Origin of the sequence: Rothia sp. HMSC076D04, from assembly GCF_001814645.1 — a bacterium.
Lineage (GTDB): Bacteria > Actinomycetota > Actinomycetes > Actinomycetales > Micrococcaceae > Rothia > Rothia mucilaginosa.
On record NZ_KV817374.1, the window covers coordinates 1 to 57671 of the forward strand.

Here is a 57671-nt window from a genome sequence, read left to right on the forward strand (position 1 = left end):
CATGCAAATCCGTTTTCCGTGATTCACACCACAATGTTTCTTCCCTAAACTCCTCCACCATCACCATTCAGATGATCAAGAATCTTCTCAGCAAGAAACCAAAACACTATACAATTGAAAGACAGTCAAACCGCTTCTGACTAGGAGAAACACCGAAGAAAACTCTTCGTTTTTTCCTCCTCGCCGCGGCGACTCATACAACTATACAGATGCCGAAATGGGTCTGCAACCCGAAATAGGGTGAAGTAGACCACAAACAGGGCCTTGAAAGGGTCCCAAACACCCTCACAAACATCAAAATGCCTAGTCAGTGCGTTTTATGGGTGCTAAAAAATCTTTAAAAAACTTCCAAAAACCTTAAAAATCTGCGAATTCCCCTTTCGGGAGCCCCAAAACAGGGTCGAAAGGCGCCCAAAGCCCTCGCCAACAAAGACAAACCAAGAAACCCCAGAGCCAGAGGGCAGCAGAGCGATACAAGAAGAGCCCCTCCTGACGGAGGGGCTCTGTGTATATAGGGAATGTATATAGGGAACAGAAAAGGAGGGGCACTCCCCCACCGAACATTCAGTAATGAATACTTCAGTAGAGAAGAACCCCTCCCCCTCTATGTATAGAGAAAGTCAGAAGAGACTAGACCAGCTCTACAGCACCCTGGTTCTTCTTGCCACGGCGAACCATCGCAAAACGACCGTGCAGCAGATCATCCTTAGAAATAGCTGCGTCCTCGCCCTGAACCTTCACGCCGTTCACCGAAGCGCCACCCTCCTTCAGAATGCGACGAGCCTCAGAGTTAGACTTCGCAAAGCCCAGCTCAGTCAGAACAGAAATCATGTCCAGACGGTCCTCAGACAGCTTCGCCGAAGGAAGCTCAGCAACCACAGACTCCAAGGTAGCCTCATCCAGAGCAGCGAAATCGCCCTTACCGAACAGAGCCTCCGAAGCAGCCACAGCCTGATCGGTAGCCTCAGTACCGTGAACCAGCGAAGTCACCAGGTACGCCAGAGTCTTCTGAGCCTCACGCTTAAACGGCTCCTTCTCAACCTTCTCAGCAAACTCAGCAATCTCAGCACGAGTCAAGAAAGTAAAGACCTTCAGGCGATCCACCACATCCGCATCCGCTGTGTTCAGCCAGAACTGGTAGAAAGCGTAGGGCGAGCACATCTGCGGGTTCAGCCAAATAGCGTTACCCTCGCTCTTACCGAACTTAGTGCCATCAGAGTTAGTAATCAGCGGAGTACCAATAGCGTGAACGCTCTTACCCTCCACCTTACGAATCAGCTCAGTACCGCTCGTCAGGTTACCCCACTGATCAGAACCACCGGTCTGCAGAGTACAACCGAAACGACGGTTCAGCTCCAAGAAGTCCAGGCCCTGCAGAATCTGGTACGAGAACTCGGTGTACGAAATGCCCTCATCAGAGTTCAGGCGCTTCGCAACAATCTCCTTCTTTACCATGGTGCCCACGCGGAAATGCTTACCAACATCGCGCAGCAGCTGCAGAGCAGACATCTGACCGCTCCAGTCCAGGTTATTCACCATACGGGCAGCGTTCTCACCCTCGAACGACAGGAAACGCTCAATCTGAGCGCGCAGAGACTTAACCCACTCAGCAACAACCTCAGGAGAGTTCAGCACACGCTCAGAAGTCTGACGCGGATCACCAATCAAACCGGTGAAACCACCCACCAGACCCAGCGGCTTGTGACCAGCCAGCTGCAGACGACGCATCACCAGCAGCTGCACCAAGTGACCCAGGTGCAAAGAAGCCGCAGTCGGATCATAACCCGTATAGAAAGTCAGGCTCTCCTCGCTCAGCGCCTTCTCCAGAGCAGCCTCATCAGTGCTCACGTGCACCAGGCCGCGCCACTTCAGCTCCTGCCAAATATTCTCGAAGGTATCGTCATTATGCTGCGCGTTGAGGATCTCGGCAGACATGCTTCTCCCATTCACAAGGTAACAACGCCCGAAGGCGCTCGAACAAAATATGTAACAAGCCTAGCACCGCACCGGCACAAACGCTCAGAAAAACCCAAGCGAGCGCCCAAACCGGTACGGCACCGGCTCAAAGAAATAATAGAAAGGTGCTACAGAGCCACGAAGACTACAGGCCCGCAGGCATCCGCGAACCCACCATGTGCAGACGCTGAGTCGGACGAGTCATCGACACGTACAAGTCACCCACAGCACCATCAGCATCATCAATCAGCTGCTGCGGCTCAACAATCACCACAACATCAAACTCCAGGCCCTTAGCCTCCCACGGAGTCAGAACCAGCACCTGATTCTCCAAAGCCGTCTGCGCGGTACCCGTACGGTCAGCATGAGCACGAGCAACAGCCTGAGCCGTCTGAACATACAGGCTCGGCGGGCACACCACACCAATCAGAGCGCCACCCGAATGAGCGACCTCCTCGCTGACCACAGACACGGTCTGCTCCACGACAGACTCGGCGGCAACCTCATGCACCAGCGGAGGCCACTTGCCCTCACGCACCGCACGAGGCGCAGACACCTCATAACCGGCAGCCTGAGCAACCGACACCGCTGCCTCAGCAATCTGAGCCGGAGTACGGTAATTAATCGTCAGCTCATCCAGAGTGAAACGCTCACCCACAAACGGCGCCAACGCCTGCGACCACGACGAAGCAGCCGCAGCAGAAGAAGCCTGAGCAATATCGCCCACAATCGTGAAGGACTTCATCGGGCAACGACGCATCAGCAGACGCCACTGCATGGGCGAGAGCTCCTGAGCCTCATCCACCACAATATGGCCATACGCCCACGTACGATCAGCAGAAGCCGCAGCCGCAGCCGTCATACGCTCGCCACGAACCTCATTCATCATCGCAATCTGCTCAGGAGTAATCACGCCATCAGCGCCAATATCCTCCAGCGACTGGTGAACATTCTCCAGCGCCTTCGCAGCGTTCTCAAGGTTCGCGCGATGCTCCGCCGCAGCACGAGCCGCCGCAGCCGCACCGGTCACCTTCGAAAAATCACCCAGAAGCTCAGCGGCCTCATCCAGCAGCGGAACATCCGCCTCAGTGAAAGGAGCCTCCGCCGGACGAGCCAGCAGAGCACGCTCAGCCTTCGACAGCTCACGGGTCGCAGACTCCAAGTAATGCGGCTTCGAGAACAGCGAGCGCAACAGAGTCTCCGGCGACAGCGGCATCCACACCAGGTTCAGGGCGCGGCGCACATCCATCGAAGCACGCACATCATCCTGCAGGTACGGACGCTCCACCACACGACCCGCCGCACGGTTCAGCTGATCATCCAGCTTCGCGGTCAGCTCCTTCAACAGAATCTTCACGAACGTCTCACGAGCCTCATTATGCGGCTTGCCGGTCGAACGAGCACGAGAACGAGCCGAACGAACCATCTCCGGAGTCAGCTCAACATCAGTACCCTCAACATTCAGACGCTGAACCTGAGCCGGCACCTTCTGACGATCCGCAACCGCACGCTTAATAACCTTCACCATGCGCAAATCGCCCTTCAGCGCCGCAACCGCACGATCCTTCTCAGGCACAGCACGCAGACCCGGGTACAGGGTCGCCAACGAAGACATCACCACGCCGGTCTCGCCCAGCGACGGAAGCACACGCTCGATGTACCACATGAACGAATTCGACGGACCAACCACCAGCACGCCAGCCTTCGACAGGCGCTCACGGTTCGTGTACAGCAGATACGCCGCACGATGCAGCGCCACAGCGGTCTTACCGGTACCGGGACCACCCTGCACCACGCGCACACCCGGCAGCTCCGAGCGGATAATCGCATCCTGCTCAGCCTGAATCGTCGCCACAATATCGCCCATGCGGCCGGTACGCTTCTTATTCAGCGCCGCCAACAGAGCACCCTCACCGTGGAGGGTGTTCTCATCCTGCAGCATCTCCGAATCGAAGACCTCATCCTCAATATTTACGACAGTGCGGCCCTCAAGCATCAGGTGACGGCGGCGGCGCACACCCATCGAGTGGAAAGCAGTCGCCTGATAGAACGTACCCGCCTCCGGGGCACGCCAGTCCATCAGCAGACGCTGCTGATTGCTATCCGTAATACCAATACGACCGATATAACGCACCGCATCAGCGCCCTCACGGTCCATATCCAAACGACCAAACGTCAGACGAGAATCCACAGCATTCAGCTGCGCCAAACGATCCTCATAGTGAGTAGCAAAAGAGTCACGCTCCGAACGGTTCTGATGACCGCCCACCGCCTGATTCTTACGCACAGCAGCCAGCTTCTCAGCCGTCTCCTCACGGAGCTCATCCAGGCGAGCATACACGCGAGCAACATACTCACGTTCCGCAGCCATCTGCTCAGCAAACAGCTTCTCAGCCGCCGAAGAATCAGCAGACTGCTGGGGTAAAGATTCAGATGACACGTATGCTCCTTAAACCTATGGTGTCTCAAAGACAGGGCGCGACAGGCACCCAAAAATACGGGTCACTATTTTACAGGACAGGCTCCGAAGGGTAGAAATATTACCCCCACAGAAAAGTGCCCCACCGGCTCAACCGGCAGGGCACCCCTCATCACTATCAGCTACACACCCAAAGGGCGGTAAGCCTCAAACTCTATAAAACTACTTCGACGGCAGCGGGTACTCAGACACCAAGCTCAGCGTCTCAAGACGGTAACCGTCCAGCGCCTCACGACCGCCCAGACCCTCCAGCTCCAGAAGAGCACCAACGCCGGCAACCTTCAGGTTCGCGCGCTCCACCAGCTTCGCGGCGGCAACCAGGGTACCGCCAGTTGCCAGCAGATCATCCAGCAGAAGAACACGAGTGCCCGGCGCGAAATCATTACAGTGAATCTCAATCGCCGCGCTACCGTACTCCAACGCATACTCCTCACGGTACGTCTCACGCGGAAGCTTACCCGCCTTACGAACCGTCATAATGCCGGTGCCGGTAGCGTACGCGAGCGCAGAAGCCAGCAAGAAACCGCGAGCCTCAACACCAGCCACCACATCAAACTGACCCTCAAAACGAGTAGCCAGCTCATCAATGCACGCCTTGAACACCTCAGCATTAGCGAAGAGAGTGGTCACATCGTAAAAGAGGATACCCTCGTGCGGGTAATTCGGAATCGTAGCGCAAGCAGTCGGAATCAACTGCTCAATAGGGGTTCGCGAAGCCTCAGAAGCGGGAACGCTCATGCTCTCTCTTTCGTGAAGGGGATAGCCCCGGAAAAAACGCCCGGGAACAATAACGCGGTAGAAGCCGCCTACAAAATTCTACCCTCTTCACCCGCTCTTGTCCTCAGATGAGAGATAAGAACCATCTGCCGGGATTAGCCCCGCTGAATCACAACCCGCAAGTCACGCTTAAGAATCTTGCCGGTCGGCCCCAGCGGCATGCTCTCCACCATCACGTAGCGGCGAGGATACTTATACGCCGCCAAACGAGTGCGCGCCAACGCATTCAACTCCGCCTGCAGCACACCCTCATCAGCACCCGGACGCGGCTTGACCACGGCGACAACCTCCTCGCCCACACGCTCATCCGGCACGCCCAACACAGCTACCGACTGCACCTGCTCATGGGTATAGAGAATATCCTCAATCTCACGCGGATACACCGAATAGCCGTTACGCAGAACCATGTCCTTAATACGGTCCACAATAAAAATATTGCCCTGCTCATCAACACGAGCAACGTCGCCGGTCGCAAACCACTCGCCGTCAAAAACCTCAGCAGTAGCCGCAGGATTATTCCAGTAGCCAGCCATCACATTCTCACCGCGCACCCACAGCTGACCGCTCACACCCGGCGCGCACTCGGAACCTTCCGGGCAACGCACCTGCACCTGCACGCCCGGCAACACACGACCCACCGAACCGAGCACCATGCCAAACTCCGCCTGATTAAACGAAACCACCGGCGAAGTCTCACTCAAACCGTAGCCCTCATACACCGGGCACTCAATCAGCGTTTTCAACGCAGAATGTACCGGCGCAGGCAGCGGCGAACCACCCGAAATACCGAAACGGATGCGACCACGCAGCGAGCGCGCACGCTCAGGCTCAGCCTCCAGCGCCGCCGCCAACGACACATACATGCTCGGGACCGCAGCCAACACCGACACCCCGGCACGCTCCATCAGATTCAGCGCGCCATCAGAGGTAAAACGAGGTAGCAAAGCCACCGTAGCCGACGCCGCAAACGCCGCGTTCATCGACACCGTCTGACCAAACGCATGGAACAGCGGAAGACCACCAAAAATGACGTCCTCAGCGGTGAAACCAAAAACGCTCACGCAGCTACGAGCATTCGAGAGGATATTCGCGTGAGTCAGCGTCGCCCCCTTAGGTTTGCCCGTCGTACCCGAAGTGTAGAGAATAATCGCCGGATCACTCGCCGCCACCGGGACAGGCTCTAGAACAGCAGCTGACAGCGCACTATCGGCAGGTGCATCAAAAGGAGCCACCGGTGAACCCTCTCCCCCGGTGAAAATCTCGCAACGAACCGAACCGTTCTTCACCGGCACCGTCGAGAGTGCCTCCGACGCCAGACGAGTACCCGCAAAAGCAAAAAGCACCTTCGCCCCGCTATCGCGCAGATGATACTCCAGCTCAGCGCCCGACAACAGCGGATTCAACGGAACACAAATCGCACCCGCAGCCACAATGCCGTAATACAACGCCGGCATCAACGCCACATTCGGCATAGACAACGCCACTCGGTCACCACGCTCAACACCGAGCGCCGCCACATGACGCTGGACCTGCGCAGCAGCAGAAGCCAACTGCGCGTAGCTCACCACCTGCATATCAGCAGAGTCAGAAGCCGGAATCGTCAAAGCCGCCTTAGCCCCAGAACCGGAAGCAGCCTCCGCCAAAAGGTAGGCAATATTGTTCGCTGAATCGTGCATTTCAGACATGATAGAAAACTCTCACCACAGAAAAATCGGTATATCTAGAAAAAGAGAAGCCGAGCTAGAAGCCCGCAAAAAGAGCCCGAAGACAGCAGAAGGGCGTACCTTCAACCGCTCCCCCGAAACATCAGAAGAACAGCGCAAGATACGCCCCAACTACTACTGAGCAGCAGACCAATCCAAGAAGCTCTCGGCAAGCGCAGCCCCACCATTGGGGTCACGAGTAATCACTATTACCGTATCGTCACCGGCAATAGTGCCCATAATCGCTTCAAGACCGCCCTGATCAATAGACGAAGCCAAGAACTGCGCAGCACCCGGAGGAGTACGCAGAACCGTAATATTCGCCGAACCCTCAGCGGTAATCAGCAGCTCCTTAAACAGGGAAATCATACGGGCATCAGGTGCAGTGCCGCCGCCACGACGAGCAGGGTAATTCGGCACAGCATAAATCAAGCCGGCGCCTTCATCACGGATGCGCTCAGCGCCAATTTCAACAAGATCGCGGGAAAGGGTCGCCTGAGTAACCTTCATACCATCATCGGTCAGGTACTGCGCCAGTTCAGCCTGGGAGCGGATACGTCGGGTCTGCAGCAATTCAACGATGCGTGCCTGACGCGCGATCTTGGTCGAGGGGAAAGGCATAATATCTCTTCTTCCTACGGTGCCAATCACGAATTCAGAACGGAGCTGCCCAACGGTGGCGCAGCGCAACATTCTTTACTACCCAAGATAATACATATGCACATAAATATGCGCATCAAATATGGATTATTCCAAGATATGGGGGAATTTTCAGGGTTTATCTCACCAGCTGTCACACTAAACGCCGCGAATGTAGCGTGTATCTACACATTCGGGCGCATAACCTCGCAATGAATGCATAGCGTGCAAGAACATTGTGGGCTGGCGCGTTGCGCCGGTCAAGAGACTTTCCGGTAGGCGAGCGCGAAAAAGGAGCCCGCCTCCAGCAACACCACGTGCGCCAGAAACAGGCTCCCTCAACAAAACGTCAACCGGCCAATCCTCAAGATTCAGAACGCCTAGCGCTCGTCCTCCACCAGACCGTCCAGGTCCTCATACTCGACATCGCGCGAACGGCGGTTCAGCCACACAGCAAAACCCATACCCAGCAGAAGCACCAGCACCGCACCAACAATACTTGCGATACCGGTAAAACGCTCAGCATTCACGCTGTCCTCAGTCACAGGCTTCAACGTGCCCTTCTCAGCGGTGTAGACGACCTCAAGGTTGCCGTCCTTTTCCACCAACAGGCCATCCACCTCACGCGGGAACTCCGAGGGAACATCACCAGTCTGCGAACCTCGGAACTCAATCGGAGCGCCCGAAGTCACCTGATACTTATCCTTCAGGTTCGACACATACGTCTTACCATTCAGCGCGTCATCAGCAGGCAGGTTGCCCTTATAACGAGCCACATTACCCTTCGTAATCAGGTCAGGAGTCAAATCCTGGTAGGTGCCCTGAATAACCCAGCTCTTACCGGCATACTCGGCGTTATTATTCACCGACGCAAAAGCACGGACACCCGCAATAGCCAAAACAATGGAAAGAATAACCGCAACAACAGCAGAAAGAACCGACAGCCAGTTCACGCCCGGACGGTCATCCAGCTCTTCCTCACTCATCGCGAAAAGAGAGGAGTTCTCTTCCTCGTCGTCGTAATCCTCGTACTCGTCGTACTCCTCATACTCAGAATCTTCATACTCAGAGTCATCGTATTGAGAATCCTCAAAGTAGGTTTCTTCGACCTCAGACTGCGACAGCTCATCCTGTTCGCGCGAGTTCTCTCGATTAGCCATTACTCTCTCCCTCACTTCATCTATCTTCTAGGGTACCCATAACCACATGAGTTCACCACTGAAAGCGCTTATCAACGCTTCATAAACCAGCCCAACAGGTAAACCCACCACGCAACGCCAAAAGCTACGGGGTGGGAGCCAACAACTCCCACCCCGTCAGCACTAGGCGTTACGCCATAGGGTTAGACCCGGTTAGACACGCGGTTCCGCACCCAGCTGCTCAACAGTCGCAGCCACAGCAGCCTCACGAGCAGCCGACGCCTCATCAGCAGTCAGCGTACGATCCGGTGCGCGGAAACGCAGAGCAAACGCCAAAGACTTCTTCGACTCATCAATACCGACACCGCGGTAATCATCAAAGACGCGGATGTCCTCCAGCAGCTCGCCAGCGCCCTCACGCAGAACACGCTCCACCTCAGAAGCAGGCAGATCGCGGTCCACCAGAAGCGCCACGTCCTGAGTAGCAGCCGGGAAAGTCAGCACCGGAGTAGCCTGACGCGCCTCAACACGACCAGCAAACAGCGCCGAGAAATCCAGCTCAAACGCGCAGGTACGCTCAGGCAGGTTCAGCTCCTGCAGAAGCTTCGGGTGCAGCTCACCAGCGAAACCAACACGCTCACCGGCAGCGTTCAGAACCTCAGCCACACGGCCCGGGTGGAATGCAGTATGCACACCGTTACGCATCTGAATCTCAGCCGAAACAGCGTCAGCGACCAGACGCACAGCGTCCAGGGCGTCACGCCAATCGTAAGCGCGCGGAGTAGCGCCGGGCATCACCTCATGCTCAGTACCTGCAAACAGGCCAGCAATGAAAGTGGGCTGATGCGGAATACCGGCATTCAAATCAGCCAGAACCTCATCCGAAGGACGAGCACCCAGCGGCGGAATAGACTCCGAACCCAGCTGCTCACCCGGGATGAACACGTGACCCGCCTCAAAAATAGCCAGGTTCTTGAAACCGCGAGACAGGTTACGCTTCAGAACCTCAACCAGGCCCGGCAGCAGCGAGCGGCGCATCCAGCCCTCAGCCGAAGAAATCGGGTTCTCCAGGCGAACCGAAGGAACCTCAGTCACCGGGTTCTCAGGGGTGCTCACCCACGGAGCCGACCACAGGTTGTTCGCATCAGCCGACACGAAGGGGTACGCGAAAACCTCAGTCAGGCCCGAAGCCGCCAGCGCGTTCAGCGCACGACGCTTACCCGCCTGCTCCGGAGTGTAACCGCGACCCGCAGGAGCCACCGGCAGAGTCGAGGGGATGTTCTCGTAACCGTCAATACGTGCGATTTCCTCGGTCAGGTCCTCCTTCGCACGCAGGTCAGTACGCCACGACGGGACAGTCACCGCGTAACCAGACTCGGTACGCTCCACCGAGCAGCCAATCTCACGCAGGCAAGACTCAATCTGCTCCGGCGAGTAATCCACGCCAATACGACCAGCAGTGTAATCAGCGGGCAGGTCAATCACGACCGGCTCGTAGCCCAGGGACACGTCGGTCACGCCCGGCTCAACCTGAGCGCCAGCCAGCTCAACCAGCAGCTCAACCGCACGCTGAGCGGCAGCAGCCTGAATCTGCGGATCCACGCCACGCTCAAAACGCTTCGAAGACTCAGAAATCAGCTTGTGACGGCGAGCAGTACGAGCCACCGACACCTCATCAAAACGAGCAGACTCCACCAGAATGCGGGTGGTCGAATCGGTCACCTCAGTCGAGGCGCCACCCATCACACCGGCAAGACCAATCACGCCGGAATCATCAGCAATGACAATATCCTCGGGATGCAGAGTACGCTCAACACCGTCCAGAGTCACCAGCTTCTCGCCAGCAGCGGCGCGACGCACCACAATCTCACCCTGAACCTTGTCAGCATCGTAGAAGTGCAGAGGCTGACCGGTCTCCAGCATCACGTAGTTCGAAATATCCACCGGCAGCGACAGCGAGCGCACACCCGCCAGACGCAGACGCGAAGACATCCAGGTCGGAACCGGCGCATCCGCCTTCACGTCCGACACCTCACGCATCACGAAACGAGTGCATGCGGGGTTACCGTGAATCGGAGCGTCATCACGCAGAGAAACCGGGTGACCGGACTCGTTCGCCTCCGGGGCGCGCTCGCCGTACGCCAGCACAAAATCCTCAAAGGAAGAACCGGTAGCGTGGCACCACTCGCGAGCGATACCGCGCAGAGAGAACGCGTAACCGCGGTCCGGAGTCACGTTCACCTCAGCAGCCTGATCGTACAGACCCAGCAGCTCCATCGCGTCGGTGCCGACCTCCGGGTCCAGGCCCAGAGTCGAAAGCACCAGAATGCCGCCGTGATCATCGCCAATACCCAGCTCACGGGTAGAGGCAATCATGCCAGCCGACTTATGACCATAGGTCTTACGGGCAGTAATCGCGAAACCACCGGGCAGAACAGCGCCGGGCAGGGTCACAACAACCTTGTCGCCGGGTACGAAATTGTGGGCACCACAAATAATGCCCTGAACGCCGGAAGGCTCAATGCCCTTACCGGTCAGAGTCTGCTCCTGACCCTCCGGAACCACACGCACCTGGCACCAGTTCACGGTCTTGCCGTTAGAGTGAGTCTCCGGCTCCATGGAGAGCACCTGACCAACCACAATCGGGCCGGACAGCTCATCAGAGGGGCGGTGAACGTCTTCTTCTTCCAGGCCAACCTTCACCAGGGTTGCCATCAAATCTTCAGCCGAAGCATCCTCAGCTACAGGCACGAACTCGCGCAGCCATGACAGGGGTACACGCATAATTTAGATCTCCATCCCGAACTGCTCAGAGAAACGGATGTCGCCTTCAACCATGTCATGCATGTCAGCGACGTTGTTACGGAACATGAGGGTACGTTCAATACCCATACCAAAAGCGAAGCCCGAGTACTCCTCAGGGTCAATACCCGCAGCACGCAGAACATTCGGGTTCACCATGCCGCAGCCGCCCCACTCAATCCACTGCGGGCCGCCCTTAGCGTTCGGGTGCCACAAATCCAGCTCAGCGGAAGGCTCAGTGAACGGGAAGAAGTTCGGGCGCAGGCGAATCTTAGCGTCCTCACCGAACATGGCGCGTGCCATGTACTCCAGGGTGCCCTTCAGGTCAGCCATGGTCAGGCCCTTATCCACGGCAAGGCCCTCAATCTGGTGGAAGACCGGGGTGTGGGTCGCGTCCAGCTCATCGGTGCGGTACACCTGACCCGGGCACACAATGTACAGCGGCAGATCACGCGAAAGCAGCGAGCGCATCTGCACCGGCGACGTGTGAGTGCGCAGCAGCAGGTGAGCGTTCTTCGGCTCAACGTAGAAAGTATCCTGCATTTCGCGTGCCGGGTGATCCGGTTTAATGTTCAGAGCGTCAAAGTTATACCACTCAGACTCCAGCTCCGGGCCGTCAGCAACCTCCCAGCCCATACCAACGAAGATATCGGTCAGACGCTCCTGCATCAGAGCAATCGGGTGGCGGCCGCCCAGGGAACGGCGAGGCGAAGCAGCAGAAACGTCCACAGCTTCCTCAGCCAGGATGCGAGCCTCACGCTCAGCCTCCAGCTCAGCGGTACGAGCCTCAATAGCCTCAGTCAGGGCTGCACGAGCCTGCCCCATCAGCTTACCCACCGGGCCCTTGTGCTGGTTCTGAAGATCACGCATCTGGCGGTTAGCGATGCTCATGATGCCCTTCTCACCGAAGAAGCTCAGGCGCACCTCCTTGAGGCTGTCAAAGTCCTTAGCCTTCTCGCGAATCTCCTGGCGGGCGCGCTCACGCTCAGCCTCAAAAGCCTCACGGATAGCGTCCAAACCGTTCTCGGGGTTCTCCTCCAGAACCTGCGCAATGCGGGCGAGAACCTGAGCCGGGCCGTTAAGACCCTCGTGTTCCTGCACGGAATCGGTCATTGTCACTCTTCTCTGCATACCACCGGCACTATACCGGCTGGCTCGTTATACACCTTAGGCAGCACCATCTGCTCTCCCCCGGCTACCCGCACAGGGTGCGGAGCAGGGTTGGCGACGGGCGCATATCCTATCCATTTTAGACCAGAGAACGAAGCGCAAACAGCAGAACGCCCGGATAGTCCATCCGGGCGTTCTTAGGTATATAGCCTCAACAACAACGTTGAAGAGGGTACTTCTACTTCAGAGCCTGCTTCACAGCCGGGTCGAAAGAAGCACGAATCCACAGCACGTTCGCAATGAACCATGCCGCGTACAGGGGCACGAAGCCGTAGCGCTGAGCGTCAATGACATTACCAATCAGAGACAGGATCGCCACGAACGCACCCAGAATTGCAAAAATCAGACCGACAGTCAGGCCCAGACGCTTGCCCTTCTGAATCGTGAAGTAGACCCAGATGTACACAACCGCAGAAACAACCAGCAGACCGATACCACCTGCAGCACCGACCTCCGGCAGACCCTTCAGCGGGGACAGGTTACCCGGTGCGAACGAGGAAATAACACCGTGAATCAAGCAGAGCAGCGCGGAGACAATCATAATCTCCTGCAGACGCAGAATCTTCGGGTGCTTGGTCGGCGAGTGGAACAGAATTCCGCGCGGCTCAGCGCCGCCTTCCTGAATATAAATAGCTTGAGTGTCCGAGGGAACCGCGTCGGAGCGGTAGGCACCCGGATCAAACGGGGGTTGAGCAGTCATCATTGTCTCCCAATACGTATGTGATTTCTCCCTCAATACTACCCGCCTACCGATTGGTTTCCAAAGTATGTATCCGTGTCGAACCCATATATGACAAAATCCCCTCCCCAACAAACACACAAGTCAGGATTACACGGCGCATAAATCCCCCTCAAAATATGAATAAAGGCGGGACTCCCCACAGGGAATCCCGCCTTCAAACAGTGTCAAAAAAGATAGAGAAAATTTATCCTGTTACCGCCGCGAGTTTGTCATATAACGGTGACTTAGCCTCGCAACGAACTAGCGCAGAGCATTAGGTCAGACCTTGGGTCTACGCCTCACCAGTGCCAGTGTCCTGCAGCTGTTGCAGAAGAGCCACAACAATCGGCAAATCCGCCGGAATCCACGGCAAACCCAGCAAATCATCGTACGCCTGCGCGTCATCCTTAGACTTCGGCAGCGGCATCCACCGCAGCGCGCTGTGATCTTCCAAAGTATCCGGAGTACCCGAAAGAATCTCCGCAAAGAACACGCGCATCGCCAGACGCTCGCTCAGACGCCAGCCCTGCGGGTACGCGCCGGGCACCTCAGCACCCAAACGCGCCTGCACGCCCAGCTCCTCCTTCAGCTCACGCACCAGCGCCTGCTCGCAGCTCTCCCCCGGCTCGACCTTACCGCCCGGGAACTCCCACATGCCGGCAACAGTCTGCGGCTCAGAACGCTGAGCCACCAGCATACGGGTCGGAGCCACCAAAGAATCGACCACGGCGGCGCCAACCACCTGAACCTCAAACGAGGGCGACACTTCACTCATCTTTCTCTACCTTCTTCTACGCTTTAGAATCCTTCATCGGATGCGCATCCTCAGCAGCGTGCTCCGCTACTTCCTTCTCGGCATCCTCAGTATTCTCAGGCTCAGGAGCTTCCTCCACGCCTTCCTGCCACTCTTCTTCCTCATCATTCATATTCGAGGCTTCTGCCACCTCACGGCGAATATTAGTGCCGTCATTCAGCAGAATCAGAAGGCGGTTGCCGTTCTTGAACTCCATGAGGAAGACATCCTCAAGCTCGACCTCAGCGGCACGCAACTGTAGGTACACCCAATCCTCGGTCTTGTGCGCATCCGCGATATCGCGAGTGACCAAGCTACCCTTCACAATCAGAGCAAAGTTCGGCACACCGTCACCCTTACGGATCACGCTCAGCGCACCGTTCGGTTCAATCTGAGCGAACTCAATGTCTTCCAGGTCGTAAATACCCTGCGCACGAAGGTCAGCAATCAGGCGCATCGGATCAAGAACCACATCTGCCTGCTGGAAGCTCTTAATATCGATATCACCATCCGTAATGACCGGCACGCGCTGCTCACGCACCGCCATATGCAGAAAACGAATCTTCGTGGTCGCCACGTTCAGCAGCTGAATCATGCACAGCGTAAACACCATGTAGATGACAAAGTAGAACAGGCTAATCTGCTTGCTGTACAACACGCCACCGAACACACCACCGATGACAAAGTTACCGATGGTATCAATCGGGGTCTGGTGCCCCGCCTGAGAACGGTGAGTCAGACGCAGGTACACCAAAAGAATGATCAGGCCAATGAAAATCTTTAGCAAACCATCAACGATCATCTCAACGGTCATAACAAAAATCTCCTAGAACTAAGCCCGGAAAATATCCGGCTCCAAATAAATGATGCGTGCCGCAGGAACAGCCTCGCGAATACGAACCTCAGCCGCGTCAATCTCATCAGCCACCGCACGACCAGTGTCAGCATCATGAATGCGAATCTTTGCCGCCACCAGAATCTCCTCAGGACCCAGGTGCACAGTCTTAATGTGGATAATGCGCTCGCTATCGCCATCCTCAATCGCCGCACGAATCTTCGCCAAATCCTCCGGCGAAGCAGCCTCACCCAAAATTAGGGACTTCATCTCCACCGCAAGGAACACAGCGATAAAGACCAACAGAATACCGATAGCCAGGGTACCGAACGCATCCCACAGACCATTACCGGTCAACAGAGTCAGACCCACACCAAAGAGCGCAAAAATCAGACCCAGCAGCGCACCCGCATCCTCCAGCAGAAGCACCGGAAGCTCCGGGTTCTTCGAAGTACGCAAGAAACGCATCCAGCTCTGCTTGCCCTTCAGATCACGCGACTCCTTCACCGCCACGCGGAACGAATTACCCTCCAGCAGAATCGAACCCACCAGAACAGCCACCGGAACCCACTGCCACTCAGTAATACCGTGCGGGTCATGCAGCTTCTCATAACCCTCATACAGAGCGAACAAGCCACCCAGGGCAAAGATAATAATCGAAACAATAAACGCGTAAATATAGCGGTTACGGCCATAACCAAACGGGTGCTCCTCATCAGCCTGCTTCTGCGAAGCGCGACCGCCCAGAAGAAGCAAAAGCTGATTACCCGAGTCAGCCACCGAGTGAATAGCCTCCGCCAACATCGACGAAGAACGAGTCAGCGCAAAAGCCAAAAACTTCAGCACCGCAATACCCAGATTCGCACCCAGCGCGGCAATAATCGCGCCCGAACCCGAATGACCAGAAGGAGCAGACATAATTTCCCTTTCTCAGCCCTAAACTAAAACTCTAAAACCTATGAGGCTAAGGCGGCCCACCGCTGTACCACAGCCGTGAACCGCCCAAAGCCTAGCGAGAAACGCCGCGCTGAGCCATCGCCGAAGCATACAGGCACACAGCAGCAGCCGTACCCACATTCAAAGACTCAGCCGAACCATAGACAGGAACAGCCACGCGCATAGTGGCGGCCGCCTTCTCTTCAGCGTTCAAGCCCTGCGCTTCATTCCCGAAAAGCCACATTGTCGGCTTCGAAAGATCAAAATTACCCTTCACACCGGACGGGGCGCTCGCCTCCACACCGGCACGACGAGCCGCAGTGTACTCGCTCAGCTCCTGCAGATTCACCGCACCATAGCCGTCAGCAGCCAACACAGCAGTACCCTGAGACTTCACATCCTCCGCGAAATCCTCCAGCTGCACGCCCTGAATAATCGGCACATGGAACAGCGAACCGGCGGTAGAACGCACCGTTTTCGGGTTATACAAATCCACCGAACCCTTAGTCGTAATCACCAGGTCGGCGCCAGCCGCATCAGCCACGCGAAGAATAGTGCCCGCATTACCCGGATCCTGCACACGAGACAGCACAGCAATCAGCTTCGGGTTCAACGCACCCTCACCCCACAGCAGCGCGAACGACGCATCCACCATAAAGGAAACCGCAATAATACCCTGCGGGCTCACCGAATCAGCCATCGCCTCCAGCACCTCATCGGTCACCACACGCATAAAGACGCGGCGACCCTCCTCCGGGGTGGGGGTGCCGTACACCTGCTCCAGCAGCTCTGCAATATCCTCATGACGGTCAAAAGCCGCCTCCGTGACATACACAGCGTCCAGGATGGGGCTCTTCAGGTGCGCCTTCAACGCCTCACGCACAGCCTGCGGGCCTTCCACCAAGAACTGGCCCTTCTTCGTGCGGGCAGCGCGGGTACGCAGCTTCGCAATATCGCACACACGATCTGCCTGCGGATTGGACATCACAACGGGGGTACTAATACGTTCAAAAAAGTTCACTCTTAAAGGGTACAGGCAAAGGCACACCCAAAAAACGCAGAACAGCCACAAGCACAACCCCCAGATACGCAGAAAGCGGCCGCCCACACTCAAAAGTGCAGACGGCCGCTCACGACGCTTAAGCATCCTACCCCGAACCTAGATCTTCGAGGCAAGAACACAACCTAGGCTCATTAAGCCTTGGGAGCCGAGGTGTCCTCGGGCAGGTTGTTCTTAGCAATCTCAACCAGTGCGTTGAAGGCAGCGGGCTCGTTAACAGCCAGCTCAGCCAGCATACGGCGGTCAACCTCAACACCAGCAGCCTTCAGACCCTGGATGAAGCGGTTGTAGGTCAGGCCCTGTGCGCGGGAAGCAGCGTTGATACGCTGAATCCACAGGCGACGGAAGTCACCCTTCTTCTTACGACGGTGGTCGTAGCTGTAAACCAGCGAGTGAGTGACCTGCTCCTTAGCCTTACGGTACAGGCGAGAACGCTGACCGCGGTAGCCGGATGCACGATCGAGAATAGTACGGCGCTTCTTGTGCGCGTTAACCGCGCGCTTCACACGTGCCACGTGTGTCTCCTTCGTCTTATGTCCTGAACAGCTCACATATCACGCTGAACAGGAGCGAGTCTTTAATCAGTGCGCACCACTATCGGTGCGCCAGGTGCAGAGAGTAAGCGTTGCTTACTTGCCCAGCATCTTCTTGACAACCTTTGCCTGGCCGCCGGTAACGATCTGGTCAGAAGCCAGACGACGGGTCAGACGAGAGGACTTGTGCTCCAGGTAGTGGCGGCGGTTCGCCTGCTGGCGCTTAACCTTGCCGCTACCGGTGAGCTTGAAGCGCTTCTTAGCACCAGAGTGGGTCTTCTGCTTCGGCATAGCTGCCGTTCTCCTTACATTCATCCCCCGCCACAGTGGCGGGGTAGCTTAGTGGGGCTGCGTACGCGAACGCATCAGCCCCAAGGACCAAAGGTGAGGCACCCCTCGCGAGGTGCCTCGGAACCGGCACCGGGTGAACCCGCAACACCCACCGAGCGGTGGAGGCGCGTGCCCATCCTAAAGTGACGACCCGGTTCCCTACTCGGCGGAAGCCTGTGCCTTCAACTCGGCAGGCATAGCGTCTGCCAAAGAATTAGTTACGGGCTTCGCCTTGGTCGTGTCAATACGCTCGCGACCCTTGCGACCGCCGGCGCCCTGCTCACGGCGAGCCTCTGCCTTACCGCGAAGCGGAGCCAGAACCATCACCATGTTGCGGCCATCCTGACGGGGGCGAGACTCAACAGTGCTCACCTCAGCCAGTTCAGCCGCCAGACGCTCCAGCAGACGCACACCCATCTCGGGGCGCTGCTGCTCACGACCACGGAACTGAATCATTGCCTTGACCTTGTCACCACCGGAAAGGAAACGACGAGCGTGTCCAACCTTGGTTTCGTAGTCGTGGGTATCAATCTTCAGGCGGAAACGGATCTCCTTCAGAACGGCATTAGCCTGCTTCTTGCGGGATTCACGAGCCTTGATTGCGGCTTCGTACTTGTACTTACCGTAATCCATGAGCTTGCACACGGGCGGCTTCGCGTTCGGGGCAACCTCGACCAGGTCGAGTTCGGCGTCCTCAGCCAGACGCAGAGCGTCCTTCAGAGGGACAACGCCTACCTGCTCGCCACCGGGACCGACAAGACGGACCTCGGGAACGCGGATACGATCGTTAATGCGTGGTTCGCTAATGACTAGCTCCTGTGCTCTGTGGGTTTCCCCGTGAATACTATCCGTTGCGGGCACTAAAAAAGCCCCCGCAGTTACACAAGCGGAGGCACAAACCAGCGTACGCCGAAAGCGGCGGACGAACCCGTTCACCTCAAAACTCGCAAACAAACGCCTGCGGCGGTCAACCGGGTGGGAGGCATGCTCCACTTGCAAACTGCCTACAACGATACCGCAGAATCCCCGACAGACGCAAGGAAATAGCGCAAAACACCATAAAAATTGCGGGGACTCCCCCAGAAAGTCCACAGAAGCACCCACTCTTAAGGACGCATTTACCGAAACAAACGAAATATGAGATTCTAAGACTATGAGCACTGAAAACACGAACTTCCGCTTCACTGCGGAAGAAGAAACCCCCGTACACGGCCACACCGAACTCACCGAAGAGCAGGTCGAAGCCGTCAACGAACAGCTGCGCGACATCGCAGACGTACCCGCCATCGAAATCATCAGCTCCGCAGCCATCCACATGATGAGCGCCGCAGCCGTCAAGTGCGGCCTGGCAGCAGACGAAAACGCCGACGACCTCAAGGACCTCGACGAAGCACGCAAGCTCATCACCGCACTGGCAGGCCTCGTCACCGCCGCAGCACCCGAAATCGGATCCCAGCACGCAGCACCCCTGCGCGACGGCCTGCGCACCCTGCAGCTCGCCTTCCGCGAAGCATCCCCCTTCCCGGACGAACCCGGCAAGGGCCCCGGCGAAAAGCTCACCGGCCCGGTGTACTAAACCAGCACGTGTGCTAAACCAACACGTGCAGTAAACCAGGACGTACGCTAAACCAGCTGGTCCACTAAGCCGCAACCTGGTTTATGTCATCACGAAGCCCCGCCTCCCTCGTACTGAGGAAGACGGGGCTTCGTCACATATAAAGCTTGTGCGAGCCTGTGCGGATAAGAAAACTACGCGGACTAGATAAGCGGGCTAGCGCGAACCGGTAGCTTTAGCGGGCACCCAATGTATCAAGAACGGTAGCTTTAGCGGGAACCAGCAGCCTCAAGAGCCTGCTCAAAACTAAAGTTACCCACATACAGCGCCTTACCCAGCACCACGCCCTCCAAACCATAAGGCACCATGGAACGCAGCTTCTCAAGATCAGCCAGCGACGCCACACCACCGGACGCCACCACCCGGCAGGCAGTCTGAGCCAGCACCTCATCCAGCAGCTCCGCACCGGGACCAGCCAGGGAACCGTCCTTGCTCACATCCGTAACGATATAGCGGCGCACGCCCGCACTCTCCAGCCACGCCAGCGCCTCCGCCAGGTCAGGGCCCGACCAGTCGGTACCGCGAGCCACAGTCACCCAGCCCCGCTCAGGGTTATAGCGGGCATCGAGCCCAAGAGCCAGAAGATCAGAATCGGCATAACGAGCCAGAGTGCTTTCAAGCCAGGAAGAATCCGCCAGAGCCGCACTGGTCACGTTCACGCGATCCGGGTTCAGGCTCAGGGCGCGCTCCAGACTCTCAGCATTACGCACACCGCCGCTGACCTGAATACGAACCGGAGCGGAGTCGCGGGCATTCTCGGCACGGACGGCAGCAACCACCTCAGCCAGAACCTCAGTATTCGTGCCGCGACCAAACGCCAAATCAAGGTCAACCAGGTGAATCCAGCGAGCACCAGCCTTCACCCAGGTCAGAGCCGCCTCAACAGGGTCAAGGCGTTGCTCACCACCGGACAGGGTGCCACCCACCGGGCGCACCGCATAGCCTTCAGAAATATCAACAGCGGGCAGAAGTTCAAGAACGGGTGCAGACATTAGTTACCTCCCGCAGCAGTAGCGGAGTCGCCAGAAAACAGGCGACCGGTCACCGTCAGGGACGCAACCCAGCGGCGCATAAACTCCGCCCCCAGCTCGCCAGAACCTACCGGACAGAACTGCACCGCCGTCAGCGGACCGTTCTCAACCGCCGCGATATAGGCGGGCTCGGTGACAGTCCAAGTCACCGCCGGAGGGGCAATATATTCAATGCTCTGATCAAAAGCCCACTCAAAAACGCCGTGCTCAGACTTGAAGTGAGCCTCGCCCTCAAGATCCTTGAGCAGCACACTATCGGAGGAAGAACGCAGGGCAGAAACACCGGGCACCAAGTCGCGGGTAGAAAGCTCCACGCTCTCGCCGGGCCACTCCCCCATGCACTGAACCTGAACCTGCCCCATCTGCGGATGCTCCACCGTAACCGAATCGAAGAGGCAACTCAGTGCTGCACCGGCAACCAACACCGGACGACCACCGGCAACACGGCGACCAATCACACGCTCAGCGTCCTTAGCTTTCAGGTCTTCATACGCCTCAAGAGAGCTCGCACCGCCGGTAACCACCATGCCGTCAGCCTCACGCAGCTGATCGGGCACAGCGGTCACGATGACCTCCGCCCCCGCATCCTGAAGAAGCTTCACCAGGGCGCCACGAGTTCCGGGTTCCCCCAAAACGGCAACCACAGGACGAGCAGTCTGAGCATTCTGTACAGATTCAGTTTCGACGGGTGCGGATTCAACGGGAACAGGCATCGGTGCGCTCCTATTTCATAGGCTCAAGAATTCGGCTCAAGCGCTCTAGCTTGAGAGATAGCGGATTCGGAGTCAAGACATCAAGCTCATGCAGAAGCCAACCACACGCGGGTCCATGCTTAGCGCTGAGTCTGAGGAATTTCCAGACGCTGACCGGCATCAACAGAGGTGCTGGTCAACGAGTTCAACTCCATAATACGAACCACAGTATCACGGGTGTCACCCTGCGGATCCACCGCCTGAGCAATATCCCACAGGGTCTCTCCGTGCTTGACCACAACGACGGTTCGAGTCACCGAAGCGTTCTCCACGGAGGCAGAAGCCGCCGGACCAAAGAAGCTAATAGCGCCGAGCACAATCAGTGCCGCCAAAGTCAGCAGAGGCAGACCCTTCAGGAAACCGCGCACAGTGCCAAGACGACGAATAGAAGAGGGAACCGCGCGCAGAAGCTCGCCACCCTTAGCCAGAAGAGCACTCTTCGCGCCAGGCGCCTGAGCCGCAGAAGATGTCTGAGCAGAAACGGCGGGGGTAGAAGCAGCAGAGGCAGAAACAGCAGGAGCGTGGGCGGGCTGAGCCACCTGCGCAGGACGGGGTGCATGAGCCGCACGAGAAGAGCGAACAGACTGCGAAGACGCAGGCACACGAGAACGCCCCTGCATGGTGCGGGCCGACACGGTGCTGGCGGACGCAGTGCGGGCGGGGTGAAGTACCACCAAACCTGCCGGAAGGTGTGCAGAAGTGCCACGAGAAGCAATAGGTGCTGCAGTAGTCATTGTGGTTCCTTTCTCTCAGCTCGCCCCGGGGTTGCCCCGCGGGTCTAGCAATGCCGAGCGATACCCGCTCGGAGGTCCTAGTTGAGTGATAACTATGGAGTGGTGATTGTTAGGCGATAACTATTGGGTAGCTAGTCCCTAGTTAGGTCAGAGCGTCGGATGCACCGGGCTGCGCTGGGTCGCACTGGGTGACCCCGGAACCCCATCCCCTGCGCTCTCTCTTCGCCAGATGCTCCCTAGAGCATCCAAGGTAGATCATGCGAAGAGAGAGGCAGAGGATTCGAATACATTCGAACACCCATTCACTCTCCTCTCCCGAAAGACTCCGGGTTGAATCTTCGAATATTTTTCGAACATTCACCCGTAAATCCTGAATTCCAGGAGAGATTCAAGAGTATATACGAACTCTTGTTCTAAAGTCTAGCAGAGATGTACTAAAAATTTCTTCGAGTTTCGAAGAAAAAATCTAGAATATTTGTTTGAGTTTTTCGGTGTAGTGTTCTACACTGGTGTCAAGAGACGTTCCACACGCTCCTGATGAGTCCTACTCACAGCAGGTTTCTGTACCCGTTACGGTTTGATTCTGTATCGAATGCAGGTGCTGCTGACTGAGTTTTATAGGGCGGAGGCGCATACTCGTTGCCTGCGTATCGCTCCGGTATCGCTCCGGCACGGATAGAATTCCTCCACCCCCTGACGAGATAAGACCCATTTCGGCAGAACCAAAAAATTTTTAGGACTTCACCAGAAAACGTGTGAAGCACCCATCCGTGCCCCGACCGGACTGTGTCTCAAACAGACTGCAGAGACCGGAGTACAGAATTCGGGGCACAGACCGAAGGAAAAGAAATGGCAACAGCACCCCGTCCGGCGCTGACCGCGCGCCAGCAGAAGATTCTTGACGCGATCCGCACCGAGATTGAACAGAAGGGTTACCCGCCGTCCATGCGCCAGATTGGTGACATGGTGGGTCTTGCGTCCCTGTCCTCGGTCACTCACCAGCTCGGTCGCCTCGAGACCATGGGCTACATTCGCCGCGACCCCAAGCTCCCCCGTGCCATTGAGGTGCTGGATGAGAACGGCATCGGCATCCACGGTAGCGCTTCCTCTTCCCTGCCCGAGCTGCCGAACTTCGAAGTCGGCGATGAGGACCTCGTACCCGTTCCCCTGGTTGGACGAATTGCAGCGGGCGGCCCCATCACTGCCGAGCAGTCCGTGGAGGATGTGCTCGCTCTGCCCCGCCAGCTGGTCGGTAGCGGCAAGCTGTTCATGCTCAAGGTCAAGGGTGATTCCATGATTGACGCCGCAATCTGCGACGGCGACTGGGTGGTTGTCCGCGAGCAGCACACCGCAGACAACGGCGATATTGTTGCTGCGCTACTTGACGACGAGGCAACCGTGAAGGTGTTCCGTCAGGTCGACGGCCATACCTGGCTCATGCCGCGCAACTCCAACTACGAGCCGATTATGGGCGACCGCGCAACCGTCATGGGTAAGGTCGTATCCGTGCTGCGCAGTCTCTAGACAGCACAGCCTCTAAAAGACATAGCCGCGAGGCTTTTAGCTCTCTATAGAAATCACCCCGGTGATACGTAAACGTTCACGTATCACCGGGGTGATTTCTATATGTCTAAATTTATATGCCCAAAACGGGGCGGCGGCGCGGCAAGGAATGGATCTCGCCCGAGCTAACGCTCAATACTCGCCGAAAGACGAGCCAGCGCACCAATCACGGCTGCCTTATTCTGCGTCGACCACATCGGCGGCATCGCCTTCATCAAGAAACCGCCGTAACGTTTAGTCGCCACACGAGAATCCAGTACAGCCACCACGCCGCGGTCAGACACCGAACGAATCAGGCGGCCCGCGCCCTGCGCCATACGAATCGCCGCATGGTGAGCAGAAACCGCCATAAAGCCGTTACCGCGGTGACGGTTCACCGCCTCCGTACGAGCCTGCGCAATCGGGTCGTCCGGGCGGGGGAACGGAATGCGGTCCATCACCACCAGGCGGCAAGAGTCACCCGGAACATCCACGCCCTGCCATAGGCTCATCGTTCCGAACAGGCATGAGTCAACGTCCTCGCTGAACTCCTCCACCAGAGCCTTGAGCGAAGACTCACCCTGCAGAAGAATGTTCAGGTCGCTATGCTCACGCATGTACTCGGCGGCACGCTCAGCGGCACGCTTCGAGGAGAACAGGCCCAGGGCGCCGCCCTCCGACGCCTCGCACAGCTCACGCAGACGCTCCAGCTGACCCTCGTGCACACCAAATCCCGGAGGCTTCAAATCTCCGGCAACGTACATGATGCCCTGCTTGCGGTAGTCGAAAGGTGAACCCACATCGATACTCGTCCAGCGCGGCGCACCCTCCCCTTGCAGTCCCAGGGCAGCGGCTGCAACATCAAAAGAGTCACCCACCGTCAGGGTCGCACTCGTCAAAATCACGGTGCGGTCAGCGAACAGACCGTCACGTAGCTGCAAACCGACGCTCAACGGAGCGATATTCAGGGTCGCCGGGTCGGTATCGGAAGCAGCCACGTAGCGGCCGTTCTCCCAACCGCCCTGACGAGAAATCCACAGAACGTCCTGCTCGCCCGAAGCCTCCAGAATGCGGCTGCTCATATCGTGCACCTCAGAGACACGCGAGCGCGCCATCTGCAGGCCGGCGTCAACGTCCTGACCGTCCGGTTTGGTATCGGACAGGGCGGTGCGGGCGGCATCGTTGACCGCAGAAATAGCGGTCAAAAGGCGACCGTCCAGGCCTTTCAGCAGGCCCTCGGCAAGACCCTCGAACGCGGTCTCCAGGGTGCCGGCTGCCATTTCCAGTGCGCCGGAATCAGCCTTCGAATGCTTCTTCACGCTACGTGCCGCACGGCGAACCATCGCAACCGTCAAAGAACCAGACACAGCACCGGTCACGCGGTCCACCAGCTCATGAGCCTCATCAATAATGACCGTCTCATGTTCGGGCAGAACCTTCATGCCTTCAAAAGCGTTAATCGCCAGCAGGGCGTGGTTCGTGATGACAATGTCAGCCTCAGCGGCGCGACTACGCGCCATCTCGCTAAAGCACTCTTCCACCAGCGGGCAACGGCGACCCAAACACTCGGCGGCGCTGACCGATACCTGAGCCCAGGCGCGGTCAGAGACGCCGGGCTTCAGCTCGTCACGGTCTCCGGTCTCCGTGCGGTCAGCCCACTCGCGCAGGCGCACCACTTCCTCACCCACGCGGGAGGTCGAAGAAGGCATGTCAAAGAGAGCATCCGGTTCGTCTTCCGGGTAGCCACCCTCCAGCTTGTGCAGGCAGAGGTAGTTATTGCGGCCCTTAAGCAGAGCCACCTGCGCCTGCGACTCCGGGCGCGGTTCCAGCGCTTGTAGAAGACGCGGAATATCGCGGTTCACGATCTGCGCCTGCAGGGCAAGGGTCGCCGTCGCAACCACAATCGGCTGATCCGACTCCCCCACCCGCGCCAGGGCAGGAACCAGGTAGCCCAGGGACTTACCGGTACCGGTACCCGCCTGGACCAGCAGGTGACGCTGCAGCTCAAGAGCCTGCGCCACATGCGCCGCCATGGTGCGTTGACCGGCGCGGTTCTGACCGCCGGTGGCGGCAACCGCCTCGTCCAGCAGGGTCAGGGCATCCTTCGCACCGGGCAGGGTCTCAAGCTCCTGCCCGGTGAATCGGGTGCCGTCGGTTGCCGGTCCGGGTACAGTTCCCGGGGTGTTTTTGGGCGCGTTGATGCTCTCGGTCACGCTCGTCCGCCCCTATAGAGCCTCAGCGGTGGAGGACTGCTCGGAAACAGAAGCGGTCGCTTCAGCCAGAGCGTGTGCCTCTGCAAGTTCCTCTTCCAGGACCTCTAGCAGGTCACCCTCCAGCACATACTCGGACAGTTCGGAGGCTACATCCTCACGGACCAGAGCCACCACGAAGGTGCCGTCCGATACGAAATCGGTGCTCTTAATTTCGGCGTCCCATTCATGCAGGCGCGAAATAATCTCACCGTGCGAGTACGGAATCAGCAGCTTCACCTCAATGGAGGGGCGCGGAATGGTGTCCGCGATCTTCTGCTTCAGCTCCTCAATGCCCTCACCGGTACGCGCCGAAACGATCACGTGCTCCGGCTCGCGCTGGCGCATACGCTCCAGCACGAACGGGTCGGCGGCATCCGCCTTATTCAGCACAATGATCTCGGGGATATGGCGGGCGTCAACCTCCGCGATGACCTCGCGGACAGCACGAATCTGCCCCTCCGGGTCCGGGTGCGAAGCATCCACCACGTGCAGGATGACGTCAGCGTCAGCGACCTCTTCCAGGGTGGAGCGGAACGCCTCCACCAGCTGGGTCGGCAGCGAACGCACGAAACCCACCGTGTCAGAGAGGGTGTAGCCGATACCGTCCGGGGTCTGAGCCTTACGGACGGTCGGGTCCAGCGTCGCAAACAGGGCGTTCTCCACGAGCACGCCGGCATCGGTCAGGCGGTTCAGCAGGGAGGACTTACCCGCGTTCGTGTACCCGGCAATAGCCACCGAAGGCACGCGGTTACGGCGACGGTTCAGACGCTTCGTCTCACGCGCCGGCGCCATCGCAGCGATCTCACGCTTAAGCTTCGCCATGCGAGCGCGCAGGCGGCGGCGGTCCATCTCAATCTTGGTTTCACCGGGACCACGCGAACCGATACCCTCACCGGCTGCGGCGCGGCCACCCGCCTGACGAGACAGGGACGCACCCCAACCACGCAGACGCGGCAGCATGTACTCCAGCTGAGCCAGCTCAACCTGCGCCTTACCCTCGCGGGACTTAGCGTGCTGAGCGAAAATGTCGAGAATCAGGGCGGTGCGGTCAATGACCTTGACCTTCACGATGTCTTCGAGGGCACGACGCTGCGAGGGAGCCAGTTCGGAGTCGACGATGACGGTGTCGGCGCCGGTCGCCTCCACAATGTCCTTGAGTTCCAGCGCCTTACCGGAGCCGAGGAAGGTGCCGGGGTCCGGCTTGAGGCGGCGCTGAACCAGGCCGTCCAGAACCTCGGAACCTGCGGTTTCAGCCAGTGCCGCGAGCTCACGCAGGGAGTTCTCTGCGTCCTCTACGGTGCCTTCAGTCCACAGACCAGCCAGCACCACGCGTTCCAGGCGCAGCTGGCGGTACTCGACTTCGGTGACGTCTTCAAGTTCGGTGGAGAGGTTCGCGATACGGCGCAGTGCGCGGCGCTCAGCGAGATCTTCCTGGTCACCGTCATATTCGGAGTGTTCGCGCTGAACGTCAGAAATTTCGCGCGCGCGAGTATCCAGCACACGGCGGCTATTGTTGCCGTGGGTGCTGGAAGAGTTATCGCTGTGATGCGCGGTACCGGCTGCGTCATAAGTAGTGACGGAGGCGGCGGCCTGGGAGCGGCCCAGAACGCGGTCTACGGTGCGGCGCAGCTGCTCATCACTGGGCAGCTTTTCGGTATCAGATACGGGGATGTTCTTAGAATTCATACGACTCTAATTCTACCGCCGTTGCCCGCATCAGGTAGGGGGTTCGGTCGTCTGTGCGCTCAGGGCGTGCAAGCTGCTGACCTGCCCCGTGCATTCTCTGCCCGTGTGCGGCGGGTTCTTGCCCTACCGGTACACTGGATAGCATGAGCGAGCAGCATTATTTCTCTGAAACCCCCGAGACCGAATTCAAGCCCCGCCCGGTGCAGGTGGAGCTTGCCGGCCGCAAGGTCACCGTCACCACAGCTAACGGCATTTTCAGCCCCTCCGGTATTGATAAGGGCACCGCTATTTTGCTGCAGGAAGCACCCGACCCGCAGGGCGAACGCATGCTCGACATCGGCTGCGGTTGGGGTCCCATTACCCTGACTTTGGCGATGCTCGCACCGCAGGCGCAGGTGCACGCGGTGGATGTGAACTCCCGCTCCATTAGCCTGACCGAACGCAACGCCGCCGCTCTCGGCCTGTCCAACGTCACCGTGGGAACCCCCGAATCGGTTGACCCCGAACTGCGTTTTGACACCATCTGGTCGAACCCGCCGATTCGCGTGGGCAAGGAGGTTCTGCACGAGATCCTGCTGACCTGGCTGCCTCGCCTGGCGCCTGGTGGTGACGCCTACCTGGTGGTTCAGAAGAACCTGGGCTCTGATTCTTTGCAGAAGTGGATGGACGCGCAGCTTGAGGAGCTGCACCCCGGCGAGTTTGAGGTGTCGCGCTATGCGACCTCGAAGGGCTTCCGTATTCTGCAGGTACACCGCTACGAGGACTAAAACCTCTGGCGCTATTTGCTTAAAACATAAAAGCGGCGGGTGTTTTCTGAATTTATTGTCAGAAAACACCCGCCGCTTTTGTCTATAAAATCTCTGGTCCAGGGCTGCCCGCTATTGCAGCCGACTATCGTAGCACGACGGTCGCAACCATCTGCGCCGGACCAGCCAGAACAACATGCTCCAGGTCATCCGGGCCCAGCACGAAAGTCACCGCGAGGGTACCGCCGGGCACATGCACCAGCCACTCATCCGGTGCTTCCTCGCCGCCCCAGAAACGGGTCGCAGCAGCAGCCGCACACGCGCCGGTACCGCAGGACAGAGTCTCGCCCACGCCACGTTCGTGCACGCGCATACGGATAGCGCCCACATGCGCGCCGCTCTCAACGTCCAGGTCGACCGGCACCACAAACTCAACGTTCGTGCCGTTGACCGGGGCGGGGTTCACCTGAGGCAGGCTGTGCAGGTCCAGGCCGTCCAGCTTACCGTCGGAGCCGAGCATCACCACGGTGTGCGGGTTACCCATCGAAATGGACAGGCCAGCACGCGGAGTCTTCAGGCCGCGAGCAGACACCAGGCAGTCCTCGCCACCCTCGCGGGCAGCCTCACCGTGAATGAAGCTCCACGGACCCATATCAATCGCGTAACCCTCTTCGGTACGCGCCACAGTCTTGACGCCGGCACGGGTACCAATCTTGACGGTCTCGCCCACCTCAAGCTCAATCAGGCCCTCGGTGCGCAGGTACTCCACGAACGCGCGCACACCGTTGCCGCACATTTCAGCGATAGAGCCGTCACCGTTGCGGTAGTCCATGAACCAGACAGCGTCCGGGTGCTCCTCGAGCAGCTTCTGACCCGCGCGGGAGGCAGTGCTGCGGGCAGCACGAATGAAGCCGTCCGCGCCAATGCCGAAGTGTCGGTCGCAGGCGCGGGCTACCAGCTCGGGGGTGAGGGCAATTTCTGCGTTCTCGTCCGTCAGAAAGATGAAGTCGTTACCAGTGCCGTGACCCTTGGTGAGGGTCAGGCCTGCCAGCTCGCCCCAGATGGAAGGGTTCTCGCTCATATGCTGTCCTTAAGGTTGGTGACCTGTCCGTTTATGATTTTACCGCGCCGACCGGTTCGAGGGGGTATCTGTTCGGCTGCGGCTCGTTATTGTGGCTTATCGGGTGCTTTCGCGGATGATGGCTTCCGCCTCATCTGCAAGGGTGGGTGAGAGCGCGTCCAGCCAGTGCACGCGCGGGTCCGCACGGAACCAGGTCAGCTGGCGGCGCGCAAACTGGCGAGTCGCAATGGTCGTATCTTCAATCGCCTGCTCCTCGCTGTAGTCCGCATCCTCAAGGGCGCGAGCGAACTGTGCGTAACCAATCGCGCGGGAGGCAGTCTTACCTTCCTGCAAACCCTGCTCGTTTAGGGCGCGAATCTCATCGAGCAGACCCTGCTCGTGCATCAGCTCCACACGGCGGTGCAGACGCTCGTGCAGCAGGGCACGATCCATATCCAGACCAATCTGAATACTCTCCGTCATGTACTCGCGCACCGGCATGAACGCCGAGAACGGGCGACCCGTCACCTCGAACACCTCCAGGGCGCGAATAATGCGGCGCTCATCCTTCACGCGCGCAGCCGACTCCGGGTCTACCTCCGCCAGGCGGGCGTGCAGAACACCAATACCCTCGGTACGCGCCTGTTCCTCCAGACGCTCACGCACCCGCGCATCCGTGCCGGGAAACTCCAACCTATCCAGGGCAGCACGCACATACAGGCCGGAACCACCCACCAGAATCGGGTAGCGGCCACGGCCGCGAATCTGCTCAATCAGCTCACGGCTACGCTCCTGAAACTCCGCCACGGATGCCTCATCCCGCACGTCCATAATGTCCAGCAGGTGGTGCGGAACGCCGCGCATCTCCTCCGCAGTGACCTTCGCGGTACCAATATCCATACCCCGGTAGAACTGCATAGAATCAGCGTTAATGCACTCACCGTTCAGTCGCAGAGCCAGCTCAATGGCGAGCGCGCTCTTACCGGTGCCGGTCGGGCCCACAATAGCGATAACGGGCAGAGTTTCGGAGATAGTCATGCGCCCCATTCTACCGGTTCCCTCACCCCCACTTGCGGTGGCGGTGCGAGCCCGAAGAACAGGGCGCATGATTCGTTATAGGTTTTAGGGGCGCAGACCGATGGTCGGCATGCCCAGGCCCACCGGCGCACCGGGCACCTGGGTGGTGCCGGTACCGCACGAGTCAGCCTGGGAGCGGTCCCACGCGTCACCGGCGCGGGTGCGGCGCAGCTGGTACTGCTCGGCGGTCGGGTCAGAAATCAGGTGGAAGGAACCAGCCTCGGTAATGGGCACGGTGACCATGTCGCCGGGGCGGGGAGTCTCGCAACCCTCGGGCACCGAGAAGTGCACGAGGCGCTGGTCCGGGCCACGACCGGAGAGGCGGTGGGTCTGGTCCGCCTTACGACCTGCCTCCGCAACGACCATCAGTTCAACGGTCTTACCGAGCTGCTTGCGGTTCTCCTCACCGGCGATGCGGTCCTGCAGTGCAATCAGACGCTCGTAGCGTTCCTGCACGACCTCCTTGGGCACCTGGTTCTCCATGGTCGCCGCGGGGGTGGCGGGGCGGATTGAGTACTGGAAGGTGAACGCGGAGGAGAAACGAGCCTGCTCCACAACCTTCAGGGTGTCCTGGAAGTCCTCTTCAGTCTCGCCGGGGAAGCCCACAATGATGTCGGTGGTAATCACGGCGTTCGGGATGCGCTCGCGCACCTTGTCTAGAATGTTCAGGAACTTCTTGGAACGGTAGGAGCGGCGCATGTCCTTGAGCACCTTGTCGGAGCCGGACTGCAGCGGCATGTGCAGCACGGGCATGACGTTCGGGGTCTCCGCCATCGCGTCAATCACGTCGTCGGTGAACATTGCCGGGTGCGGGGAGGTGAAGCGTACACGCTCCAGGCCCTCAATCTCACCGCAGGCACGCAGCAGCTTGGAGAACGCCTGGCGGTCGCCGAACTCCACGCCGTAGGAGTTCACGTTCTGACCGAGCAGGGTCACCTCGATAGCGCCGTCGTCGACCAGCGCCTGAACCTCAGCGAGAATGTCGCCGGGGCGGCGGTCCTTCTCCTTACCGCGCAGAGACGGCACGATGCAGAAGGTGCAGGTATTGTTACAGCCCACCGAGATGGACACCCAGCCGGAGTACACGTGGTCGCGCTTAGTCGGCAGGGTGGAGGGGAAAACTTCGAGGGATTCGAGCAGTTCTGCCTGCGCCTCGTGGTTGTGGCGGGCACGCTCCAGCAGGGTGGGGAGGGCACCAATGTTGTGGGTGCCGAACACAACGTCCACCCAGGGCGCCTTCTCGATGATGGCGTCCTGGTCCTTCTGCGCCAGGCAGCCACCCACGGCGATCTGCATGCCCTTGTGGGCGCGCTTGACCGGTGCCAGCTGACCGAGGTTGCCGTAGAGGCGGTTGGAAGCGTTTTCGCGGACCGCGCAGGTGTTGAACACCACCAAGTCGGGCTGGGTGCCTTCCTCAGCGCGAACGTAGCCGTTAGCCTCCAGAAGGCCGGACATTCGTTCGGAGTCGTGCACGTTCATCTGGCAGCCGAAAGTGCGCACTTCGTAGGTGCGGGGGCTGGTTTCGGGGGTCTGGGCGGAATCGCTGAGGGTCGAAGTCATGCCCTATAGGGTATCCGATGGGGGATAATGGCTCTATGCAGGTTTCCCTTAGTAGTAACTTTCCGGCTCTGTCACCGAACGATTCTTCCGCCCCCGCCCCTGACGGGGAGCTTCTGAGCACCCTCATTGAGGAGGCGATTGCCGCCTACTCCCCCGTGCCGCCTCAGGCGAGCGCTGATTCTGCCTCGATGCGTCAGACCCTGATGCAGCTGCTCAGCTGGGCGCATTCTTTGGAGCAGGTGGCTGCCCGCACGGTTGAGCGCGTGCAGATTCTGGGCACCGGCATGCGTTCCGTTGTGGTGCGTGTGGTGTATGAGCCTGCCGCCGAGTCTGCGCAGTCTTTCGAGTCTACACAGTCTTTGCCGACCTCGATTATTGTGAAGCGTTACCGCCGTAAGGATTCGACGGTGAACGCGGGCGGTTTCGGGTACCTGCGTGAGCGCTACGGTTTGGAGGCGCTGAACCGGCAGGTTCCGGGTCTGTTCCCGCAGCTCTACGGCGCGGATCCTGAGCTGCGCGTGCTGGCGCTGGAGGATGTGAGCGCCGGAACCGTTGAGGGCGAGCAGTATTCGGTTGCCCACGCCCTGCTGGAAGGCACCGAACAGCAGGCGCTGGACGCGCTGAACTACTACATTGAGGCGTACCGTTCCCTTGCCGCCAGCGGCATTATGGGTGAGACGGTGGAGGATTACCGTCTGAACCTGGCGCGTGCCGACCGCAAGGCGCAGTTCCCGGGCGCTATTGCCTCGCCGGGACTGGCTGAGCGCGGCTTGAAGAAGCTGTACGGTGTGGCTGATGAGGCGCGCGCACCCGAGCAGGGTGCTGACTCTAGCCCCGTCTCTGCCTCCGCTGAGCATGAGGATGCGCCCGTTCTTCCCGCCGCAGTTGAGGAGCTGTCCTTCCGCTTCCGCCGTGTTCTGCTGCCCTTCTTCACCAAGCGCCCGCCCGTGCCCGAGCAGTTCAAGCTCAACCGTGGACGTGTCTATATGCTCTCGTCGGGCGATTTTTCGCCGCAGAACGTGCTGATTGGTTCAGCGGACGGCGCGCAGGTGCGCATGGTCGATGCGGAGGGCACCTGCCTGCACCACCGAGGCTTCCCCTTCGTTGAGGCGATGCTGGGATTCCCCTCCTCGCCGGAGTACCCGCGCTACCGTGTGGACCGCAAAAAGGCGCTACCGGCGCTGTACTCTGCCCTCTTTGAGGACGCCCCGCTGGATGAGCACCTGGCGGAGGATTTGGCGGTGTGCACGGCGGTGACCGTGTGCGCCCTGTTGGAGCTGTACTTTTCTTCGGCACGTTCCGATCTGTTGCCTCGTATTCGCCGTGAGGGTGCGCAGCTGATGCGCTTGCTGTTGGAGATCGCCGGTTCTCAGGATGCAACCCTCGCCGAGTTCGCGAACCGTCTGGGGGCCGTTGAATAAGCAGCAGAGTAAACAGCGGATATAGCCTTCGACAAGGCTTTTTATAAGGATCAAAAACGTAAAGGGTGAGCCCGCCACAGAGTGTGTCTGTAGCGGGCTCACCCTTTATAGTGCCTATTTTCTCGGTCACCCCGGCATGGGTCTATCCGTGCGTGCGGAATGTATTACTTCGCTCTCTACCAGAGCTCGTCCTCTGCACCGTAGGCGGCGAGTTCCTCACGAATCACCGACATCGACACCGAGGAGGAGTACCCGCGGCGAGCCAGCATCCCCAGCAGTCGGCGAGTCACCCTATCCTTTTCAGCGCGGTCGCTCAGATCCATGCCGGGGCGCAGCTTCTTACGCACCAGATCGGCGGCGTCCTCACGTTCCTGCTCGTCGGTGCGCTGAGCCAGGGCATTCTCCGCCTCTTCACCGCGCACCCCGCGTTCAGCGAGCTCACGGCGCAGCGCGGCGCGGGAGAGCTTCTTGGTGCGGCTCTTCTGCGCCACAAAGCTTTGGGCGTATTCGGCGTCGTCAATGAGTTTTGCCGCCTCGAACTTATCGAGCAGCGGCTCAATGAGCTCCGCATCGAAGCCTTCTGCCTGCAGCTTCTTCCGCAGCTGACCTCGGGTTTTTGCCGAGTACGCCAGCTGGTTGTACACGATGGTTTTAGCGCGTGTGTAGGGGCCTGTTTCTTCCGCGGCTCGGGCGGCACGCACCTTCTGCTTCCAGGAAGGCACGTTACTTTCCGGTTGTGAGGAAGCATGTCCCATCTGAGAGCCGCCCGGTTGGGAGCCGCGTGCTCGAGAACCGCCCTTTGGGGATCCAGCCGAAGCGGCACGGCGCTTTCCGGTACCAACGCCCTGCGCCTCCTCCTCGGCAATACCGCGGATGAGTGCTTCTTCGGCGGGGGTGAGTTCTTCGTTCAAGCTACTTCCCTCCCTGAATAGGTTGCTCCCCGAGCCGCGGCCCGCAGGACTCTTGCGGGTTTCCTCGTCGTCACTTCGAGCCCCAAAGGCGGGCGCGTAGGGCGAACGGCTCCGCATTTTCTCTTGCTGCACCGCGCTCATGCGGCGGAACCCACGCTTGTAGTCGGTGTTCTTGGAGGCACGCGAAGATTTGCGTTTCTTCTGCTTATCCCGCTGAGCGGCTTGCCTCTCGATCTCTTCCTTCTCTTCGGCAGTGAGCCCCGATCCGATGGAGGCGGCACCCGCTCGACTCATGCGCCCCGCCGCCATAGGGCGCGGCTCGGCACCGCCGGGGGTGAAGGCACGAGCGGGCGCTTCGTCAATGGAGACGGCGGGCAGGTTCGGGTCAACGAGCAGGCTGCGGCGCGGGGATTCACTACCTTCCTCAGAACTGCCATCTTCAAAGTTGGCGGGCACAGCCTGCAGGGGCAGCTCGGGTACGCGGAACTCCCCGGCGTAGTCGCCGCCGTTATCGCGGGCGATGCTTTCTTCAACAAAGCCGTGCGCGGCGGGGTGCCAGTCCGGGAACTCCTCAGCGGCTACCGAATCCGCGGTCCTGTTCCGCACCCACTTTTTGGGGGCGTTTTCTGTGGCCGCTGACTTCTTCTTAGGCGCTGGCTTCTTCTGAGGCGCGGGCTTTTCAGCCTGCCGCGCTTTCGGCTTGGTTTTCTGGGGTGCGGTTTCTTGGCCCCCACGCTGCTCCGCTATTGCTTCTGCGAGTGCCGCTTCGTCCGAGGGTACCCAATATTCCCCTGCGTACTCTGCTTCAATGTACGAAGGCTCTGCCGGATACGCAGGTTCGTCCTCGTAGGGAGGTTCGCCCTCATAGGGAGGCTCATCAGGGTATGGGGGTTCATCAGGGTATGGGGGCTCATCCTCATACGGGGGCTCTTCAACAGAAGGAGGTGTAACAGCGGCAGGCACCTCCCAGCTGAGGGTGGGCTCAGCCAGGGGCGCGGGTGCCTCAAAATTGAGGGCCTCGAAGCCGTCTACCTCAACCGGCGGGGCAACAGGCTCAAAGGAAACAAAGTTACCAAGCGCTGAGGAACCGAAGTGCGGTTCGGTCGCCTCCAGCGCCGCAAAACCGGCGTCGCCGTCACGCGCGCTGTTTTGCTCACGCTCTTCATGACCGTTCTGTTCCGTCATGCGCTGTTCCATCATGCACTGCTCCGTCATGTTCAGTTCCTCCTCTCCCCTGTGTTGGCGCTCGCTTGATGACCCGTGCGCCCGGCTATACAGCGCTCCCCCATTGTAACGAGGCGTTGTCCCGGCGCCCCCTGATACTCCCCTTAATGCGCACCCGTTAACGTGTTTCTTCCGTTAACGACAGATTGCCGTGCACCGTGCGGAATGCACAGCACACGGCAATTAGTCGTGGCGTTAGCAAGAAGCTACGCGGGCCGGTTTAGAACTCCTCAGCCAGCTCGTCCAGCGGGTCGTTACCCTCGGACTCAGCGGCTACCTGCTCCTCAGCTTCTTCCTCAATGATGCCCAGCTTCACCAGAACCTTGTACTGCAGTTCCTCGGTGAGCTCGGGGTTGTCCTTGAGCAGCTTACGAACGTTCTCGCGGCCCTGGCCCAGCTGCTCACCGTCGTAGGTGAACCATGCGCCGGACTTCTTGACGATGTCGTTCTCCACCGCCAGGTCCAGGATGCCGCCCTCAACGGAGATACCCTCACCGTAGAGGATGTCGAACTCAGCCTGCTTGAAGGGCGGAGCCATCTTGTTCTTCACGATCTTGGCGCGGGTGCGGTTACCGATCGGGTTAGCGCCGTCCTTGAGGGTCTCAATGCGGCGGATGTCGATACGGACCGAAGCGTAGAACTTCAGCGCCTTACCACCGGTGGTGGTTTCGGGAGAGCCGAAGAAGACACCAATCTTCTCACGCAGCTGGTTGATGAAGATTGCGGTGGTGCCGGTTGCGGAGAGGCGGCCGGTAATCTTACGCAGAGCCTGGCTCATGAGGCGAGCCTGCAGACCCACGTGGGAGTCACCCATGTCGCCTTCAATTTCGGCGCGGGGTACCAGTGCTGCAACGGAGTCGACGACCACGATATCAACGGCGCCGGAACCAACCAGCATGTCCATGATTTCCAGCGCCTGCTCGCCGGTGTCGGGCTGAGAGACCAGCAGCTGGTCGATGTCCACGCCCAGCTTTGCCGCGTAGATCGGGTCCAGCGCGTGCTCGGCGTCGATGAACGCTGCCACGCCGCCTGCCTTCTGAACGTTCGCTACAGCGTGCAGTGCAACGGTGGTCTTACCGGAGGACTCGGGACCGTAAATCTCGATGACGCGGCCGCGGGGCAGACCGCCAATACCCAGAGCGGCATCCAGGGCGATAGCGCCGGTGGAGATGACCTCGGTCTTGGTGATTTCCTTATCACCCAGGCGCATGACTGCACCCTTGCCGTAGTTCTTGTCGATCTGTGCCATCACGGCTTCAAGTGCCTTGGCGCGACCCTCTTCGGGAACGCGAGCTACGCTCTGAGACTTGGTGTTCTTAGCCACGGTAGTACCTCGTTCTTTGTGTTGTCAGTGGTTGACGGGAGTAATGTTTCTTCGGAATCGGTGGGACTCGTGATCGAGACCTTGAAGGTTTTGGCCTACCGGTTCCTTCTGAGACTACTCTAGGGTCACAGCCTGACAGGATAAGGCCATTTTTTAAAATCTGTGGAAAACTTTGAAGATTTTTCCGAAAAATTCCTGATGTGGAAAAGTCTAGCACGAGTCGAACAAAATTACGACCCAGTTTCGAATAAATCGGATAGGGTTTCGGCATATATTTTCGAAAAACCCCGGATTCTCGGCTAATTATTCGAAAATACCTCCCGCACAGGCGCTAGCACTCGAACAAATGCCAGGGAACAGACGCTAGGCCCGCCCATACGCTAGAACACGCCAGGCTCACTACCTAGCGCAACGGCTCCTTATCGGGACCCAGGCGGCGCTCCTGCGGAATCTCCTGCTCCTCACAGATTGCAAGCCACACGTCCTTCGGGTTAACGCCCTGATCCAGCGCCTCCGCAGCGGTCACATGGCCCAGCGAACCCAGCACCAAGTCACGCGCCAGCACCGGAGCATACCCAGCACCGAACTCATACTCCATGCACGCCCAAAATTCGCTCAGCTTCACAAGCGCTCCTTCCGCTTCACCGCTAGTTTGCTTCATAATTCGTCACATCGCCCGATAGTAAACCGAGAATAAGCGATGCCGCACACCCCCACCTTACGGGGATGCACGGCATCGCTTCACGTTTAGCGCGGCATGTGCCGCCTCTCGTTACTTCGAGAGAATGTAGTAATCGCTCTTGTACTGCTCAGACATTTCAGCCGGAACAGTATCCGGAATCTGAACGCCCTCGAGAACCGCCATACGGTCGGCAACCTCACGCAGCATCTGGGACATCGGAATGTCCAGAGCCTGGCAAATCCACGCCAGCAGTTCGGAGGAAGCTTCCTTCTGACCGCGCTCAACTTCGCTCAGGTAACCGAGGGAAACACGGGCACGCTGAGAAACCTCGCGCAGGGTGCGGCCCTGACGCTGGCGAACATCGCGAAGAACCTCACCGATTGCCTGTCGCAGGGGAACAACCTTAGCTTCCTCAACGACCGGGGCGACCTGTCGGGGGGTCTCCTCGATTTCCTTCCACTTAGTAATGCCATTAATCGATACGCGCTGCTTAGCCATGAGCTTCTATATCACTTTCCTGAGTAGGTATTCCCGACCTGCGGGACTGTACAGAGTTAAGCCTAACTGATTTTTGAGGCATGAGCTAGGAGCCTCGCCATTTTCGTCCTCTTCTTATGGCTTGTATCTATTCAAACAGGCGAACCTATGCCTTTATTCCTGCGGAGCTGAAAGAACCCTGTGAATATATTTGAACCGTAAATTTTTTTAGGTAGGCGCCGCACCGACGACGACACAGCCGTTCCAGGCACAGCCCAGCCCAGCCCAGCCCAGCCCTAGCACGCTACGCCAGCTCGTCCTTCAGAACCCCACCGGCACCGCCGCGCACCGCACGCGCCAGCAAAGCAATCGCATCCGCGCTCGCCGCCGCACGAATCTGCGCGCGATCCCCCGAATAGTGGCGCTCAAACACCTCAGAACCGCCAGGGGAACACACACCGATATAGACCGTACCCACCGGCTGGCCATCCGCAGAATCAGGACCGGCAACACCCGTGGTCGACACCGCATAATCGGCACCGCACACACGCGCCGCACCGACCGCCATCTGCACAGCCACCGCAGGATGCACCGCACCCTCACGCGCCAGCAGCTGAGCGTCCACGCCCAGCACCTGAGCCTTCACCTCGTAGGCATAGGAAATCACGCCGCCGCGGTAATACGCCGATGCACCCGGCACCGTACAAATCGCGCCGCCCACATCCCCGCCGGTCAGCGACTCAGCCGTCGCCACCTGCACCGGGCCCTCCTGGGCGGCGCGCAACTGCACCGCATCGCGCAGTAACAGCGCCGCCGCCTCCGGGGTACCGGAGAAAACCTCAGCGGAGGAAAGCTCAAGGGACAGAGCATCTTCAAGTACGAGGGGAACCATTATTCTCTCCTTTCAGCGGCGAACCGCCGCCCAAAACCTCACGCGGCACACAACGCGCCGCAGGTACAGCGAAGGGGAGCAGCGCACGCCACTCCCCTCGCCTCTAATGACCGCCGCCCTGGGAGGCCTGAGCCTGCAACCAGTTACGACGCAAAATATACGCATCACGCACATACACCAGGCCGGTCCACACGGTAATCGCGGTGACCGCGCCCATCAGAACCCAACCAGGAATCAGCCAGCCAAGACCCAGCTGGCCCAGCGGCAGAAGCATCAGCACCAGCGCCACCGTCTGCAGCACGGTCTTAATCTTGCCGCCCTTACTAGCGGCCATCACACCGTACTTAATAACGAACAGACGCATGATTGTGATGCCCCACTCGCGCAGCAGAATCACAATCGTGACCCACCACCACAGCTCACCCAGCGCCGACAGCACAATGAACGCCGCGCCAGTGAGGAACTTATCGGCAATCGGGTCAGCAATCTTACCGAAGCTCGTAATCAGGTTACGCGAGCGCGCCAGGTAGCCATCCGCCCAGTCCGTGAGCATGGCAAGAATGAAAATAATCCACGCCAGCCAGCGGTGCGTCGGATCAGCGGCACCAAAAGTACCGCCCGCAACCAGGGCAACAATGAAGAAAGGAACCGCAATAATACGCAGAACCGTCAACACATTCGGCACATTCCAGTTCGAAGGCTTCGCTGTGCTGACCGCACCGGCGGATGCGGAATTGCGAGCTTCACTCATAACGGCTCCTTACGGGTAGATGGCTTTCGACGGTGAGAGACCGCGTACGCACCGACACCTAAACGTATCGGGGATACGCAAACACCCCGTACCGTCCATTATACGTGTGCCGTAGCAGACATCACAGGGACGATACGGGGTGCATGTCGCGAGTTCATCCAGCCGAGTGGACTCAGCCGAATGGATAGGGCGCTGAAAGGCTAACGGCCGGTCAGCTGCCAAGCGTCCTCCGAGCCCTCATCATCGGGCTCATCGAAATAGTCGGTGACCGGCTCGCCCGGGTCCACCGCGTTCGCGTACGGGTCGGCAGCCGGAGGCTCCTCACCGCGAATACGCGCCAGGGTCGCCTGCAGGTCGTCGGGGCGGACCAGCACCTCGCGGGCCTTCGAGCCTTCGGAGGGGCCCACCACGCCCTGCGACTCCAGCAGGTCCATGATGCGTCCGGCCTTCGCGAAGCCCATGCGCAGCTTACGCTGCAGCATCGAGGTCGAACCGAACTGGGTCGTAATCACAATCTCCGCCGCCTGCAGCAGATCGTCGAGGTCATCGCCGATTTCCTCATCAATCTGTTTCTTCGCGGCAGAGACCATCACGTCCTCACGGTAGATGGTCGGCGCCTGCTTCTTCACGTGCTCAACCACGGCGTGAATCTCAGACTCAGACACCCACGCGCCCTGAACACGCATCGGCTTCGAGGCGCCCATCGGCAGGAAGAGCGCGTCACCCTGGCCGATCAGCTTCTCCGCGCCGGGCTGATCCAGCACCACGCGAGAGTCAGTGACAGAGGAGGTCGCAAACGCCATACGAGACGGAACGTTCGCCTTAATCAGACCGGTCACCACATCCACCGACGGACGCTGGGTCGCCAGCACCAGGTGAATACCCGCCGCACGCGCCAGCTGCGTAATACGAACAATCGCCTCTTCCACGTCACGCGGAGCGACCATCATCAGGTCGGCGAGCTCGTCAACAATCACCAGCAGGTACGGGTACTCATGCACCGTGCGCTTGCTACCGGGATCGGGCTGAACCTTACCCTCACGCACCGCCTTGTTGAAGTCGTCCACATGCTTGTAGCCGTAGTGGGCGAGGTCGTCGTAGCGGGCGTCCATCTCACGAACCACCCACTGAAGAGCCTCAGCAGCCTTCTTCGGGTTCGTAATGATGGGCGTAATCAGGTGCGGAATACCCTCATAGGCGGTCAGCTCCACACGCTTCGGGTCAACCATCACCAGGCGCACCTGGTCGGGGGTTGCACGCATCAGAATCGAGGTAATCATCGAGTTCACGAACGAAGACTTACCGGCACCGGTCGCACCAGCGACCAGCATATGCGGCATCTTCGCGAGGTTCGCCAGCACAAAGCCGCCCTCAACGTCCTTACCCACACCCATGACCATCGGGTGCTGGTTCGCGTGAGCCTGCGGGGAACGCAGCACATCACCCAGGGCAACGGTCTCACGGTCCGTATTGGGGATCTCAATACCAATTGCGGACTTACCCGGAATCGGGGACAGAATACGAACATCCGGGCTCGCCACAGCGTACGCAATGTTCTTGCTCAGCGCGGTCACACGCTCCACCTTCGTGGCGGGACCCAGCTCAATCTCGTAACGGGTCACGGTCGGGCCGCGCGAGAAGCCGGTGACCTGCGCATCCACCTTGAACTGCTCCAGCACATTCGTCAGAGCCTCAACCACGTGCTCGTTGACCTCGGAAGATTCCTTGGCGGGCGGGCCAGCAACCAGCATCTCCTCCGAGGGCAGCACGTACGCGCCGCGGGAGGACTGCACAACCTGCTCGCCGCGCGCCTGCTCGGTGGTTGCCACCTGAGTATTGTTCTGCAGCGGGCGGGATGCGCCAGCCTCGGGCGCTCGCGAAGCCGCGGGGGCCGCGTTCTTCGGGTGCGCGCCGGGCGAGTGCATGCGGGTCGGAATCGGAGGCTGAGCCGCGGGTGCTGCAGGAGCCTGGGATGCAGAAGCCGGAGCGGCAGACTGTGCAGGGTTCACCACCTGGTGCGGCTTCGTCTGCGGTGCAGCTTCCTCAGAAGCGCCAAAGCCGTCATATGCCTCAACGTCAAAGAGAGGCTCCTCGCCAGGATTACGGTTCACGCGGCCGTTCGCCACGGCGGCGCGCTGCACCTGATCCAGGCGGGCTGCGGGCGCATCCGACGCCTCAACGTCAAAGAGGTCAGGGCTGCTCGAATAAGCACCGTTCTGTGCAGAAGAACCCTGGGCGGACGCACCCTGCGCGGCCGGTGCCTGGTTGAGGCGACCGGGCAGACGGGACAGGCGGTTTGGCTTAGCCGCCAGGCGCGCCTGCTGAGCGGATCCCTGCGCAGAATCCTGTGCAGAGTCCGCGGGCTGTACCGGCATCTGCGTGGTTTCCGGGTGAGTCTCATCCACCACGGCGCTCACGAATGCCTCATCACCGGCGTACTCGTCCAGGGAAGAATCGGTCGACGCAACGGGAGCAATACCCAACCAACCGCGCAGACGAGCGAACAGGCCGCCAGACTTCTGAGTCGTACGTGCCGGCTTCTCGTCCTCGTACAGGTAGCTGCGGTCGTGCTCCTCAGCGTTCAGGTCCACGGTCTGAGTCGCATCCGAAGGGCTATCCTTCGCGGAGGTTCGAGTCGTGCCGTTCGGCTTCTCGCCCAACGCCAGACCGACCAGGTGCAAAGTACGCGGCACCACCTGACGAATCGGAGTGTTCGTCAGAACCATCAGACCGGCAATACCCAGTAGCAGGTGAATCAGAATCTCAACGAACGCAATACCACCGCTCACACGCACAATGGGGGTGCCCAGCAGCACGCCAGCCACACCACCACCAGCCCAGACGGCGTCAAAACCATCCGCGAAGGTCGGGTGACCCGCATGGCGAGCAAAGAACAGGGAGGTCGCCACCAGAATGATGAAGGAGCCCAACGCCACGCGGTTATTACGTTTAATCAGGTCGGGTCCACGGAAAACACACCACGCCATGATGAGGCAAAGCACCGGGACCAGCAGGGCGCCCTGACCGAAAATACCGCCCAGCATGGTGTGCCAGGCGTCCAGGGGCGCACGCAACAAACCGAGGGAGGTGTGGGCACGCCAGTTGTACCACTCCACTCCGGCGCTAATCAGGCCGAACAGCAGGATGGTGAGCGCGCCGCCGTCACGGCGGTCTTCGGGCGCAAGGTCGGTGCGCACCGCGCCAATGGAGCGGAAGAGCCCACCGATAGCGTGAGCGATGCTCAGCCAGACGGAGGAGATAGCGCCCGCTACAGGGTTCGCCGCGTTGGCACCGCGCTGGGCACCGCCTCGGGAGGTGGTGCGCTTGCGGGTGGTCTTCTTAGTGTTTGCTTTAGTAGAGGTCGTGTTACGACCCTTCGTGGTCCGTGGAGCCATACCTTTTAGGGTATCAACCTTCCCGTTAATGTACCGATTCTTTCGTTATCAGTGAGCTAAAAAGTGTGCCCCGCCCTGTGTCTGTGAGGGCGTTGATAGGGCGCTGATGAGGCGCTTCTCCCCTACCGCGTTCGCTTTCGCGTAGCTTTCGCGCATACGTTCGGTAGATACACAGCAGGCGGGGCCGACACAACGTATCGACCCCGCCTTTTCGCTGTTTACGGGCAGCTAGCCTCGCGCAGAGTATTAGTTCTTCGTAGCCTTCGAGGAGTTCTCAACAACCACGGGAACAATCATGGGCTTGCGGCGCAGACGGCGAGAAATCCAGGCACCGATGGTGCGGCGCACAATCTGCTGCAGCTGCTGCACGGTGTGCACCTTCTCGGGTGCGCGGTGCAGAGCATCCTCCAGAGCAGCGGTAATCTTCGGAACAATCTCGTCGAATACTGCGTCGTCCTCCGCGATACCGCGAGCGTGAATATCCGGGCCGGTCACCACGCGCTTGGTTGCGCGGTCAATGACGGTCACGATGGACACGAAGCCCTCTTCACCCAGGATGCGGCGGTCCTTCAGGTCGCTCTCGGTGACCTCACCGACGGAGCGGCCGTCAACGTACAGGTACTCGCAGGGAACCTCGCCCACCACGGACGCCACGCCATCGCGCAGATCCACGACGGTGCCGGACTCGCAGAGCAGCACGTTCTTCTTCGGAACGCCGGTCTCCATCGCCAGGTCACCGCTAGCAATCAGGTGGCGAACCTCGCCGTGAACCGGCATAACGTTCTTCGGCTTGAGAATGTTGTAGCAGTACAGCAGCTCACCCGCGGCAGCGTGACCGGAAACGTGAACCTTCGCGTTGCCCTTGTGCACCACGTTAGCGCCCAGCTTCATGAGGGCGTTAATGATGCGGAAGACACTGGTCTCGTTACCGGGAATCAGCGAGGAGGCGAGCACCACGGTGTCGCCGGGCTCAATCTGAATCTTGTGGTCACCGTTCGCCATGCGCGACAGTGCCGCCATCGGCTCGCCCTGCGAACCGGTGCACATCATCACAATCTGGTCGGGGCGGTAGTCGTCAACCTTCTTCAGGTCCACCAGCACGTTAGCGGGGACCTTCAGGTAGCCCAGCTTCTCGGCAATGGTCATGTTACGCACCATGGAGCGGCCCACGAGCACGACCTTGCGGCCACGCTCAGCGGCTGCGTCCAGTACCTGCTGCACGCGGTGAACGTGCGAGGAGAAGGATGCCACAATGATGCGGCCGCTTGCGTCACGGAAAACGTTCGACAGCACCGGACCGATGTGCTTCTCGGTCGGGGTGAAGCCGGGAACCTCAGCGTTGGTGGAGTCCGGCAGGAACAGGTCTACGCCCTCCTCGCCCAGGTGAGCGAAGTGGCGCAGGTCGGTGATGCGGCCATCCAGCGGCAGCTGGTCCATCTTGAAGTCACCGGTGTGCAGAACCTTGCCCGCCTTGGTGCGAATGTAGACAGCCAGCGCATCCGGAATCGAGTGGTTCACAGCAACGAACTCACACTCAAACGGACCGAAACGCTCCACCTGGTGCTCCTTCACCGCGAGGGTGTAGGGCTTGATGCGGTGCTCGGCGAGCTTCGCCTCAACCAGTGCCAGGGTCAGTTCGGAACCAACCAGGGGGATGTCGGGGCGGCGGCGCAGCAGGTAGGGAACCGCGCCGATGTGGTCCTCGTGGCCGTGGGTCAGTACCATGGCAACCACGTCGTCCAGACGGTCGACAACGTAGCTGAAGTCGGGCAGGATCAGGTCCACGCCGGGCTGGGACTCTTCGGGGAAGAGCACGCCGCAGTCAACAATCAGCAGCTTGCCGTTGATTTCGTACACGGTCATGTTACGACCGACTTCGCCCAGGCCGCCCAGGGGCACCACGCGCAGGGTGTCCTTCTTCAGGCGGGGAGGGAGGGGAAGATTCGCTTCAAAGACGCTCATCGTGTGTCTCCTCTTTCTTCTATGTTTTCTTGTGATGTCTGTGATTCGTAGGCGACGCTTCGTACCGCAAGCGCTCCCGCCGGTTCGGCTCCCATGTGCCGAGGCGGAGGTGCTGCCGGTGCGTCCAAATCACCGAAAGTATTTAAAAGTATTGGGGGCGTACTGCGCGGGTGCCTCTGCCTAAGTTACGTCCCTGTCTGAGTGGGGGCCGAATCATTGGGCGGTAAACCGTGGCAATACGCCAGAGCGGACCCCTCACCTAGTGTTAGGTGTGGAGTCCGCATCCGTTGACTACATCATGCGCCCCAAAAGCGGGGTGTGACGGTAGCCTAAGTCCTCTATATATACGCGCTCTGCACGATAAGTTGTGCAGGTTCTGCGTTAAAGTTTAGGCGTTCTTCAGGGTGTGAGCGATACTCGAGGAGAGCAAGTCAGCTCGCATAGCCTGGGCAACCTCCGGTTCGGAGAGTACGTGCGGCAAGCGAACGACGGGCTCATCCAGCACACCCTGCCAGGAGAGAATTTCCTTGGCAGCAACGCAACCGGGGGCACGACCCATGGTTGCTCGGACAATCGGAGTCAGTTCCAGGTGAAGACGCTGAGCCTCCACCAGGTCCTGTGCAACGACAGCATCAATCAGGGCACGGAAGAGTGCAGGTGCCACGTGTGCGGTCACCGAAACGAGGCCGACGGCGCCCATTGCCATCCAGGGAAGGGTCAGTCCGTCGTCGCCGCTGTAGTAGTGCAGGTCGGTGGTTGCCATGACCTCGGTTGCGGCACCGAAGTCTGCCTTGGCGTCTTTCACCGCTACAATACTATCAATTTCTGCAAGGCGACGGTAGGTTTCGGGTGCGATGGGGATGCCCGCACGACCCGGAATATCGTAAAGCATGACGGGGGTCTCAGTTGCCTGCGCAACGGTCGCAAAATGGGCGTAGACACCCGGCTGAGTCGGCTTGTTGTAATAGGGGGTCACAACCAGCAGGCCGTCCACACCAATCTTTTCGGCACGGTGCGCCAGCTCAATAGTGTGCGCGGTGTCATTCGAACCAACACCGGCAATAATCTTCGCGCGAGAGCCGACGGTGTCCTTCACAATCTGGAAGACGCGCTCGTTCTCGTCATCGGTCATGGTGGAGTATTCACCGGTGGTACCGCAGACCACCAGGCCGTCGTGGCCGTTCTCCACAAGGTAGTTCGCCAGGTCTGCAACCTGCTTTTCATCAACGGAGCCGTCCTTCGCGAAGGGGGTCACCATTGCGGTCAGGAGGCGACCGAAGACAGGTTCAACAAAAGTACCGGGGTTCGAAAGGTTCTCAGACATATGTCCAGAGTACGCCCGAAATGCAGATTTTTCCGTTAGAACGCATAAGTTTTCATGCGTGTTCTACTATTCGGACTCTTTCAAACCCGCGGTACTTCCACGAGAGCCTATGAAACCGGGCACATAGCCTCGGCGTTATCAGTCTCATACCGAAAATAAATGTGGCATTGACTAGGGATCGCAGGGTCAGAGCCTAACGCATGCCCTTCGCCTGACCGCCCGAACGCAACGCCCACGCGTTACGCATCGCCGCACGGGCACGCTTGCGCTCGCCGCCCGCATCGTACATGCATGCCAGGTTGAACCAAGCCTTCCAGTTCTCGGGGTCCTGCTCAACCGCCGCCGCGAAGCCTTCAAACTCCACCGCTGCCGCCTCACGGTCCACACGACCCGCCGGGGTGCGCGGCAGGGTATCCTCCGCCAGCTCACCCGAAGCAGCCAGCTCCTGAGCCATACGCTGAATACGAGCGCCGAAAAGCACCTCACGCACCAGCGCCCACGCACCCAGAATCGGCAGCAGAATCATACCCGCACCAAGAACAATGCCAGCCACAGAACCGGACGTCAGCATCACGAAGCCCTGCTGCGCAATATGCACCAGGTACAGGGTCAGTAGCGCGCAGGTCAGCGCCGCGAAAGTCTTACCCCAGCCGCCTGCATCCACCGTCACGAAGACAGCGCTAAAAATCAGCACACCCAAAATAGAGGCACGCGCTGCCAGAGGTAGCGGCAGAATCAGTACGGTCAGCACCATCAGCACGCAGGCGCAGACAGTCCACAGACGCAGTGAAGTCCACCAGGGGCTACGAGCCTCGGAAGATACCTGCGAGGCGTCGGGTGAAGTCTGTTCAGACATAACGCTCCCCTACGACAAATCCATGTAGGCGTCCAAGCCCACGCTCAAACCCGGATGCGCCGCCACCTCACGCACACCCAACAGCACGCCGGGCATAAAGGAGGTACGGTCAAAGGAATCATGACGAATCACGAGCTGCTGACCGGGGTCACCCAGCAGAATCTCCTGATGCGCCACCATGCCGCGCAGACGCACCGCATGTACGTGAATATCGTCGATTACGGCACCACGCGAACCCAAAGGATCGGAGGTGGTGGCATCCGGGCTTGCACCCACGCCAGCCTCCGCGCGGGCGGCAGCCACCTTACGGGCGGTGTGCACAGCGGTACCGGAGGGGGCGTCCACCTTATTTGGGTGGTGAATCTCGATAATCTCTACAGACTCGAAGTAGCGTGCCGCCTTCGCCGCGAACTCGGTGGCGAGAATCGAACCAATCGCAAAGTTCGGGGCGATGAGCACACCCACCTCGGGGTGCTCAGCCAGCAGTTCGCGCAGGGAGTTCAGACGCTCGGGGGTCCAACCGGTCGTACCGACCACCGCGTGCATACCGTGCTCCACCGCGAAACGCACATTCGCCTCGCTGGAATCGGGAACGGTCAGGTCAATAACAATCTCTGCACCAGCATCGACCAGCTCCTGCAGGTCGTCGCCGCGGCCCAGTGCCGCCACCAGGTCCATGTCTGCGGAGGTGTTGACGGCGCGCACCGCCTCAGAACCCATACGGCCCGCGGCACCGAGTACCGCTACCTTCCAGATTTTTTCGTTACCCTCGCGGGCCATCTTCTCTCCTCCGTAACTTATGAGCACCCCGACGATGGGGCAGACGCTGTGACGTACAGCCTCTATTATCCCCGTGTGAGCGCGGTGCACGCCATCGCACACGCTGGGTGAGATGCCCTGCGGAACCTCAGCGGCATAAAAAGCGAAGTAATCTAACCGTCATACAAGCCGTTTAATACGTTATCTAAAGTTAGCAACCATATAATTAGGAAGTATTTCTATAATTTCCATCCTACGGAGTGCTTTGACAGTATGAAGTCCCTCTTTACCTCCTCCGTGCGTCCAGATGAGGCTAACCGGCGTTATATTCTGCCGGGTCTGGACGGTCTGCGAGCAATCGCTGTGCTCCTCGTGATGGTGTACCATTTCTGGCCCACCGTACTACCCGGCGGCATGATCGGCGTGGATATTTTCTTCGTCATCTCCGGTTTCCTGATTACCTCCCTGCTTCTGCGTGAAGGTGCTCTCACCGGCAAAATTGCCCTGGGCAACTTCTGGATTCGCCGTGCCCGCCGACTACTTCCCGCCATTACCCTGCTGATTCTGGTCATGGGACCGGTCAGCCTGCTCATTGGCGGCGATATTCAGGTGAACCTCGGCCGACAGCTCGCCGGTGCGGCGACCTTCTCGTCCAACTGGATTTCCATTTTTGCCGGTAATGACTACTTCGCGCAGACCTCCCCGGAGCTCTTCACAAACTTCTGGTCCCTGGCAGTGGAAGAACAGTTCTACGTGGTGTGGCCGCTGCTCATTGTTGGCGCCGGCGTGCTGTTGCGCCGTTCGTGGCGTCGCTTCAGCGTGGTTATGGTGCTGGGCATTATTGCGTCACTGAGCGTTGCTACCGCTCTTCTGATGTCCGGCGCACCCATTAGCCGCGTCTACTACGGCACCGACACTCACCTGTACGGCCTGCTGCTCGGCGCCCTGCTGGCGTTTGCGCGCCCCTGGTCGCTGTACCCGCCGTTGCAGCAGTCCGTGCTGTACCGCGTGGCTCAGCCCTTCGGCCTGGTTGCCTTCGCCCGCGTCATGATCAGCTGGCTGTCCCTGTTCGCTCTGATTCCCTACGCAATTCTGGTTCCCGAGTCGGCTCCCGGTGCGATTCCCTGGGGTCTGTTCGGCGCCTCCCTGCTGGCGCTGGGCGTGATTCAGGGCATGCTTCCGGACATGCTTGCTGGCGCTTCCGAGGTGCTGCGCCGCCTGCTGAACTTCGCTCCCCTGCGTTGGGTGGGTGAGCGCTCCTACGGCCTGTACCTGTGGCACTGGCCGCTCGCCGTGGTCATGCACTACCTGATGGGTGCGGACCGTTCCCCGCTGGTAAATGTGGGCGTTTTGGTGGCGACCTTCGCGATTGCGGAGATGTCGTACCGCTGGGTTGAGACCCCGATTCGCCGCTACGGTTTCCGCGGTAGCGCTAATCGCGTGGTGGCGGCTTTCCAGTCTTCACGCACTAAGTTCCTGCCGGTTTCGGTGGCTCTGGCTGTTGTGGTGGCTGCCGCTTCGACCGGTCTGGCGGTGCACACCGCTCCGGCGATGACTACCGCGCAGCAGTCCGTTGAGGACGGCAAGCGTGCCGCCGCTGAACGCCTGAAGGCTCGTCAGGAGGCGCAGGCTGCGAGCGCATCGGCAAGCCCGAGCGCTGCGGGTAAGGACGCGAAGGCTTCGGCAAGCCCCTCGGCATCGAAGGCTGCAACCGGTTCGGTGGACTCTTCGCAGGTGACCATTGTGGGTGACTCCATTGTGGTGGCGGTATCCCCCGAGCTGTACGACAAGATGCCCGAAGCAACTATTGACGCGCAGGAAGCACGCACCATCGCTAAGGCCCTGCCGATTATTAAATCCATGGGTGCCAACGGTCAGATTCGTAAGACCTTCGTGCTATCGGTGACCGCTAACTCGACCATTCTGGACGGTCAGCTCGACGAGGTTCTGGCGGCTATGCCTGCCGATTCTAAGCTGGTGCTGGTCACCGGTTACGGCCCGCGCAACCTGACTTGGATTGACTACTCGAACGGTAAGATTCGTGAGTTTGCGGCTCAGCATTCTGATCGCGTGATTATTGCGGATTGGAACTCTGCGATCCGCCAGGCTCTGCAGACTCAGAGCGGTCTGCTCTCCTCCGATGGTGTTCACCCGGAGGCTGCCGGTCAGGAGCTCTACGCCCAGGTTCTGATGGAGGCTATTGCCAAGGCACAGAAGTAGTAGCTCTCAGAAGTAGCTCTCAGAAGCAGTGTTCTGGGGTAGCTCTGAGCAGTAGCTTTTCGGGTTCTGCCGCTCATGCTGAGCGTCAAGAGCATGGGCGGCAGAGCGCCCGGAAGCACTTCTTGGAGGCATCTCTTTGATAGGTGCCGATACATACAAAATGCCCGTTCCCTCCCCGCTTTGGTGGGGTGTGGGAACGGGCATTCTATGCCTTATCAGCGTTGTGTTTTAGGGATGTTCAGGGGCTAGCGCACGATGGTGGTAATCATCTGCTGCTGCCCCAGGTACGCCGCCAAGTCGCGAACCTCCTCCAGGGAGACCGCGCGAATCTTCTCCAGCAGCTCATCGGTGCTGGTGAACAGTCCAGAGTCCAGCTCGGCGCGACCCAGGCGGGACATGCGCGAACCCGAATCTTCGCTACCGAGCACGGTGGAACCAGCCAGCTGGCCGCGGACCTTCGTCAGCTCTTCCTCGGTAATACCGGCGGTGGCGAGCTTATCGAACTCGTAGCCCATGACCTCACGCACCTGCTCGGTCTTAGCGGGCAGGCAGCCCGCGTACATGCCGAAGTAGCCGGCATCCGAGTACGCACCGGAGAACGCGAACGTGCTGTAGGCCAGGCCACGCTTCTCACGAATCTCCTGGAACAGGCGCGAAGACATGCCCGCACCGAATGCACTGGTCAGCACGCTCATCGCGTAGCGGCGGTCGTCACCGGCGATAATGCTCGGGCAACCCATCACAATGTTGGTCTGTTCGAAGCCCTTCTCCACCTCACGCAGCTCGCTCAGCGGAAGAATGCCGCTGTCGGTGCGTACACGACGCGGTGCCGGCGCCACGCCCTCCTGCAGGTTCCAGCCGTAGCGGGTCAGCGCCTCCAGCACGAGGCGGACCATGGTGCTGTGCTCCAGCGAACCTGCGGCAGAAATAACCAGGCGGTCCGGGGTGTAGTAGCGCTTGTAGTGCTCCCACACGGCGTCACGCGGCACCTCGGTAATCTCCTGCGGGGTACCGCCGATGGGGCGGCCCAGCGGGTTCTCACCCATGAGCTGCTCCACGAAGTTTTCGAAAGCAACGTCGGTCGGGTCGTCCTGGTCCATGGCGATCTCTTCGAGGATCACGCCGCGTTCCTGCTCAAGGTGAGCCGGGTCCAGCAGGGCGTTGGTGACCATGTCGGTGATGACGTCCACCGCCATGGGTGCGTCATCGTCGAGCACACGCGCGTAGTAGCAGGTGTGTTCCTTAGCGGTCAGGGCGTTGGATTCGCCGCCTACCGCGTCGAAGGAGGAGGCGATGTCCAGGGCGGTGCGGGTGCCGGTGCCCTTGAACAGCAGGTGCTCCAGGAAGTGGGTGGAGCCGAGCATGCCGGGGGCTTCGTCGCGGGAGCCGACTCCCACCCAGAACCCGATGGATACGCCGCGGGTACCGGGCATTTTTTCGGTAATCACGCGTACGCCACCGGGCAGGATGGAGCGGCGCACCTCGTTACCGCCTACACCCTCGTAGATGAGGCGGCCGTGCTCGTAGTTGAGCTCTTCGGCGATGACCTCAAGCTCGACGGGCAGGGAAATAGACATAGAGAGAAGAACCTTTCAACAGGTACGTCTGAAGGTAAGCATTCCCGCCCCACTACCTGTAGGCAGTCCCACAGCTGGTGGGGCGGGTGAGCATCAAAAGATGCAGGGCAAGCACAGCGAAGGGGCGCCCGGTGCATCCGGCGGGGAATCAACCGCACCGGGTGCGCCGAACGCCCCTCATCACTTAGCGGGGGTTACGACTAGTCGTCGTCGCCACCCTCAACGACCGGTGCCAGCGAGAGCTTGCCGCGGTCATCAATCTTGGTGATCTCCACCTGGACCTTCTGGCCCACGGAGACAACGTCCTCAGCGTCAACAACGCGCTTGCCGTCGTTGAGCTTACGCATCTCGGAGATGTGCAGCAGACCGTCCTTACCGGGGGTCAGGGAGATGAACGCACCGAAGTCGGTCACCTTCACTACGGTACCCAGGTAGCGTTCGCCAACCTCGGGAACCTGCGGGTTAGCGATAGCGTTCACTGCCGAACGTGCAGCCTCGGCGGAGGGGCCGTCAGCTGCGCCGATGTACACGGTGCCGTCGTCCTCAATGGAGATGTCTGCGCCGGTGTCTTCCTGGATCTGGTTGATCATCTTACCCTTGGGGCCGATGACCTCACCGATCTTGGCAACCGGGATCTTCACGGAAATAATGCGCGGTGCGAACTCGCTCATCTCATCCGGTGCGTCAATCGCGCTGACGAGCACCTCGAGGATGTGCAGGCGAGCCTCACGTGCCTGGGTCAGTGCGCCAGCGAGCACGGATGCGGGGATACCGTCGAGCTTGGTGTCCAGCTGGATAGCGGTCACGAACTCGGAGGTACCTGCAACCTTGAAGTCCATATCGCCCAGTGCGTCTTCCGCGCCGAGGATGTCGGTCAGGGCTGCGTAGCGGGTCTCGCCGTCAACCTCGTCAGAGACCAGGCCCATTGCGATACCTGCAACGGGTGCGCGCAGCGGCACACCGGCGTTCAGCAGGGACAGGGTCGATGCGCAGACCGAACCCATGGAGGTCGAGCCGTTGGAGCCCAGAGCCTCAGAGACCTGACGGATTGCGTAGGGGAACTCTTCGCGGGAGGGCAGCACCGGGGTGATTGCACGCTCTGCGAGTGCACCGTGGCCGATTTCGCGGCGCTTGGGCGAACCCACGCGGCCGGTCTCACCGGTGGAGTACGGCGGGAAGTTGTAGTGGTGGATGTAGCGCTTGGACTTGACCGGGTGCAGGGAGTCCAGCTGCTGCTCCATCTTGAGCATGTTCAGGGTGGTGATACCCATGATCTGGGTTTCGCCGCGCTCGAAGAGCGAGGAGCCGTGAACGCGGGGCAGGATTTCGACCTCAGCGGTGAGCTGGCGGATGTCGGTCAGGCCGCGGCCGTCGATACGGACCTGATCGGTGAGGATGCGCTGGCGCACCACGTGCTTGGTCAGGGCAGCGAATGCTACGGAAACCTCGTTGGAGCGCTCTTCGAATTCCTTACCTTCGCCGGTGAGAGCTTCCATGAGCTCTTCCTGCAGCTCGGATGCTGCTGCTTCGCGTTCCTGCTTGCCAGCGATGGAGTACACCTCTGCCAGGCGGTCTGCTGCGAATGCTTCAACTGCTGCGTCGACGTCTTCGCCGTGGCCGCCGAAGAAGGGCAGTTCCAGGGCGGGCTTGCCTGCGCGAGCCACCAGGTCAGCCTGCGCCTTGCACAGTGCTGCGATGAAGGGCTTAGCTGCTTCCAGGCCCTCTGCGACGATCTCTTCGGTGGGGGCGATCTGGCCGTCTTCCTTGATGAGCTTCCAGGAGTTGTCGGTTGCTTCTGCCTCAACCATCATGATGGCGACGTCTTCGGTACCGTCAGCCTTGGTGACGATACGACCTGCAACAGCCATGTCGAACACAGCGTTTTCCAGCTGGGAGTACTTGGGGAAGCAGACCCACTGGCCGTCGATCAGTGCCATGCGCACGCCACCGATGGGGCCGTTGAACGGCGCACCGGACAGGGAGGTCGATGCGGATGCAGCGTTGATTGCGAAGGTGTTGTAGATTTCGTCCGGCTCGTAGGTCAGGACGGTCACAACGACCTGAACCTCGTTGCGGATGCCCTTGGTGAAGGCGGGGCGCAGCGGGCGGTCAATCAGGCGTGCAGCCAGGATTGCCTCGGTGCTGGGTCGGCCTTCGCGGCGGAAGTACGATGCGGGGATCTTGCCGCCTGCGTACATGCGCTCTTCCACATCCACGGTCAGCGGGAAGAAGTCGAAGCCCTCACGGGGAGACTTGCCGATTGCGGTTGCGGAGAGCAGGGTGGTCTCGTCATCGATGGTGACGAGGACGGAGCCAGCAGCCTGCTTTGCGAGGCGGCCGGTTTCAAAGCGCACGTGGCGCTTACCGTGAATGCCGTTGTCGATTTCGACTTCAGCAAACTTGATTTCGGGACCTTCCACGGTTCCTTCTTTCTTCTTGGCAGGCCGTACGGCGCACGAGTCGGCCTTCGATAGGAAACCACGGCACCTCTCCCCCGCCTTTTCGTGTGCGCGACGTGTGTCGGCAAGGTTGTGGGGTGGTGTTGTTCCGTAATTCGCTACCGAGGACCGCGGCGTGTGTGCCGGCACGGCCTTCTGTTCTTTCTTTCAGGTGAGGCGGCGTCTTCTACCGATTTCTCGCTGTGAATCTAGCGTTGGAATCAAGCGAGCGGAAGATGCGCCCCTCAACGCGGCAGTACGGACGCGCTGGCGCTACCCGCCTCCGTGTTGGAGGGTTGGTAGCGCTGACAGCACGTCCGCACACACCGCCTAAAGGCGATTAATCACCACAAAAGCGTCAAGACGCTCCTGTTTTATCGGCGCAGACCCAGGCGCTCGATCAGCGAACGGTAACGCTCGATGTCGACGCTCTTCAGGTAGCCGAGCATGTTGCGGCGACGACCAACGAGGATCATCAGGCCACGACGGGAGTGGTGATCGTGCTTGTGGAACTTCAGGTGCTCGGTCAGGTCGGCGATACGACGAGACAGAACTGCAATCTGAACCTCGGGCGAACCGGTGTCGCCCTCGTGGGTTGCGTATTCCTTGATGATTGCCTGCTTGACAGCGGGATCCAGTGCCACTTTTAACTCCTAGAGTTAGTACCGCATACGTCCCGTACGGACGGTTGCCGCCGGGTGGTGGGCTTACGCCCTGTAATACACGTCGTCTACTGCGGACTGCAGACGCGTTCTTCCCATTCTACGCTACCGGGGCGCTTTCGTGGAAGGGTGAGCAGAAGCCCGGCGACAGGTAGCTCATCACACTACCGGTCGCCGGGCTTTGCAGCCGGGTTCTCGCACCGGGCTCTCACGCCGGGTTCTCGCACAGGGCTCTACGTTTATTCGGTGTCTGTGCTTCTGCTCCCTATGCTTCTGCTGCTTCAGCGCGAGTGCGCACCACCACGAGGCGGTAGTAGCCCAGCAGGAACAGGCACCAGATTGCGCCCATCACCAGCGCCAGCTGGGTATCGGAAAAGCAGCCGAAGAGCACCACGATAAAGATCATGAACGCCAACGCCAGGTAGCTCAGCCACAGGGGCTGGCGTACCGGCTGCGCCTCGGTATCGGCGCCGCTGCGCTTGAAGGCAATGTGCGCCAGCAGAATCATAACCCACACGAATACGGTCGCGAAGGTTGCCAGGGAGGCGACCACCTCGAACGCGTTCTCGAAGAGCACGTTCACAATCACGCCGACCGCCATAACCAGCACCATGATGAGGGTGGTCATCCAGGGCGCACCATTCTTCGTAACCTTCGCAAAGGAAGCCGGCGCCAGGTTCTGCTTCGCCAGGCCGTACATCATGCGGCCGGCACCGTACACATCCGCGTTCAGCGCAGAGATGGCGGCGGTAATGATGACCACGTTCAGAATCGAAGCGGCAGCCGGAATGCCCAGTCCCTCAAAGATCTGCACGAACGGCGAGTTCGCCTTGGTCACCGAGTACCAGGGGTACAGGGACATGATGACCGACAGGGTCAGAATGTAGAAGATGAGGATGCGCAACGGCACCGTGCGAATCGCCTTGGGAATCGAGGTGCGCGGGTCCTTCGCCTCACCGGCGGCAATACCGATGTTCTCAATACCGCCGAAGGCAAACATCACCACGGTAAAGCAAGCGAGGAAGCCGGTAAATCCGTTTGCGAAGAAGCCGCCCTCAAGAGCCCAGAGGTTCGTAACCGAGGGCGCCACGGAGTCGTGCGCCTGCACACCCACGAAGAGCAGAACCACGCCGCCAACGATCATGGCGATAATGGCGCTGACCTTCACGAGGGTAAACCAGAATTCGGTTTCGCCGAACGCCTTGACCTTCGCCAGGTTAATGGCGAGCAGAATCAGCAGAACCGAGACGATCCAAATCCAGGAGGGGCTGTTCGGGAACCAGAACTTCATGTACACGGCAAAGGCGGTGACGTCCGCGATGGCGACCAGCGCCATTTCCAGGGCGTAGGTCCAGCCGGTCACAAAACCCGCCCAGCGTCCAAGGTAGCGGGTGGCGTATTCGGAGAACGCTCCGGAGACCGGGTGCGCCAGGGCGAGTTCGCCCATTGCGCGCATCACCATGAACACTGCCGCGCCGCCAATAACGTAGGCAAGCAGCACGGAGGGGCCCGCCAGCTGAATGGCGGATGCCGAACCGTAGAACAGGCCGGTGCCGATGGCGGAGCCGAGGGCGATGAACATAATGTGACGCAGGGAGAGTCCACGCGCTAGCTGCGGGCTCTCGGAGGTAGCCTCAGCTACGCCCTGCTGTACCGGGGATGAGTCCGGAGTGGTATTCATCTTCTTCTTTTCCTTTACCTCGTGGGGTGTACCCGCCGGTGGCGGGGAAACTTATCGAGCGGTGCCGCAGCTCAGCAGGTGACTGAGAGCGGTACCGGTTGATTCACTCCCCATCGAGTGATGGGGCGTTGCGCAGAAAGTGTTGCCTTCGCGCGTCGCCCCGGCGCATCCCCACCCAGCCTGCACGGTGGGAGGGAACGCAAAAGACGGCGGGAAGGCAACGTTGCCTTTCCGCCGTCTTTTTCGTCAAAGACTACTTCTGTCGCTTACGTCCAATGACGATAGAGCACAGAGCGGTTGCAGCAGTCACAGTGTAGACTGCAGGCCACGCGCCAAGCTTCTTGGCGAGCGGATGAGCGGCGCCGAACGCGCCGAGGTAGACAGCGGTGAGGAAGGTGGCACGGCCTGCGCCAGCCTTACGCTTCCAATTCTTGTAAGCCACGGCACCGCACAGTGCCAGGACAGCGCCACCGAGCGGGCGGATGCCGGTGCTAGATGCAACCTTGTAGCCACCGAGCAGACCGGTGACGGAGGCGAGAGTCGGGCAGAACTTCACGACGTACTCCTCTGTGAGATCGGACAGTTTCCACATTCATAGTACTCCACGACACGCAGAATGTATATTCACCGCGGTTAATATTTCTGCATTTCTTACGAACCGGGTGCATCAGGTGCCTGATCATAAAAAGACTGGGGTACAAAAACCAGTACAAAAAGACCGGAATAAAAGGACCGGGGCGCAAACCCGTCAGGTTCACGCCCCGGCACTTGCCGCATGCGAGCTCACTTCGTGCCGCATGCTCTAGAACTTTAGAGAGCCAGCTCCAGCGCCTCCAGCTGCGCTTCGGTCCACAGCTCAGCAGCCAGCTGCAGAGCGTAACGAGCCGAACGAGGAGCCACCACGTCCACGGAGAGGTGGAAGTCCTGGTCAGCCTCCGGGCCGCACAGATCAGACACGCAGCGCACCCCGATAAACGGAATCTCGTAGTTGTGGCAGACCTGTGCAATCGCGGTGGTCTCCATGTCGGTGCTGATGGCGCCCTCGAACGCCTCGCGGGTGTCCTTTACGTTGTGGGCGGTTACGAAGGAGTTACCCGCCAGCATCTGGCCGCGGCGCACCTCCCACACGCTCTCAGCCTGCTCACGCACCGGCTCCAGTGCGGCGAGCGCATGCTCCAGAGCATCCT

46 protein-coding genes (1 of these 46 running past the window's edge) are annotated in these 57671 nt (G+C 59.7%); 5 read left to right on the top strand and 41 right to left on the bottom strand.

Features of this window, described 5'->3' with window-relative positions; all coding sequences use genetic code 11:
• Positions 1-630: 630 nt before the first annotated feature.
• The 16 genes from tyrS to infC form a co-directional block, all read right to left on the bottom strand.
• A complete protein-coding gene (gene tyrS / locus HMPREF2980_RS07895; protein WP_049350166.1) occupies positions 631-1935 on the bottom strand; it encodes a tyrosine--tRNA ligase in 1305 nt (434 codons plus the stop codon).
• Between the two features lie 166 nt (positions 1936-2101).
• Positions 2102-4396 (bottom strand): HelD family protein, encoded by a 2295-nt coding sequence (locus tag HMPREF2980_RS07900; RefSeq protein ID WP_070691294.1) that lies wholly within the window; start codon positions 4394-4396, stop codon positions 2102-2104.
• Between the two features lie 201 nt (positions 4397-4597).
• Positions 4598-5173 carry an adenine phosphoribosyltransferase gene (locus HMPREF2980_RS07905; RefSeq protein ID WP_049350164.1) on the bottom strand — a complete coding sequence of 192 codons (576 nt, stop codon included), beginning with the start codon at positions 5171-5173 and terminating at the stop codon, positions 4598-4600.
• A gap of 134 nt (positions 5174-5307) precedes the next feature.
• Positions 5308-6897: an AMP-binding protein gene (locus HMPREF2980_RS07910; protein WP_070691297.1), complete on the bottom strand. Its 1590-nt coding sequence runs from the start codon at positions 6895-6897 to the stop codon at positions 5308-5310.
• A 153-nt stretch (positions 6898-7050) separates the two neighbouring features.
• A complete protein-coding gene (locus HMPREF2980_RS07915) occupies positions 7051-7536 on the bottom strand; it encodes an arginine repressor (RefSeq protein WP_049341759.1) in 486 nt (161 codons plus the stop codon).
• Positions 7537-7934: 398 nt separating this feature from the next.
• Entirely contained in the window at positions 7935-8714 is a 780-nt protein-coding gene (locus HMPREF2980_RS07920; protein WP_070687941.1) for a hypothetical protein, read from the bottom strand.
• A gap of 192 nt (positions 8715-8906) precedes the next feature.
• Positions 8907-11477 carry a phenylalanine--tRNA ligase subunit beta gene (gene pheT, locus HMPREF2980_RS07925; RefSeq protein WP_070691298.1) on the bottom strand — a complete coding sequence of 857 codons (2571 nt, stop codon included), beginning with the start codon at positions 11475-11477 and terminating at the stop codon, positions 8907-8909.
• A gap of 3 nt (positions 11478-11480) precedes the next feature.
• On the bottom strand, positions 11481-12608 hold the full coding sequence (gene pheS, locus HMPREF2980_RS07930; RefSeq protein ID WP_070594156.1) for a phenylalanine--tRNA ligase subunit alpha: 1128 nt from the start codon (positions 12606-12608) through the stop codon (positions 11481-11483).
• Between the two features lie 235 nt (positions 12609-12843).
• The gene (locus HMPREF2980_RS07935) at positions 12844-13365 is read right to left on the bottom strand and encodes a hypothetical protein (protein ID WP_049341773.1); all 522 of its coding nucleotides are present in this window, start codon (positions 13363-13365) and stop codon (positions 12844-12846) included.
• Between the two features lie 313 nt (positions 13366-13678).
• The gene (locus HMPREF2980_RS07940) at positions 13679-14161 is read right to left on the bottom strand and encodes a (deoxy)nucleoside triphosphate pyrophosphohydrolase (protein ID WP_070594154.1); all 483 of its coding nucleotides are present in this window, start codon (positions 14159-14161) and stop codon (positions 13679-13681) included.
• Between the two features lie 16 nt (positions 14162-14177).
• The gene (locus HMPREF2980_RS07945; RefSeq protein ID WP_070691300.1) at positions 14178-14993 is read right to left on the bottom strand and encodes a DUF421 domain-containing protein; all 816 of its coding nucleotides are present in this window, start codon (positions 14991-14993) and stop codon (positions 14178-14180) included.
• 18 nt (positions 14994-15011) lie between these two features.
• Positions 15012-15932 carry a cation diffusion facilitator family transporter gene (locus tag HMPREF2980_RS07950; protein ID WP_070691302.1) on the bottom strand — a complete coding sequence of 307 codons (921 nt, stop codon included), beginning with the start codon at positions 15930-15932 and terminating at the stop codon, positions 15012-15014.
• A 91-nt stretch (positions 15933-16023) separates the two neighbouring features.
• Positions 16024-16935, bottom strand: coding sequence for a TrmH family RNA methyltransferase (locus HMPREF2980_RS07955; protein WP_246823714.1), 912 nt, complete (start codon positions 16933-16935; stop codon positions 16024-16026).
• Positions 16936-17144: 209 nt separating this feature from the next.
• Positions 17145-17525 carry a 50S ribosomal protein L20 gene (rplT, locus tag HMPREF2980_RS07960; RefSeq protein WP_005507127.1) on the bottom strand — a complete coding sequence of 127 codons (381 nt, stop codon included), beginning with the start codon at positions 17523-17525 and terminating at the stop codon, positions 17145-17147.
• Positions 17526-17639: 114 nt separating this feature from the next.
• A complete protein-coding gene (gene rpmI, locus HMPREF2980_RS07965; RefSeq protein ID WP_004006287.1) occupies positions 17640-17834 on the bottom strand; it encodes a 50S ribosomal protein L35 in 195 nt (64 codons plus the stop codon).
• Between the two features lie 198 nt (positions 17835-18032).
• Positions 18033-18734 carry a translation initiation factor IF-3 gene (infC, locus tag HMPREF2980_RS07970; protein ID WP_005507875.1) on the bottom strand — a complete coding sequence of 234 codons (702 nt, stop codon included), beginning with the start codon at positions 18732-18734 and terminating at the stop codon, positions 18033-18035.
• A gap of 292 nt (positions 18735-19026) precedes the next feature.
• Between infC and HMPREF2980_RS07975 the strand changes: the two genes are divergently transcribed.
• A complete protein-coding gene (locus HMPREF2980_RS07975) occupies positions 19027-19449 on the top strand; it encodes a DUF1844 domain-containing protein (protein ID WP_005507125.1) in 423 nt (140 codons plus the stop codon).
• Between the two features lie 248 nt (positions 19450-19697).
• Here HMPREF2980_RS07975 and HMPREF2980_RS07980 read toward each other — a convergent pair whose 3' ends face one another.
• The 3 genes from HMPREF2980_RS07980 to HMPREF2980_RS09370 all read right to left on the bottom strand — a co-directional run bounded on the left by HMPREF2980_RS07980 (position 19698) and on the right by HMPREF2980_RS09370 (position 22005).
• The gene (locus tag HMPREF2980_RS07980; RefSeq protein WP_070691306.1) at positions 19698-20480 is read right to left on the bottom strand and encodes a HisA/HisF-related TIM barrel protein; all 783 of its coding nucleotides are present in this window, start codon (positions 20478-20480) and stop codon (positions 19698-19700) included.
• On the bottom strand, positions 20480-21232 hold the full coding sequence (locus HMPREF2980_RS07985) for a type 1 glutamine amidotransferase family protein (protein ID WP_005507878.1): 753 nt from the start codon (positions 21230-21232) through the stop codon (positions 20480-20482). The genes HMPREF2980_RS07980 and HMPREF2980_RS07985 overlap by 1 nt, the downstream gene beginning before the upstream one ends.
• A gap of 119 nt (positions 21233-21351) precedes the next feature.
• Positions 21352-22005, bottom strand: coding sequence for a LysM peptidoglycan-binding domain-containing protein (locus tag HMPREF2980_RS09370; RefSeq protein WP_083313520.1), 654 nt, complete (start codon positions 22003-22005; stop codon positions 21352-21354).
• Between the two features lie 849 nt (positions 22006-22854).
• On the opposite strand from HMPREF2980_RS09370, the gene lexA reads away from it, so the two are divergent.
• Positions 22855-23529 (top strand): transcriptional repressor LexA, encoded by a 675-nt coding sequence (gene lexA, locus HMPREF2980_RS07995; protein ID WP_049341736.1) that lies wholly within the window; start codon positions 22855-22857, stop codon positions 23527-23529.
• Between the two features lie 164 nt (positions 23530-23693).
• On the opposite strand, the gene HMPREF2980_RS08000 is transcribed toward lexA, so the two are convergent.
• Both HMPREF2980_RS08000 and hflX read right to left on the bottom strand, forming a co-directional pair.
• Positions 23694-25760, bottom strand: coding sequence for an ATP-dependent DNA helicase (locus tag HMPREF2980_RS08000; RefSeq protein ID WP_083313521.1), 2067 nt, complete (start codon positions 25758-25760; stop codon positions 23694-23696).
• A 12-nt stretch (positions 25761-25772) separates the two neighbouring features.
• Positions 25773-27485: a GTPase HflX gene (hflX, locus tag HMPREF2980_RS08005; protein WP_070691309.1), complete on the bottom strand. Its 1713-nt coding sequence runs from the start codon at positions 27483-27485 to the stop codon at positions 25773-25775.
• Positions 27486-27628: 143 nt separating this feature from the next.
• Here hflX and HMPREF2980_RS08010 point away from each other — a divergent pair, with 143 nt between their 5' ends.
• Positions 27629-28252, top strand: a complete 624-nt coding sequence (locus HMPREF2980_RS08010; protein WP_049341729.1) for a class I SAM-dependent methyltransferase — start codon at positions 27629-27631, stop codon at positions 28250-28252.
• 124 nt (positions 28253-28376) lie between these two features.
• Here HMPREF2980_RS08010 and dapF read toward each other — a convergent pair whose 3' ends face one another.
• The 3 genes from dapF to miaB form a co-directional block, all read right to left on the bottom strand.
• Positions 28377-29312, bottom strand: coding sequence for a diaminopimelate epimerase (gene dapF, locus HMPREF2980_RS08015; RefSeq protein ID WP_049359377.1), 936 nt, complete (start codon positions 29310-29312; stop codon positions 28377-28379).
• A 96-nt stretch (positions 29313-29408) separates the two neighbouring features.
• On the bottom strand, positions 29409-30329 hold the full coding sequence (gene miaA, locus HMPREF2980_RS08020) for a tRNA (adenosine(37)-N6)-dimethylallyltransferase MiaA (protein ID WP_070691312.1): 921 nt from the start codon (positions 30327-30329) through the stop codon (positions 29409-29411).
• 84 nt (positions 30330-30413) lie between these two features.
• The gene (gene miaB, locus HMPREF2980_RS08025; protein WP_070691315.1) at positions 30414-31928 is read right to left on the bottom strand and encodes a tRNA (N6-isopentenyl adenosine(37)-C2)-methylthiotransferase MiaB; all 1515 of its coding nucleotides are present in this window, start codon (positions 31926-31928) and stop codon (positions 30414-30416) included.
• Between the two features lie 35 nt (positions 31929-31963).
• Here miaB and HMPREF2980_RS08030 point away from each other — a divergent pair, with 35 nt between their 5' ends.
• Positions 31964-33349 carry a hemin ABC transporter substrate-binding protein gene (locus tag HMPREF2980_RS08030; protein WP_070691318.1) on the top strand — a complete coding sequence of 462 codons (1386 nt, stop codon included), beginning with the start codon at positions 31964-31966 and terminating at the stop codon, positions 33347-33349.
• Positions 33350-33525: 176 nt separating this feature from the next.
• Here the strand turns inward: HMPREF2980_RS08030 and HMPREF2980_RS08035 are convergent, their stop codons facing one another.
• From HMPREF2980_RS08035 to dapB, 11 genes are all read right to left on the bottom strand, one after another.
• Entirely contained in the window at positions 33526-35475 is a 1950-nt protein-coding gene (locus tag HMPREF2980_RS08035) for a regulatory protein RecX (protein ID WP_246823708.1), read from the bottom strand.
• A gap of 229 nt (positions 35476-35704) precedes the next feature.
• Positions 35705-36808, bottom strand: coding sequence for a recombinase RecA (recA, locus tag HMPREF2980_RS08040; protein ID WP_060823733.1), 1104 nt, complete (start codon positions 36806-36808; stop codon positions 35705-35707).
• 403 nt (positions 36809-37211) lie between these two features.
• Positions 37212-37433 carry a DUF3046 domain-containing protein gene (locus HMPREF2980_RS08045; protein ID WP_005507110.1) on the bottom strand — a complete coding sequence of 74 codons (222 nt, stop codon included), beginning with the start codon at positions 37431-37433 and terminating at the stop codon, positions 37212-37214.
• Between the two features lie 147 nt (positions 37434-37580).
• Complete coding sequence (locus HMPREF2980_RS08050) at positions 37581-37988, bottom strand: helix-turn-helix domain-containing protein (protein WP_005507109.1); 408 nt, start codon at positions 37986-37988, stop codon at positions 37581-37583.
• Positions 37989-38271: 283 nt separating this feature from the next.
• Complete coding sequence (locus tag HMPREF2980_RS08055; protein ID WP_070687925.1) at positions 38272-38862, bottom strand: CinA family protein; 591 nt, start codon at positions 38860-38862, stop codon at positions 38272-38274.
• Positions 38863-38962: 100 nt separating this feature from the next.
• Entirely contained in the window at positions 38963-39610 is a 648-nt protein-coding gene (gene pgsA / locus HMPREF2980_RS08060) for a CDP-diacylglycerol--glycerol-3-phosphate 3-phosphatidyltransferase (protein WP_012903912.1), read from the bottom strand.
• A 200-nt stretch (positions 39611-39810) separates the two neighbouring features.
• The gene (locus HMPREF2980_RS08065; protein ID WP_070691319.1) at positions 39811-43005 is read right to left on the bottom strand and encodes an FtsK/SpoIIIE family DNA translocase; all 3195 of its coding nucleotides are present in this window, start codon (positions 43003-43005) and stop codon (positions 39811-39813) included.
• A 246-nt stretch (positions 43006-43251) separates the two neighbouring features.
• Complete coding sequence (locus tag HMPREF2980_RS08070) at positions 43252-44967, bottom strand: ribonuclease J (RefSeq protein ID WP_070687921.1); 1716 nt, start codon at positions 44965-44967, stop codon at positions 43252-43254.
• Positions 44968-45355: 388 nt separating this feature from the next.
• On the bottom strand, positions 45356-46291 hold the full coding sequence (dapA, locus tag HMPREF2980_RS08075) for a 4-hydroxy-tetrahydrodipicolinate synthase (protein ID WP_005507104.1): 936 nt from the start codon (positions 46289-46291) through the stop codon (positions 45356-45358).
• A gap of 193 nt (positions 46292-46484) precedes the next feature.
• Complete coding sequence (locus tag HMPREF2980_RS08080; protein ID WP_070691322.1) at positions 46485-47147, bottom strand: tetratricopeptide repeat protein; 663 nt, start codon at positions 47145-47147, stop codon at positions 46485-46487.
• A gap of 9 nt (positions 47148-47156) precedes the next feature.
• Entirely contained in the window at positions 47157-47927 is a 771-nt protein-coding gene (dapB, locus tag HMPREF2980_RS08085; protein ID WP_049345105.1) for a 4-hydroxy-tetrahydrodipicolinate reductase, read from the bottom strand.
• 252 nt (positions 47928-48179) lie between these two features.
• Here dapB and HMPREF2980_RS08090 point away from each other — a divergent pair, with 252 nt between their 5' ends.
• Positions 48180-50126: an acyltransferase family protein gene (locus tag HMPREF2980_RS08090; RefSeq protein ID WP_070687917.1), complete on the top strand. Its 1947-nt coding sequence runs from the start codon at positions 48180-48182 to the stop codon at positions 50124-50126.
• 245 nt (positions 50127-50371) lie between these two features.
• Here HMPREF2980_RS08090 and HMPREF2980_RS08095 read toward each other — a convergent pair whose 3' ends face one another.
• From HMPREF2980_RS08095 to mtnN, 6 genes are all read right to left on the bottom strand, one after another.
• Positions 50372-51703 (bottom strand): M16 family metallopeptidase, encoded by a 1332-nt coding sequence (locus HMPREF2980_RS08095; protein ID WP_049345116.1) that lies wholly within the window; start codon positions 51701-51703, stop codon positions 50372-50374.
• Positions 51704-51903: 200 nt separating this feature from the next.
• Positions 51904-54123, bottom strand: a complete 2220-nt coding sequence (locus tag HMPREF2980_RS08100) for a polyribonucleotide nucleotidyltransferase (RefSeq protein WP_049345119.1) — start codon at positions 54121-54123, stop codon at positions 51904-51906.
• Between the two features lie 392 nt (positions 54124-54515).
• Positions 54516-54785 carry a 30S ribosomal protein S15 gene (gene rpsO, locus HMPREF2980_RS08105; protein WP_005507098.1) on the bottom strand — a complete coding sequence of 90 codons (270 nt, stop codon included), beginning with the start codon at positions 54783-54785 and terminating at the stop codon, positions 54516-54518.
• Between the two features lie 283 nt (positions 54786-55068).
• Entirely contained in the window at positions 55069-56484 is a 1416-nt protein-coding gene (locus tag HMPREF2980_RS08110) for an amino acid permease (protein ID WP_070604810.1), read from the bottom strand.
• A gap of 253 nt (positions 56485-56737) precedes the next feature.
• A complete protein-coding gene (locus HMPREF2980_RS08115; protein ID WP_005507096.1) occupies positions 56738-57076 on the bottom strand; it encodes a hypothetical protein in 339 nt (112 codons plus the stop codon).
• Between the two features lie 218 nt (positions 57077-57294).
• Positions 57295-57671, bottom strand: partial view of a 5'-methylthioadenosine/S-adenosylhomocysteine nucleosidase gene (gene mtnN, locus HMPREF2980_RS08120; RefSeq protein WP_049341700.1) — the 3' portion only. It continues 517 nt past the right edge of the window; 377 of the gene's 894 nt are visible here — the last part of the coding sequence; the start codon falls outside the window, past its right edge; it ends in the stop codon at positions 57295-57297.

Bases quoted from the DNA above. Each gene is read 5' to 3' on its own strand.
- tyrS (WP_049350166.1), bottom strand. From the start codon at position 1,935: ATGTCTGCCGAGATCCTCAACGCGCAGCATAATGACGATACCTTCGAG.
- HMPREF2980_RS07905 (WP_049350164.1), bottom strand. From the start codon at position 5,173: ATGAGCGTTCCCGCTTCTGAGGCTTCGCGAACCCCTATTGAGCAGTTG.
- HMPREF2980_RS07910 (WP_070691297.1), bottom strand. From the start codon at position 6,897: ATGTCTGAAATGCACGATTCAGCGAACAATATTGCCTACCTTTTGGCG.
- HMPREF2980_RS07915 (WP_049341759.1), bottom strand. From the start codon at position 7,536: ATGCCTTTCCCCTCGACCAAGATCGCGCGTCAGGCACGCATCGTTGAA.
- HMPREF2980_RS07920 (WP_070687941.1), bottom strand. From the start codon at position 8,714: ATGGCTAATCGAGAGAACTCGCGCGAACAGGATGAGCTGTCGCAGTCT.
- pheT (WP_070691298.1), bottom strand. From the start codon at position 11,477: ATGCGTGTACCCCTGTCATGGCTGCGCGAGTTCGTGCCTGTAGCTGAG.
- pheS (WP_070594156.1), bottom strand. From the start codon at position 12,608: ATGACCGATTCCGTGCAGGAACACGAGGGTCTTAACGGCCCGGCTCAG.
- HMPREF2980_RS07935 (WP_049341773.1), bottom strand. From the start codon at position 13,365: ATGACTGCTCAACCCCCGTTTGATCCGGGTGCCTACCGCTCCGACGCG.
- HMPREF2980_RS07940 (WP_070594154.1), bottom strand. From the start codon at position 14,161: ATGAGTGAAGTGTCGCCCTCGTTTGAGGTTCAGGTGGTTGGCGCCGCC.
- HMPREF2980_RS07945 (WP_070691300.1), bottom strand. From the start codon at position 14,993: ATGACCGTTGAGATGATCGTTGATGGTTTGCTAAAGATTTTCATTGGC.
- HMPREF2980_RS07950 (WP_070691302.1), bottom strand. From the start codon at position 15,932: ATGTCTGCTCCTTCTGGTCATTCGGGTTCGGGCGCGATTATTGCCGCG.
- HMPREF2980_RS07955 (WP_246823714.1), bottom strand. From the start codon at position 16,935: ATGTCCAATCCGCAGGCAGATCGTGTGTGCGATATTGCGAAGCTGCGT.
- rpmI (WP_004006287.1), bottom strand. From the start codon at position 17,834: ATGCCGAAGCAGAAGACCCACTCTGGTGCTAAGAAGCGCTTCAAGCTC.
- HMPREF2980_RS07975 (WP_005507125.1), top strand. From the start codon at position 19,027: ATGAGCACTGAAAACACGAACTTCCGCTTCACTGCGGAAGAAGAAACC.
- HMPREF2980_RS07980 (WP_070691306.1), bottom strand. From the start codon at position 20,480: ATGTCTGCACCCGTTCTTGAACTTCTGCCCGCTGTTGATATTTCTGAA.
- HMPREF2980_RS07985 (WP_005507878.1), bottom strand. From the start codon at position 21,232: ATGCCTGTTCCCGTTGAATCCGCACCCGTCGAAACTGAATCTGTACAG.
- HMPREF2980_RS09370 (WP_083313520.1), bottom strand. From the start codon at position 22,005: ATGACTACTGCAGCACCTATTGCTTCTCGTGGCACTTCTGCACACCTT.
- lexA (WP_049341736.1), top strand. From the start codon at position 22,855: ATGGCAACAGCACCCCGTCCGGCGCTGACCGCGCGCCAGCAGAAGATT.
- hflX (WP_070691309.1), bottom strand. From the start codon at position 27,485: ATGAATTCTAAGAACATCCCCGTATCTGATACCGAAAAGCTGCCCAGT.
- HMPREF2980_RS08010 (WP_049341729.1), top strand. From the start codon at position 27,629: ATGAGCGAGCAGCATTATTTCTCTGAAACCCCCGAGACCGAATTCAAG.
- dapF (WP_049359377.1), bottom strand. From the start codon at position 29,312: ATGAGCGAGAACCCTTCCATCTGGGGCGAGCTGGCAGGCCTGACCCTC.
- miaA (WP_070691312.1), bottom strand. From the start codon at position 30,329: ATGACTATCTCCGAAACTCTGCCCGTTATCGCTATTGTGGGCCCGACC.
- miaB (WP_070691315.1), bottom strand. From the start codon at position 31,928: ATGACTTCGACCCTCAGCGATTCCGCCCAGACCCCCGAAACCAGCCCC.
- HMPREF2980_RS08030 (WP_070691318.1), top strand. From the start codon at position 31,964: ATGCAGGTTTCCCTTAGTAGTAACTTTCCGGCTCTGTCACCGAACGAT.
- HMPREF2980_RS08035 (WP_246823708.1), bottom strand. From the start codon at position 35,475: ATGACGGAGCAGTGCATGATGGAACAGCGCATGACGGAACAGAACGGT.
- HMPREF2980_RS08050 (WP_005507109.1), bottom strand. From the start codon at position 37,988: ATGGCTAAGCAGCGCGTATCGATTAATGGCATTACTAAGTGGAAGGAA.
- pgsA (WP_012903912.1), bottom strand. From the start codon at position 39,610: ATGAGTGAAGCTCGCAATTCCGCATCCGCCGGTGCGGTCAGCACAGCG.
- HMPREF2980_RS08065 (WP_070691319.1), bottom strand. From the start codon at position 43,005: ATGGCTCCACGGACCACGAAGGGTCGTAACACGACCTCTACTAAAGCA.
- HMPREF2980_RS08070 (WP_070687921.1), bottom strand. From the start codon at position 44,967: ATGAGCGTCTTTGAAGCGAATCTTCCCCTCCCTCCCCGCCTGAAGAAG.
- dapA (WP_005507104.1), bottom strand. From the start codon at position 46,291: ATGTCTGAGAACCTTTCGAACCCCGGTACTTTTGTTGAACCTGTCTTC.
- HMPREF2980_RS08080 (WP_070691322.1), bottom strand. From the start codon at position 47,147: ATGTCTGAACAGACTTCACCCGACGCCTCGCAGGTATCTTCCGAGGCT.
- dapB (WP_049345105.1), bottom strand. From the start codon at position 47,927: ATGGCCCGCGAGGGTAACGAAAAAATCTGGAAGGTAGCGGTACTCGGT.
- HMPREF2980_RS08090 (WP_070687917.1), top strand. From the start codon at position 48,180: ATGAAGTCCCTCTTTACCTCCTCCGTGCGTCCAGATGAGGCTAACCGG.
- HMPREF2980_RS08095 (WP_049345116.1), bottom strand. From the start codon at position 51,703: ATGTCTATTTCCCTGCCCGTCGAGCTTGAGGTCATCGCCGAAGAGCTC.
- HMPREF2980_RS08110 (WP_070604810.1), bottom strand. From the start codon at position 56,484: ATGAATACCACTCCGGACTCATCCCCGGTACAGCAGGGCGTAGCTGAG.
- HMPREF2980_RS08115 (WP_005507096.1), bottom strand. From the start codon at position 57,076: ATGTGGAAACTGTCCGATCTCACAGAGGAGTACGTCGTGAAGTTCTGC.